Here is a 50654-nt window from a genome sequence, read left to right on the forward strand (position 1 = left end):
TCAGAACCGAGTACCCACACCTATCGGTTGTTCATCTTTTTAAAGAACTGCTGCATCAGCAGCGAAGAGGTGCGCATTATACAGAGCTTTTTGTCTCCGTCAAGAACTTTGTTTGCCGAAGCAGTTCGTCGAGTTTCGCCGAACAACAAAGCCTTGATTCGCAGGACCCGGAAACTTCTTCCAGACCCCCTCTCCACCACTCCAGCGCTACGTTTCCGTTTGCGCTGCAGCGAAGAGGTGCGCATTCTACAGAGCTTTAAAACCCTGTCAAGCATTTGTTTCCAGCAGAAAACCGCTCAGAAACAAAACCGCTCAACGCAGATTCCAGATCACATCCGGAACCCCTTCACCGCCTCAGCACTACGTTGCCGTTTGTGCTGCAGCGAAGAGGCTGAATTATATACAGCCATCAAATGGCGTCAATACCTTAATGAAAAATAATCTTCACGACACCTTAATAGACAGTCAATAACTCGGCGCACCCACGTAGTTTTCAAAGCGGGTGAATTCACCGAGGAAAGTCATCCGGACAGTGCCCGTTGAGCCGTTACGGTGCTTGGAGATGATCAACTCCGCCATCCCCTTGTCCGGGGAGTCCGGGTTATAGATCTCGTCGCGGTAGATGAACATGATGATGTCCGCATCCTGTTCAATAGCACCCGACTCCCGCAAGTCAGATGCAACAGGGCGTTTATTGGGGCGCTGCTCCAGACTTCGATTGAGCTGCGACAGGGCAATGATCGGAACGTGCAACTCTTTGGCCAAGGACTTCACCGAGCGAGAGATCTCCGACAGCTCCGCCGAACGGTTGTCACTTTCCTTCATTGACGTCATCAGCTGCAGGTAGTCGATGACAATCAGACCCAGTCGACCGCACTGGCGATGCAGGCGACGGCACCGGGCGCGCAGATCAGTCGGATTCAGGCCGGGCGTCTCATCGATGAAGATGGGTGCCTCATGGAGCTTGCCCAGCGCATAGGTCAGGCGCTGCCACTCTTCATCCGTCAACTTTCCGGTACGGATCTTGTGCTGATCGATACGCCCCACAGAGGAGAGGAAACGGGTGGCCAACTGCGTGCCCGGCATTTCCATTGAGAACACTGCCACCGGCAAGCCCGCCTCAACCGCCACCGACTCGGCAATATTGAGCGCCAGCGAAGTCTTGCCCATACCAGGACGCGCCGCCAGCACGATCATGTCCGAAGGCTGCAGACCCGAAGTCTTTTCGTCCAGATCTGCAATTCCAGTCGGCACACCCGTAATACCCGCCGGGGAGTCCCGGTCATACAGCTCCTGGATACGATCAACAACCTGACCAAGAATGGGCTGAATAGGCACGAACCCACTCACTGTCCGGGCACCCGCCTCCGCAATCTCGAAAACCTTGGCCTCCGCCTCGTCGAGAAGGGTCTTGGCATCCTTGCCAGATGGCGTGAGCGCGCTTGCCGCAATCTGGTCACCCACCGACACGAGCTTGCGCAGGATGGCCCGCTCCCGAATGATCTCGCCATAGCGCCGCACGTTGGCCGCAGATGGCGTGCTGTTGGCGATCTCCCCGAGATAGGACAGCCCCCCCACATGCTCCGCCTCACCATTCTTCTCGAGCGCCTCGTAAACGGTGACCACGTCAGCCGGCTTGCCCATCTCGATCAGACGGGCAATCTGCCTGAAGATCCGGCGGTGATCGTCACGATAGAAATCAGCCTCATTGACGACGTCACCGACGCGCTCCCACACCGTGTTGTCGATGAGCAGACCGCCGAGCAAGGACTGCTCCGCCTCGATGGAATGAGGAGGCAGCCGCAGGGCTGACATCACGGGATCATCGGAATGGCTTTGAGATTTGCGCATGGGACACCACTGAGGCAATTAAGCAGAAACAAGGAAGCCGGAAAACAAAAAAGGCTGCACGAGGCAGCCTTTCTTGAAAGCACGCCAAGCGCGCCTGATCAGTGCTCGCCGGCCACAACAACGTTGATGTTAGCAGTCACATCGGTGTGCAGGGAGACGACCAGCTGGCTCTCACCAACGGTCTTGAGCGGACCTTCCGGCATGCGCACGGCAGCCTTCTCGACGGCAAAGCCAAGTGCCTTGAGGGCTTCGGCGATGTCGGCATTGGTCACGGAGCCAAACAGGCGGCCATCCACGCCCGACTTGCGGGTGATGGTGACGGTGGTGCCTTCCAGCTTTTCACCTTGAGCCTGGGCAGCAGCCAGTTGCTCGGCGGCGATACGCTCGAGTTCGGCGCGACGCGCTTCGAACTCAGCCAGGTTGGCGGTGTTGGCGCGCTTCGCCTTGCCTTGCGGGATCAGGTAGTTCCGGGCGTAGCCGTCCTTGACCTTGACCACATCACCCAGACCACCCAGGTTGACAACCTTGTCCAAAAGAATGATTTGCATGCTGTCTCTCCGGGATTACTGGTGCAGGTCGGTGTAGGGCAGCAGGGCGAGGAAGCGCGCACGCTTGATCGCGGTGGACAGCTGACGCTGATAGCCCGACTTGGTGCCGGTGATGCGAGCCGGCATGATCTTGGCGTTTTCGGTGACGAAATCCTTCAGGATGTCCACATCCTTGTAGTCGATTTCTTCGATCTTCTCTGCGCTGAAGCGGCAGAACTTGCGACGCTTGAAGAGGCTGCGACCGCCACGGTCGTCCTTACGCTTCACTGCTGGCTTGAATGCCATGATTCGTTCCTTCCAAAAATTCGATCGTATCGATGTGCAACACAGGCGCCCTGCTTTTGAGGCTTCTCGCCGCAAGGAAGCCTGCGAGTCGAACACTGGAACCGAGGCGGACAGCGGCGAGCAATTTCGCCTTGTCACCCACGGCCACCACCGACAACTCCAGCCCCACTTCTCGCGGGACTCCTGCTTCCACCTGCCGCGAACGGTGCTCGATACGCCCTGACATCACCGGCACGCCGCCGGGAGAGTAGCGCAGAGCCCCGAGCTCGCTCAGGACACCTTCAATCTGAAAACTGTTGCGACCCTGCTCCTGCAACTCAGGCGGCGGGCTGCTCGGCGGCCGGCTTGGCCTCTTCACCGGAGGCGGAAGTCAGGGAGCGAGCCTTTTCTTCCTTCATCATCGGCGACGGGGTGGTGACAGCGGCCTTCATGCGGATGGACAGATGACGCAGCACGGCATCGTTGAACTTGAAACCATGTTCCAGCTCGACGATGGTGGGCTGATCACATTCGATGTTCATCAGCACGTAGTGGGCCTTGTGGATCTTCTGGATCGGGTAGGCCAGCTGACGACGGCCCCAGTCTTCCAGGCGATGCACCTGACCGCCCTGGGAGGTCACGAGGGAACGGTAACGCTCGATCATGGCGGGCACTTGCTCGCTTTGATCGGGGTGAACGATGAATACGACTTCGTAATGCCGCATGAGATCTCCTTCTGGATCAAAACCCCCCGTCATGCGAACGGTAGGGCAAGGTAAAAAACGGACCGCCCGACTGGACTCAGACGGGCGAGCCGGTGATATTGGCACAAACCTTCTGGGAAAACAAGGCCATGCCGTTCAGCGGGCGCATGCTCCCTTGGCCAGACTGACCCGGGAGCCGCAGGCACGGCCAATCTGCGCGCAGATCCAGCCGGAGGTTTCGACCAGCGCATCCAGATTGATACCCGTTTCGATGCCCAGTCCGTCGAGCATGTACACAACGTCCTCGGTCGCCACATTGCCCGAGGCTCCTGCCGCATAGGGGCAACCTCCAAGACCGGCAATGGAGGCGTCGAAGGTGGCGACGCCCGCCTCCAGCGAGGCATAGATGTTCACCAGGGCCTGGCCGTAGGTGTCGTGATAGTGGCCGGCGAGCTTGTCGATCGGCACGCGACGGGCCACCGCGTCGAGCATGCGGCGGGTCTTGCCCGGAGTGCCGACACCAATGGTGTCGCCCAGGCTGACCTCGTAGCAGCCCATGCCAAACAGGGTCGCCGCCACATCGGCCACAGCGTCCGGCGCGATGTCTCCCTCGTAGGGGCAACCCAGCACGCAGGACACATAGCCGCGCACCCGGATACCTGCCGTCTTTGCCGCATCCATGACCGGCTCGAAGCGGGCCAGGGATTCAGCGATGGTGCAGTTGATGTTCTTGCGGCTGAAAGACTCGGAGGCGGCAGCAAAGACCGCCACCTCCTGCGCCCCGGCCACCAGGGCGGACTGGAAGCCCTGCAGGTTGGGCGTGAGGACCGGGTAGTCCACGCCGGGCAGGCGCTGTATCCGGGCCATCACGTCTGCGTTGTCGCCCATCTGGGGCACCCACCTGGACGACACGAAGGAGGTGGCCTCGATGGCCGGCAGGCCAGCGGCACCAAGGCGGGCGATCAGCTCGACCTTGACGTCGGTGCTGACAAGTTGCTTTTCGTTCTGCAGCCCATCGCGGGGGCCGACTTCGACGATGCGGACGCGTCGCGGCAGATCCATGGCGTAGTGTTTCCTTCCTTTAGGCGGTGGCCGAATCCTGGAGGCCGAGAGTCTGCTTCATTTTCTCGCGGATCTGGAACTTCTGGATCTTGCCGGTCACGGTCATCGGGAAGCTGTCCACAAAACTGATGTAGCGCGGGATCTTGTAGTGGGCGATCTGCCCCTGACAGAAGGCGCGGACCTCGTCCTCGGAGAGCTTCTCGCCCTCGCGCACGATGATCCAGGCGCACAGTTCTTCCCCGTATTTCTTGTCCGGCACGCCCACCACCTGCACATCGAGAATCTTCGGATGACGGTACAGGAACTCCTCGATCTCCCGCGGATAGATGTTCTCACCGCCACGGATGACCATGTCCTTGATGCGGCCGACGATGTTGCAGAAGCCTTCATCGTCGATCACGGCGATGTCGCCGGTATGCATCCAGCCCGCCCGGTCGATGGCTTCGGCGGTCTTGGCCTCGTCGCCCCAGTAGCCGAGCATCACTGAATAGCCGCGGGTACACAGCTCGCCCGGCGTGCCCCGCGGGACGATGCGCCCATCGTTGTCGATGATCTTCACCTCGCAATGGGGCTGGACCCGACCCACGGTGGACACCCGCCGTTCGATCGCATCATCGGTGCCGCTCTGGAAGCTCACCGGCGAGGTCTCGGTCATGCCGTAGGCGATGGTCACCTCGCCCATGTTCATCTTGTCGATGACCCGCTTCATCACCTCGATCGGGCACGGGCTGCCGGCCATGATGCCGGTACGCAGGCTGGACAGGTCAAAGCGGCCGAACTCCGGATGGTCCAGCTGGGCGATGAACATGGTGGGCACGCCATAGCTGGCGGTGCACTTTTCCTCGGCCACCGTCTGCAGCACCGCCAGCGGCTCGAAGGCCTCGGCCGGATAGACCATGGTGGCGCCGTGGGTCAGGCAACCCAGGTTGCCCATCACCATGCCGAAACAGTGATACAGCGGCACCGGGATGCACACCCGGTCACCCGGCACCAGGCGGATCGCCTCGCCGACGAAGAAGCCGTTGTTGAGGATGTTGTGGTGGGATAGCGTGGCCCCCTTGGGGTTGCCGGTGGTGCCGGAGGTGAACTGGATGTTGATGGGGTCATCGAACTGCAGCTTCTCGCCCAGCAACTCCAGCTCTCCCAGCTCATCCCGGGACGGGGACGCAAGCAGATCGTCGAAATTGAGCATGCCCGGCGTGCGCTCGCCCCCCATGCGGATCACGATCTCCAGGCTGGGCAGCGCATGGGCCCGCAGCAGGCCCGGCTCGCAGTGGCCCAGCTCGGGCGCCAGATCACCCAGCATGGCCAGGTAGTCGCTGCTCTTGAAAGCCGGCGACAGGATCAGGGCACGGCAGCCGACCTTGTTCAGGGCGTACTCCAGCTCGCTGCGCCGGTAGGCCGGATTGATGTTCACCAGCACCAGCCCCGCCTTGGCCGCGGCAAACTGGGTCAGCGTCCACTCCAGGTTGTTCTGGGACCAGATGCCGATGCGCTCGCCTGGAGCAAGCCCGAGTCGAATCAGGCTGCAGGCCAGTGCATCCACCTTCAGGCGCAGTTCGGCGTAGCTCAGGCGGACCTTCTGGTGGCGCACCACCAGGGCTTCCCGCGTGCCATGACGGGCGCAGGCCTCGTCGAAATAACGGCCGATGGTCTGGCCGATCAGGCGCTTGTCGGATGCGCCGTGGACATAACTCAGTTCGCTCATGCTGTCTCCTCTCACTCGCTCTCGAGATGAAAAGTGGCCGGCGCCCGTCTGCGCGGGCTGCCTGACCGTGTTTCCGTATGGATGCAGTCTTTCCCTGTGTCCGCCGTGCCCTGCCTTCAGGCCGGGGTCGGCTCGAAGTCCACCAGCTCGGCGCCGTCGCCCACCTGGTCGCCGATGCCAAAGCGGAAGCCCTTCACCACGCCAACAGCCGGCGCGGTGATGGTGTGCTCCATCTTCATGGCCTCCAGGATCAGCAGCGGGGCGCCTTTTTCCACCACCGCGCCCTCGGCGGCGATCAGCGCGATCACCTTGCCCGGCATGGGCGCCAGCAGGCCGCCCTCGGCGCCGCCGCCCTCGCCGCTGTGGTGCAGCGGATCGACGGCGGCAAACTGCCAGGCCCGGCCATGGCCGAATACATGACGGCGCTCACCGGCCACCACCACGGTGGCGGTGGTGCGCAGGCCGTCGAACTCGGCGCGCAGCAGACCGCGCGGGTTGAGCTGGCCGCTGGCGACGCTGGTCACCCCATCGAGGGTGATCGCAAAGCTGCCGCCGCGGTTGTCGATGACCAGGGATTTCTGCTCTTCGCCGAGGCGGAAGATCAGGGTCCGCCGGGCCGCCGCATTCAGCCGCCAGCCATCCCGCTGGTGCCAGGGCGAGGCCGGCTCCGGATGACGCTCGGCCACCTGGCCGGCCCGCGCCTTCTCGCGCAGCAGCTCGGCAAGGGCCACGCCCAGCCAGGCTTCGCGGCTGGCGCCGGCATCCTCGGGGAAGAGGTAGTCCTTCTCGCGCTCGATCAGGCCGGTGTCCAGGTCGGCATTGGCAAAAGCCGGGCAGGCGGTGAGGCGGGACAGGAACTCGATGTTGTTGGCCACGCCGACCACCCGGTACTCGGCCAGGGCCTGCAGCATGCGCGCCAGGGCCCGGTCGCGATTCACGTCCCAGACGATCAGCTTGGCGATCATCGGATCGTAGAAAGGCGAGATCTCGTCGCCCTCCTCCACGCCGGTGTCGACCCGCACATGTACGCCTTCTTCCGGCGGCGCCAGGTGCACCAGGCGGCCGGTGGAGGGCAGGAAGCCCTTGGACGGATCCTCGGCGTAGATGCGCGCCTCCAGGGCATGGCCGTTGATCGCCAACTGCTCCTGGGCCAGCGGCAGGGGTTCACCGGAGGCCACGCGAAGCTGCCACTCCACGAGGTCGAGGCCGGTGATCATCTCGGTCACCGGGTGCTCCACCTGCAGGCGGGTGTTCATCTCCATGAAGTAGAAGCTGCCGTCCTGGTTGGCGATGAACTCCACCGTCCCGGCGCCCACATAACCCACCGCGCGGGCCGCATCGACGGCGGCCTTGCCCATCGCGGCGCGGCGCTCAAGGGGCATGCCCGGCGCCGGCGCCTCTTCCAGCACCTTCTGGTGGCGGCGCTGCACGGAACAGTCGCGCTCGAAGAGGTAGACGTAGTTGCCGTGGGTGTCGCCAAAGACCTGGATCTCGATGTGGCGCGGGCGGGTCAGGTATTTCTCGACCAGCACGTGATCGCTGCCAAAGCTCGAGGCGGCCTCGCGCTTGCAGGAGGCCAGAGCCTCGAGGAAGTCGGCGCTCTTCTCCACCAGGCGCATGCCCTTGCCGCCACCGCCCGCCGCCGCCTTGATCAACACCGGGTAGCCGATGGCATCGGCCTGCACATTGAGGAAGCCGGGCTCCTGGTTGTCGCCGTGATAGCCAGGGGTGAGGGGCACCCGGGCCTTCTCCATCAGCTTCTTGGCCTCGGACTTGGAGCCCATGGCGTGGATCGCGGACACCGGCGGGCCGATGAAGACGATGCCGGCCTTGTCACAGGCCTCGCAGAAGTCCTCGTTCTCGGACAGGAAGCCATAGCCCGGGTGGATGGCCTGGGCGCCGGTCTGCTGCGCCGCGGCAATGATCTTGTCGATGACGAGATAGCTCTCGCGCGCGGCAGCCGGGCCGATGAACACCGCCTCGTCGGCCAGGCGCACATGGCGGGCCCCTGCGTCGGCCTCGGAATACACGGCCACGGTCTTGATGCCCAGGCGGCGGGCAGTCTTGATCACCCGGCAGGCGATTTCACCGCGGTTGGCGATCAGTATCTTGTTGAACATGCTGTCTCCCCTTGCTTATTGTTTGGCCGGCACCCAGGCAGCCGGACGCTTGTCGAGGAAGGCGGCGAGGCCCTCCTTCGCTTCGGGCGTGGCGCGCAGGGTGGCGATGCGGCGGGCAGTATCTTCGACGACCTCGTCGCTCACCGGACGATCGGCCACCGCACGGATCAGATCCTTGGCCGCCGCCTGGGACCTGGGGCCGCCCTGCAACAGGGCCGTCACCACCCCCTGCACCGTGGCGTCCAGCTGGTCGGCTGGCACGGCCTCGTGGGCCAGGCCCAGGTCGGCGGCCCGCGCAGCGGAAATCCGCTCGGCAGTCTGGAAGTAGCGATGGGCCTGGCGCGAACCGATGGCGCGGATCACGTAAGGGCTGATGGCCGAGGGGATGATCCCGAACTTGACCTCGGAGGTGGCGAACACGGCACCTTCGCTGGCAATGCAGATGTCGCAGGCCGAAGCCAGCCCCATGCCGCCGCCCAGGGCCGCGCCATGGACGCGGGCGATGGTCGGCTTCTGCATCTCGGCCAGGGTGCGCAGCATGCCGGCGAGCTTGCGGGCATCGTGGAGGTTCTCCTCCACCGAGGCATCGGCGGCGCGGCGCATCCAGTTGAGGTCGGCGCCGGCGGAGAAGCTCTTGCCGCGCCCCGCCAGCACTACCACGCGAACGCTGTCGTCGGCATCCAGCGCCCGGCAGGCCACGGTCAGTTCCGCAATGAGCTGCTCGTTGAAGGCGTTATGCACGTCCGGGCGGTTCATCCACAACGTGGCGACGCCGCCTTCGCGGGTGATTTCCAGGGTTTCGTACATGGCGCCCCCTTACATCCGGAACAGGCCGAAGCGGGTCGGCTGGATCGGCGCGTTGAGGCTGGCCGACAGGGACAGGCCAAGCACCCGACGGGTCTGCGCCGGATCCACCACACCGTCGTCCCACAGGCGGGCGGTGGCGTAATACGGGTGGCCCTGGTCTTCGTACTGCTGGCGGATCGGCGACTTGAAGGCCTCCTCGTCATCCTTGCTCCAGCTGCCGCCCTTGGCCTCGATGCCGTCCCGACGCACGGTGGCGAGCACGCTGGCCGCCTGTTCGCCGCCCATCACGGAGATGCGGCTGTTCGGCCACATCCACAGGAAGCGCGGGCTGTAGGCCCGGCCGCACATGCCGTAGTTGCCGGCGCCGAAGCTGCCGCCGATCAGCACGGTGAGCTTGGGCACCTGGGCGGTGGCCACCGCGGTGACCATCTTGGCGCCGTCCTTGGCAATGCCACCGTTCTCGTACTTGCGGCCGACCATGAAGCCGGTGATGTTCTGCAGGAAGACCAGCGGCACGCCGCGCTGGGCGCACAGCTCGATGAAGTGGGCGCCCTTCTGGGCCGATTCGCCGAACAGGATGCCGTTGTTGGCGACGATGCCGATGGGCATGCCGTACAGGTGAGCGAAGCCGGTGACCAAGGTGGTGCCGTAGCGCGCCTTGAACTCGTCGAAGCGCGAGCCGTCGACGATGCGGGCGATGACTTCGCGCACGTCGTAGGGCTTGCGGGTATCGGTGGGGATCACCCCGTAGATCTCGGACGGGTCGTAGATCGGCTCTTCCGCGTCGAGCAGCTTGAGGCCCACCGGCTTGTTGCGGTTGAGGGTGCCGACGATGCGCCGGGCAATGTGCAGTGCGTGGGTGTCGTTCTCGGCAAGGTGATCGGCCACTCCGGAGACGCGGGTATGCACGTCGCCGCCGCCCAGGTCCTCGGCGCTGACCTCCTCGCCGGTGGCCGCCTTCACCAGCGGGGGGCCGCCGAGGAAGATGGTGCCCTGGTTCTTGACGATGATGGTCTCGTCGCTCATCGCCGGCACATAGGCTCCACCCGCGGTGCACGAGCCCATCACCACGGCGATCTGGGGAATGCCCTCGGCCGACATGTTGGCCTGGTTGAAGAAGATCCGGCCAAAGTGGTCCCGATCGGGGAAGACCTCGTCCTGCTTGGGCAGGAAGGCGCCACCCGAATCCACCAGGTAGATGCAGGGCAGCTTGTTCTGCTGGGCGATCTCCTGGGCGCGGAGGTGTTTCTTGACCGTCATCGGGTAGTAGGTGCCGCCCTTCACGGTGGCATCGTTGGCGACGATCATGCACTCGACGCCGCTGACCCGCCCGATCCCGGTGATCACGCCGGCCGACGGGGCCTCGTTGTCGTACATCCCGAAGGCCGCCAGCTGGCCGACCTCGAGAAAGCCGGTACCCGGGTCGAGCAGGTGATCCACCCGGTCGCGGGGCAGCAGCTTGCCGCGCCCGGTGTGCTTGGCGCGGGCCGCCTCGCCGCCGCCAAGCGAAACCTGGGCGGCCTTTTCGCGCAGGTCGCCGACGATCCGCTTCATCGCCTCGGCATTGCTCTGGAATTCGGCAGAACGCGGATTGATGCTGGATTTGATGACAGTCATGGAGAGCTCCTCGGCGCGCCGGCTCAGCAGGTTTCGGCGAACAGTTCGCGGCCGATCAGCATGCGGCGGATCTCGCTGGTGCCGGCACCGATCTCGTAGAGCTTGGCATCGCGCCACAGGCGGCCGGTCGAGTATTCATTGGTATAGCCGACGCCGCCGAGGGTCTGAATCGCTTCACCGGCCATCCAGGTGGCCTTCTCGGCGGAGTACAGGATGGCGCCGGCCGCGTCCTTGCGCAGGGTACGGGCGTGGTCGGTCTTGTCACAGGCCTGGCCGAGGGCATACACGTAGGCGCGGGTGGCCATCCAGGTGGAGTACATGTCGGCCACCTTGCCCTGCATCAACTGGAACTCGCCGATGCTCTGACCGAACTGCTTGCGGTCGTGGAGGTAGGGCACGACCACGTCCATGCAGGCGGCCATGATGCCCAGGGGGCCGCCGCACAGCACGGCGCGCTCGTAGTCGAGGCCGGACATCAGCACCTTGGTGCCGTTGCCCACACCGCCCAGCACGTTCTCCTCGGGCACTTCCACGTCGTCGAAGAACAGCGGATAGGTGTTGGAGCCGCGCATGCCCAGCTTGTCCAGGTGGCTGCCGTGGGTGAAGCCCTTCATGCCCTTCTCGATGATGAAGGCGGTCATGCCGCGGGCGCCGGCCTCGATATCGGTCTTGGCATAGACCACCAGGGTGTCGGCGTCGCCGCCATTGGTGATCCACATCTTGGAGCCGTTGAGGACGTAGCGGTCGCCCTTCTTGTCGGCGCGCAGCTTCATGGAGACCACGTCGGAGCCGGCATTGGGCTCGGACATGGCGAGGGCGCCCACGTGGTCGCCGGAGATCAGCTTGGGCAGGTATTTCTGTTTCTGGGCCTCGTTGCCATTGCGGCGGATCTGGTTGACGCACAGATTGGAGTGGGCGCCGTAGGACAGGCCCACCGAGGCCGACGCACGGGAGACTTCCTCCAGGGCGATGATGTGGGCGAGGTAGCCCATGTTGGTGCCACCGTACTCCTCGGGCGCGGTCATGCCGTGGAGGCCCAGGTCGCCGAGCTTCTTCCAGAGGTCGGCCGGAAACAGGTTATCCCGGTCCACGTCCGCAGCCCGCGGGGTGATCTCCTTGGCCGCGAAGGCCTGCACCGTGTCACGCAGGGCCTCGATGGTTTCGCCGAGGTGGAAGTTGAGGCTGGGAATGTTCATTTTTCTGTCTCCTCCGGAAATTGAGTGGGGCGGAACCGGACCGGGCCGGCCGCAGAGCACGATGCAGAGTACTGGCACGACAGGCGCGACGGGCGCCATCGTGGTTGCAAATCGTGCCAGCAATCTCTAGATTCGGGAACCATGACAAACGCACTCCAGCCGTCCCGCCCGATAGGCCGGGCGGCCACGCCCATCGCCTTCATCCGGGCCATCGTGCTGGCCTACCGCCGCTACGCGGTCGATCCGTCGCGGGCGCTGGCCCAGGCCGGCATCGACCCGGCCTTGCTGGAGCAGGACAGCGCGCGGGTGACGGCCCTGCAGATGGAGGTCATGTCCGGCGCCGCCATGCAGGAACTGGATGACGAGGCCCTCGGCTGGTTCTCCCGGCGCCTGCCGTGGGGCAGCTACGGCATGCTGTGCCGGGCATCGATCACCTCGCCGGACCTGGGTGTGGCCCTCAAACGCTGGTGCCGCCATCATCGCCTGCTCACCGAGGACATCGGCATCACGGTCGAGCTCGACGGCAGTACGGCGCGACTCAGTATCGTGCCCCGCCAGGAGCTGGGTGATTTGCGCGAGTTCTGCCTGGTCACCCTGCTGCGCTATGTGCTGGGCTACGCCTGCTGGGCCATCGATTCACGCATCCCCCTGCTGGAAAGCCGCTTTCCCTTTCCCGCGCCGCCCCACGCGGATGCCTACCCGCTGCTCTTCCCCGGACCGCTGGTCTTCGACGCCGAGCGCGCTGAGGTGTGCTTTGACGCCCGTTACCTGGCTTTGCCGATCCGCCGCGACGAAGCTGCCCTGCGCAGCATGCTGCAGCGGGCCCTGCCTCTGACGGTGCTGCAGTACCGGCGTGACCGCCTGCTGGTCGAAGGGGTCCGCCAGTTCCTGCACAACCCGGCCAATCTCGGCGCAACGGCCGAGCGGGTCGCGGCCCACCTGCACGTTTCAGTGCGCACCCTGCACCGGCAGTTGAAGGAGGAAGACTCCTCCCTGCAGCAGATCAAGGACGCGACCCGCCGCGACCACGCCATGGAGCTCCTCGACCGCAGCCGCAAGTCGGTCAAGCAGATCTCGACCCTGGTCGGTTTCGGCAACGAGAAGAGCTTCACCCGCGCCTTCCGCACCTGGACCGGGCTGTCACCCCGGGCCTGGCGCGAACGCAATCTGGCGGCAGCGGAGTCCGCCACCTAGAGTGGTGGAGTGATGAGACTCGCCCCCCCTGCACGGAGACATGGCATGACCCGGGACGAATTCGAGCTTGAGATGCGCGCGGCCGGCTTCACCGCTTTTACCGAAGTGAGCAGGGAAGCAGACGGCCACCTGGACACCCACAGCCACCCCTTCGAGGCCCGGGCGCTGATCCTGGCCGGCGAGATCCGCATCGAAAGCGACGGCCTGAGCCGCCGCTACGGCCCGGGCGACATCTTCCACCTGGCGGCGGGGGCGCCCCACAGCGAGGACTACGGCCCGGCCGGCGTCCACTACCTGGCGGCCCGCCGATAACAGGCCTGGCACCCCGCCGTCATCGTGCTGCAATCGATGCGGCGCAAGCTCCTCTCCAGGGTAACGGGACGAGGGCTTCATGGAAGACCGCATCTATTGCTATCACTGCATGACCTATCACCCCGCCGGGCAGATGCGCCGGGTGGACACGCCGAGAGGCGAGCGCTGGCGGTGTATCCGCTCCATCGCGGGGGCCTCCAACAGCACCGCCGAACGGGACGCCTTTGGCGGACGGCAGACCGAGCTGAACCGCCTGCGGGCCCGCCAGCTCCAGGAAAGCGCCACCCCCCGCTCGCGCAGCTTCAGCTATTGAACGCCAGATCGTCGCGCATGGAGGCCTGCCACCAGGCGGTGAAGCCGTCCGCCAGCACCGGCCGCGAGAACAGGTAGCCCTGCCCCTGCTGGCAGTTGAGGCGCTGCAGCACGTCGGCCTCCGCTTCCCGCTCGATGCCTTCGGCCACGATCTCCAGCGACAAGCTATCCGCCAGGGCCATGATGGCCCGGGCGATCGACTCATTGACCGGCGTCGTGTCGATGTCCCGCACGAAGGACTGGTCGATCTTCAGGCGATCGATCGGAAAGCGCCGCAGGTAGCCGAGGCTTGAGAAGCCCGTCCCGAAGTCGTCGATGGCCAGGCGGACACCCAGCGCCTTGATGTCGGTCAGCGTCCGCAGCACCTCCTCAAGATTCTTCATCAGCACACTCTCGGTCAGCTCAAGCTCGATACACCCGGCCGGCAGGCGGTGCAGGGCAAGCTGCCCCTCCAGAAATGCGGCAAAGCCGGGCTGGCGGAACTGCAGGGCCGAGATGTTCACCGACATCCGCAGCGGCGGCAGGCCGGCATCCAGCCAGGCGCGCAGCTGGGCGAAGGCGCTCCGGACCACCCACTCGCCCAGGCCGATGATCAGCCCGCTCTCTTCCGCTGCGGGGATGAACTGCATCGGCGGCACCAGCCCCCGCTCCGGGTGGCGCCAGCGCAGCAGGGCCTCCACCCCCAGCACCCGGCGCCCCTTCAGGTCGACCTGGGGTTGGTAGTGCAGCTCCAGCTCGTCCCGCTCGATGGCCCCGCGGAGCGCGTTCTCGAGCGAGATGCAGCCGGTGCTGCAGGCCGGCATGTCCGGCGAGTAGCTGCGAAAGCCATTTCGCCCTGCAGCCTTGGCCTCGTACATGGCGGCATCGGCCTTGGCCAGCAGCCCGCCGACCCGCTGGTCGTCACGGGGATACACGACGCTGCCGATACTCACCGTCACCACCAGCGCCTGCCCCGGCATCGACACGGGCTCCTGCATCGAGTCGACAATGCGGCGGGCCACCGAGGCCACCTGCTCCGGGCTGCCCAGCCCCTCCATCAGGATCACGAACTCATCCCCGGCCAGCCGGGCCACCGTATCCACCTGCCGCGCGCAGGCCTTCAGGCGGGCCACCACCTGGCGCAGCACCTCGTCCCCGGCGCTGTGCCCCAGGGAGTCGTTGATCTGCTTGAAGCGGTCCACGTCGATGAACAGCAGCGCCACCAGGCGCCCGGAGCGGTCCGCCTCCAGGCAGGCACGCTCCAGCCTGTCGGCGAACAAGGAGCGGTTGGGGATGCCGGTCAGTGCATCGTAGTGCGCCATCTGGTACAACACGGCCTGTTTGCGGCGCGTGATGATGTCGAGCAGGTCCCGCCCGTTGGCCACCCCCCGATAGCGCCCACCGCCTGTCACAACGAAGCCGGTCACCATGTGCCGCATGCCGGCGCCGATGATGAGCTGGGCCGCATCCTCAACCGTGCAGCTCTCCTCGACCACCAGGGGGGTGCCATGACGATAGCGCGGATGGGCCAGGAGCTCGTCGATGCTGCGACGCCCGAAGACATCCCGGCTGAAGCGCCGGCTGAAGAACTCGATGAAGGTCGCCCGATCGATCAGCGCCACCGGCTGCCCTGCCGTGCCGATGACGGGCAGGGCATAGACCTCGTCATCCACCAGAAAGCGGTCGAGCACGGCCTGGCAGCGCACCTGGCCGTGCAGGGGCTCAACCTCCCGCGACAGATGACGGACGCTGGCAGCCTCCTGCCCGGGGCCAAGGCCGGGGTGGGATTGGCAGGATGACGGAAGGTGGTGGCGCATACGGGACATGGAAATGGTCAGCTCCCGGAGCCATCGAAGGCCCCGTGCAGGGAATCACATCAGAACAGGTCGATCTCGCCATCCGGCTGCGCCGCCAGGCGCCCCCGCGGCAACTTGAAGCGACCGATGGAGTCGCGCATGTTGTCCGCCAGCCCCTCCAGCAGGCGGGCCGACTGCACGGTCTCCTTGAGAGCCTGGGCATTGCGCAGGGACGAATCGGAGATCGAGGCGATCATTCCGGCGATCTGCCGCGACTCGTCGCGGTGCTGCTCCAGCGCATCGCTGATCGACCCGCTGGCCTGCTCGGCCGCCTGGGTGTTCTCGCGGATCGAGCGGATCGACGCCGACGCCTCCGACGCCTTCTCGACGCCCTGGGAGACCTGCTCGGCGCCCTGGCGCACGGCACGCACGGTCTGGGACGCGATGCCCTGGGTCCGGTCGATCATCGTGGAGATGCGCTGGGTGGAATCCTTGGTCCGTTCCGCCAGCTTGCGTACTTCGTCCGCCACCACGGCAAAGCCGCGCCCCGCCTCGCCGGCCCGCGCCGCCTCGATGGCCGCGTTGAGCGCCAGCAGGTTGGTCTGCTCGGCAATCTCGCGGATGACGTCGACGATCCCTGAAATCTGGCGCGACTCGGTCTCCAGCATGTCCAGGTGGCCGGTCGCCTCCGAGATGTGGGTCGCCATGCGCCGGATCTCGTCGGTGGAGTCCTGGATCACGCTGGCCCCGCGGTCGGATACCTGCCCCGCCATGCGGGCCAGGTCACGGGCCTCCTGAGCCGATACCGCGATGCGCTGCACTCCATCCACCAGATCGAGGATGGACGCAGATGCCTGGTCGGCCGAGGTGCGCTGCGCGTGGCTGCGCTCCGAGATCTCCACCGTGGAGCGGGCGAAGGCGATGGAGGCAGAGGTCAGCGCATGGGCGCTATCCACCAGGCGTTCGATCAACTGGCGGAACTCCCGGGCCACATGGTTGAGGGTCTCCGCGATATCGCGGAACTCGTCCCGCCCATCCACCTGGAAAACCACAGTCAGGTCACCGGTTGCCAGGCGCTCGGCCTGGCTGCGCAGCGCCCCGATCGAGTCCTTCAAGGCCCGATAGACAACACAGAAGCCATATACCGCGAGCAGGAGCGGCACGAGGGCGGCCACGCAGGTCAGCCACAGGGCACGGTAATTGGACTCCAGGCGCAGCTCCAGCACCCTGGCCAGGGAGGCGGCGACCCGGGACTCCAGGTCGAGCAGGACCTCCGCCGGCCGCCTGAAGGCCGACTGCGCCTCGTCCAGGCGGTAGCTAGCGTTCTGCAAGGTCAGCCCGAAGGCCACCACCTGGGCCAGCTCGAAGGCATCGGGCAACTGCTGGCTCAGCGCCTGCAGCGCCGCATCGGCCCCACCCGGGGGCAGGCGCGCCAGCTCCCTGGACATCAGGCGCGACCACTCTCCGGCAATCGAGATGCTGCCCACCACCGCGCTGCGGTCGCGCTCGCTGAGAAAGGCGTCCCTCACCCCCCGTTCCACGAGGATCCCGGCGCGGGACAATTGCTCGCCGAGGGACGGGCCGACCACCACCAGCATGTGGGCCAGGTAGTGGGTATCGATATCCCGGTCCGGCACCAACCCGTAGCGGTCCGAGATGGCCGCCAGATAGGCCAGCACCCTCTCTCCATGACTGCCCTGCGCCTGCAGGGCCTGCGCGCCGAGTCGGCCCTCGAACTGCGCCGGCCCGGCGGCGGCGATGTCGCGGGCCTCCTCTTCCATCCCCTGCCAGGCCGCCTCCAGCTCGCCGTCCGGCCCGGCCCCGACATGCCAGGACAGCAAGGCCCGGAACGCACCGTCCATACGCTCCCGTGCAGCGGCCAGCCCGGCACCGGCGGCCTCGTCGCCCCCCGCAGCCGATACCAGCAGTTGCCTGCGCACCTGCACGGCCTGAAGGTAGCTGCGGGCCAGATCAACCCCCGTCAGAGCGCTCACCTGAGCCCGGGTCGCCTGGATCACGGCGACACGCTGCGCCACCAGCTGGCTGATGGAGATCCCCACCGCCAACGCTGCCAGCGCGGCGATCAGGAAGAATTTCGCCCGGAAACCGAGCGCATGGACGAGAGAGAGAAAGGGCATTACCGGATACGGGCAGTGAATGAAGCTTGCGCGCATCTAGCCACAACACTATTTCACAATTTCGAGTGCGGGCGCGCTCTGCACCAAGAGCTTCCACCGGAACAACAATGCAACAGGCACGGCAAAAAGCAGAAACGCCCCTTGCGGGGCGTTTCTGCTTTGAATTTGGCGGAGAGGGCGGGATTCGAACCCGCGTCAGGGTATTACCCTGAACACGCTTTCCAGGCGTGCGACTTAAACCGCTCATCCACCTCTCCAAGTGGAGGCAGCACTATATACCAAGGCTGAAAAAAGTCAAAGTCTTTTTTCAAATACCGGCAATGTCCCGACCCGGTCCGGCAGTCGCACGAAGTCCACCAATGCCTGCACCTCGGGCGGTGGCGGCGGGGTCAGGAGGCTGACGACGGCAATGACAAGAAAGCCGACCGGCACCCCGAACACCCCGCAGGAGATCGGATGGATGTCCATCCAGGCATCGGCCATGGTACCGCCAAAGAAGGGGTGGGTCCTGACGATGTAGTAGAGGGTGATCCCCAGGCCGGCAAGCATCCCGGCAACCGCGCCCCACTTGTTGGCCCGCTTCCAGAAGATACCCAGCACCAGTGCCGGGAAGAAGGCCGAGGCGGCGATGGAGAAAGCCAGCCCGACCATGAACAGGATGCTGTCCGGCCGCAAGGACGCCACCCACGCAGCAACCACCGCCACCACGAGGAGCTGCGACTTGGTGATCACCAACCTGCGCTGGGTCGAGGCCTGGGGATTGACCATCTTGTAGTACAGGTCATGGGACAGGGCATGCGAGATGGTCAGCAGCAGGCCGTCAGCCGTGGACAAGGCTGCCGCCAGGCCGCCGGCGGCGACCAGGCCGGAGACCACATAGGGCAGGCCGGCAATCTCCGGGATGATGAGCAGGATCACGTCGCTGTTGATGGTCAGCTCGGCGAGCTGGAGGATGCCGTCGCCGTTGATGTCCTCCACCTTGACCAGGCCCACCTTGCCCCAGGAGGCAACCCAGGGGGGCAAGCTCCCGATATTGCTGCCGATCAGGTTGCTGTAGACCTCCCACTTGGCAAACACGGCGTAGGCCGGTGCCGTGACGTAGAGCAGGAAGATGAAGAACAGGGACCAGAACACCGAACGACGCGCGGAACGCACGCAGGGTGTCGTGTAGTAGCGCATCAGGATGTGGGGCAGCGCCGCGGTGCCGAGCATCAGGACGAAGCTGAGGGCCAGGAAGTTGTTGCGTGCGCTGTCCCGCGCCGCCGGATCTGCACCGGAGAACGCCTCAGCATGAGGTGGTGGATTGACGGATCGGGCAAGGCTGTCCTGCCTCGCCTTCTCCCATTTCAGGCGCGCCTCGTCCGGGGTGCGGGGAAGATCACGCAGGGTTCGCTCCGCAGCGGCGATTTCCCTGGCGGGCGCGCCAATCGTGCGCAGTTCGGTGACCCGCTGGACCTGCCCGGCACGCTCTGTGGTCAGCGACTCGGGGAGATCGGTGATCTTGCGGGCATACTCCTCGGCCCGGCTGCGGTACATGCTGCGGACTTCGTTCTCGCGCGGTTCGGAGAAGAGCTCCAGCTCCTTGATGCCCAGTTCGTTGAGCACCTGCCCATACACAGCCTGCGGTACCGGCACGCCGGTGACCTTGTAGGAAAGGATCGTCACCGGAACCAGGTAGGCGATGATCAGGATCAGGTACTGCGCCACCTGGGTCCAGGTCACCGCGCGCATCCCTCCCAGGAAGGAGCACACCAGGATGCCGGCCAACCCCACGAACACGCCGATCTCGAACTCGATGCCGATGAAACGGCTGGTGATCAGGCCCACGCCATAGATCTGCGCCACGACATAGACAAAGCTGGCCAGGACCGCCGCGAACACCCCTACAACCCGCGCAAAGTGGCCCTCATAGCGGGCCCCCAGGAAGTCGGGGATGGTGAACTGGCCGAACTTCCGCAGGAAGGGCGCCAGCAGCAAGGCCACCAGCACATAGCCACCGGTCCAGCCGGTGACGAAGGCCAGCCCGGCAAAGCCCGAGTAATAGAGCGTCCCAGCCAACCCGATGAAGGACGCGGCGCTCATCCAGTCCGCCGCCGTCGCCATGCCATTGAACAGCGCTGGCACCCGCCGGCCGGCAACGTAGTACTCCGACACATCGGAGGTACGGCTCATGACGCCGATCAGGGCGTAGATGGCGATGGTCGCGAACAGGAAGATCTGGCCGATCCAGCGGGGCGTCATGCCGAGCTGCTCGGCAATGGCCAGCGATACGATCAGGCCGACAAAGCCGACTCCATAGACGGCGTAGTAACGCCAGAGTCGTCTCACCAGCGGGGAACGGACACTCATCGGCCGGCTGCCTCAGTCCTTTTCATGGAACCCATGGCGACGCTCAATCCGGACCATCCAGCGGTCGTAGATCCAGACAATCAGCAGAAAGATGATCAGGCAGCCCTGCGCCTCCATGTAAAAGCCCAGAGGCCACCCCTGGAACCTGATGGCATTGAGCTCCACCGCGTACCAGCCGGGCAGGAAGCTGGCCGCAGCCCACACCAGCAACAGGATCACGGTCAGCCGGAGGCTCTCGCGCCAGTAGGTCCCTTGCCTTGCGTAGGTGTCCCTCAATGTATGCCCCTCCGTCTCCGTCGGCCCGAGTATAGCCGGGCCCGCAACGGCGCTCACAATTGATAACGCAGCTGGAGCCTTTGCTGGAGCTTGCGCGCCTGCCGGAATGACTCCTTGAGAAAGGCGCGCTCGAGCTCATTGAGGGAATCGGGCGAAATACTGTTCGCAGCCCCCTGACCGCCTGCCTGCTGGTGCCGAAGACGCAATTGCTGGATGAAGTCAAAGGCCTCCGTACACGCCTCCACCTCCCCAGCAGGCCAGCCAAGCTCCTCGCCGGCCTCCCTGAGGCGACCAGCGGTGGAGGTCTCAGTGATCCCCAGGGCCAGCGCATGGATACGTGCCACATCAACGAACAGGCGGCTGCCATCGCGCTTCAGATCGAGCAGGCCACTCTCCCTGTCCACCACGAAGTCCCGGATCCGCCCCAAAGGGGGCCCCGCCTGCAGGGAGTTTGCTGCCATGAAGCGCAGGAACAGCGGGTTGTCTCCGGCCGCCCCAAGCAACCAGTCCTGCAGGTCCGCAGCCAGACCGGTGTCTCCAGACAAGGCCCGAAGATCGAAAAAGATCGTCGCATTGAGAAGATCGGCCGGACTGGCCGAGCTCATCCAGGAGGCGAACTGACCCCGCCACTCGGCCAGAGAAAGACACCAGCGGGGATTGCCGGCCATCACCCCTCCTTTGCACAGGGGAAAGCCGCAATGGTCGAGCAGCGCATTGACGCGCTGGGCAAACGGCAGGAAGCGGGACCTCAGGTTTTCCGTATCCACCTTCGATTCCGGCAGGAAGAGCAGCCCGTTGTCCTGATCCGTGTCCAGCGTCTGCTCCAGGCGCCCTTCCGATCCAAAACCGAGCCAGCACCAGCGCACCAGGGGAAGATCAAACTCGCGTTCTGCAAGATCAATGGCCGCCTGGACGATCAGGTCGTTCAGGATCGCGATCCACTCGCACACCCGCTCCGCCTCACCGCCCCCGGCCACCATGTCGCCGGCCGCCTCGCGAACCCTCCCGGCCGCCGCGGCAAGCGCATCGAGGCTGCCCGCCCCTTGTATAGCCTCGACCAGATCGTCCGTATCGAAGCTCCGCGCAGCATACAGATCGTTGCGCGACACGACGCCGGCGAGCCCCCCGGCCGCATCCAGCAAGACCAGGTGACGCAGGTCATGCCGGGCCAGGGCCAGACGCGCCTGGTGGGCCGAGGCCGACACCGGCAGCGCCACGACCCCGCCGGTCATGACGCCCGCGACGGGCTCGTCGAGCCCGCCACCGGCCAGCACCACCCGCTCGATGACATCCTGCTGGGTCAGGATTCCCAGAGGCAGGCCGTACGCGGGATCCGTGACGACCACCGCCCCCACCCGCTTCTCCCGCATGAGGCCCAGCGCCACCCGCACCGATGCCTCCGGCTGGACCTGCACGGGGGCGCGCCTCAACAGCCCCGCGAGGCCACCCTGCCGGAGGTTCCGGCCATGATCGGAGAACAGGTCTGCGGGCGCCCCCATGGCCGGCAACTCAGTACTTGACCCGGGCGTAGTAAGTCTTCTCGGATGCCTGACGCGCCTCGCCGAGGGTCCGGATTCCCATCTCCGCCAGCAGGGGGATCATGCGCAGGAAAACCTCGCCGGTCACGATCGCATCTCCCATCGCGGTGTGACGCCCCATCACATGCACCCCCATGCGCTCACAGATGGCCTCCAGGCGGTGGGATTCCTGGCTGGGATGGATGACCGCCGACAACAGCAGGGTGTCGAGCACCGGCTGGGTGAACCGGACCCCCGTACTGGCCTCTTTGAGTTGCAGGAAACGCATGTCGAAAGCCGCGTTGTGGGCCACCAGCACGGTGTCCTCGGCAAACGCATGGAAGGACGGCAGCACCTTGGCCAGGGGCGGCTGCCCGAACAGCATGTCGGGGGTGATGCCGTGGATCCTGGTCGACGCCTCGGGCAGCTCTCGCAGCGGGTCCACCAGTTGCTCGAAGGACTCCGACTTGAGCAGCTTGCCATTGACGATGCGGGTCGCACCGATCTGGATGATCTCGTCCCCTTCCGAGGGATTGAGGCCGGTGGTCTCGGTATCAAAGACGGTGAAGGTCAGCTCGCTCAGCAGGCGATCGTCGAGGGCATGGCTGGCCTCGGTTTGCTTGAACAGGTCGAAATCGTAATACTCGGGCCGGCTGTCGCCCTTGAGGAAGGCCGCCGCCTCCACCTGCTCCTGGGGCAGTGCGGACGGCAGCAACAGCCGGAAAAAGGCACGGTGCTGGGTTTTCTCGCGCTGCAGCCAGATCTCCCCGTCATGGCGCTCGATCACGTCACGCACGGTGAGCGGCGAGCTCTCGCCGGCAAAGGTCATGGGTTCGAGTTCCCAGGCCATCACGGTCTCGGTGCTCATGGCCTGCCCGGACCAGATCAGGTCCAGGTGCGCCAGACGTCCGGCGGAACTCAGGCGGAAGCGCACTTCACGCACCTCGAACTCCTCCGACAGCCGGCTGGCCAGGTAGCCGATGGCCTGCAGCAGGGAGAAGCTGTCCACCTTGACCCACACCTCGGGATCCACCTCCTCGAGCTTGGTGGGCAGGTTCAGTTTTTTCTCGACACGCCGCTGGGCCGCGGCCACCAGATCGGCCCCTAGCATTTCATCAAGGGGCCAGCGGGTCTTGAGGGAATCGGCGAAGGCATTGGCGGTATCGTCGAGACGCCTGCTCATGCCCTGCACCTCGTCACGGATGACCTTGAGAAAACGCTCCCTGAGCTCCGCATCGAGATCCGGGTACTCCAGCATCTCCGCCGCGGCGCGCAGGTTGGCCAGGGACGAGCGGCTGCCCTCAGTGAGGGAGTGGAGCATCTGGTCGCGCCGGGTTTCCGCCTCGAAATTGCGGGTGATGTTGTCGAGCATCAGCACAAAGCCCGACACCACCGCGTCGCCGCCGCCTTCCGCAGAGGACAGCACCGGCGCCATCTGCACCCGCAGCAACTGCCCGGCCCGGGTCGTGGTGACAAAATTGGCCACCGGCTGGGCACTCTGGCGGCGGATGCGCTCCTGGATGCTCTCCAGTGCATGGACGATCAGGCTGCGCTCGAACACCGCGTAGATCGAACGCCCCAAGCCGATCATCTCACCGCCCCCCGCCGCAGCAGGCGCATCGGACATCGCCTTGAACTGCAGCCTGGCCCGGTTGTTGTAGAGCAGGATGCGGCCGTCCAGATTGCACACCACCACGCTCTGGCTGAGCTCCGACATCAGCGCCGCGAGGCGGTTGCGCTCCTCCTCGACCGACAGGCGGGCCTCGCGGATGCGGGCTTCCACGTCCTCCTGCAGGCTGCGCCGCTGATCGGCCAGCGCATTGACGGCCTCAGCGATGCGCCGCAACTCGGGCGAGCCATCGGGCACCAGACGGCGGACTGGATCAGTCCCGACGATCAAACCCAGCTCGTCGGCCATCTTCGCCGGCACCGCCAGCGCCCCTTGGGCAAAAGACTTCATCAGCACCGCGGCGGCCCCGGCCCCCACCAGCCCCACCATGATGAGCAGCCCCATCCGGGGATTCAGGATGGGCTCCAGGACATCTCTTTCGTCTACGCCCAGATCGCGCCACACCGCCACACCAGCCGCAGCCAGCACGGCCACCACCAAACCACTGCCCGCAAGTACGGCCAGCGCCTGCCTGGACTGGACGCTCACGCTGCAGCGTCCAGCAGGGCCTTCACCTTTGCAACCAGCTCCTTGGTGGAAAAGGGCTTGGTCATGTAGGCATCGGCCCCCATCGCAATACCCTTGGTCACTTCCGTCTCGCGCCCCTTGGCGGTCAGCATGAGGATACGCATGCCCTGCAGCGCCGCATCGGCCCGGATTTCCTGGCACACCTCGTAGCCGTTCTTGCGCGGCATCATCACGTCGAGCAACACCAAGTCGGGCTGCTCGCTGCGGGCCTTGTCGAGTGCCTCCTGGCCATCGTTGGCGACACACACGCTGAAGCCTTCACGCTTCATCAGGAATTCAAGAGAAATGACGATGTTTTGTTCGTCGTCGGCGATCAGTATTTTTTTGGTCATTCAGTCCCCTCCCCCGTCACCACTCCGGGACAGTCCGCCACATGCAGGCCTCATCCCCGGGGGTGCAGTTCATTTGTATTAGTTTATCCTGCCTCTTCGCTGCCTTCTGTTGATTTGCCGCAAGGCAACAGGAAGGAGAAGCAGGCCCCCGCCCCGGCAACACTTTCCACCCACAGCCGCCCCCCATAGTGCTCCACGATCTGGCGGCTGATCGGCAATCCAAGGCCAGTCCCCTGCGGCTTGTCCGTCATGGTGTTGCCACCCTGCCGAAACTTCTCAAAAACAACAATCTGCTCCTGCTCGGTAAGGCCTGGGCCATTGTCGGCGACATCCACGCGCAGGCCCTCTCCCGTGTCGCACAGGTGGATCGCCACGCGCCCCTCCCCCCGCGCCACGAACTTGACAGCATTGGAGAGCAGGTTGAGCACCACCTGGACCAGGCGATCCCGGTCAGCCAGCAGGATCGGCACGGACTCCGGCAGATCCATCGTCAATGCAACTTCCTTGTCCTTGAAGAGCTGGCTGGTGGAAGCCACCGCCTGCTCGACCACCTCGATCAGACTCACCTCGCCGTTGTGCCAGTCGGCGTGTCCGGACTCGATCTTGGCCATGTCGAGCACCTGGTTCACCAGGCGGGTCAGCCGCTCCGTCTCGCTGACGATGATTCCCAGAAAGCGTTTTCTCTCGGTCAGATCGATCCGAGGATCATCGAGCAACATCTCGGAGAAGGCTCGGATCGAGGTCAGCGGGGTACGTAATTCGTGTGTCACCGAGGACATGAAGTCATCCTTGAGGCGATCCAGCTCCTTGAGGCGCTCGTTGGCCGAACGCAACTCGCTGGTAGCCGTCTCCAGTTCCCGGGACTTGAGCTCCAGACGCTTGGAGTAGGCCCGCACCTGGGAAGCCTCGTCGAGGATGTTCATCACCTCGTCCAGCCCCAGGGGCTCTTCCTGCACCACCGAAGCCACCATGACCCGGGCCGAGGCGCTGCCAATGGCCCCCGCCAGGGTGGTCTCGGCAAAATGCACCAGCCCGGCGTCGGCCGGCAAGGCATCGACCCCCGCCACCCCGCGGCTGCGCGCGTAGTCGGCAAACGCCCCCCTGGCCCGCTCGGGTCCGATGAAACGGCCGATCAGCGGGAGCAGATCGCCAATCCGCGCACTACCCCGCCAGAAGGCGTCGCCAGCCGGCCGGCTCTGCTTGAAGACATCCACGAACAGCGTGGCCTGCCCCGCCTCGCGGGCATTTGGTCGCCGTATCAGGGAGACGCAGATATAGGCGCCGATGTTCACCAGCAGACTCCAGAACAGGCTGTGGGCTATCGGATCGAGGCCCTTCAGGCCGAACAGCTCCTGGGGGCGCAGCCACTCCGTCCCCGGGATCCCGACCTGCAGAAACTCGATGGGCAACCACCCCGACTTGGCGAAGGAGGGCAGCAGGAGGGTGTACAACCACACCGCAAAACCACCGGAGAGCCCCGCCAGGGCCCCGGGGCGGGTGGCACCGCGCCAGTACATGCCGCCGATCATCGCCGGCGCAAACTGGGCCACCGCCGCAAAGCTGATCAGCCCGATGCTGACCAGCGCATGCGCCTCCCCCGCCAGACGGAAATACAGGTAGCCGAGCAGCAGGATCAGCACGATGGCAAACCGGCGGATGCCCAGCAGCAGGCCGGACAGATCCTCGCGCCCCTGCAGGGCCAGCCAGCGATAGCGGAGCAGGAGCGGCATCACCAGGTCATTGCAGACCATGGTGGACAGGGCGATGGTCTCGACGATGATCATCCCGGTGGCGGCCGACAGCCCACCGATGAACACCAGCAAGGCCAGCCAGCCATGGCCGGAGGCCATCGGCAAGGTCAGCACAAAGGTATCGGCATCCACTCCCTGCCCGGCAAAATGGATCAGGCCGCCGAGGGCGATGGGCAGCACGAAGATGTTGATCAGCAGCAGGTACAGCGGGAACAGCCAGATGGCCCGGCGTAGGTGGTTCTCGTTGACGTTCTCCACCACGGCGACCTGGAACTGCCGCGGCAGGAACATCACGGCCAGCATCGACAGCAAGGTCAGGGCAAACCAGTTGCCGAAACTGTTGCCGCCCGCCTCCATGCCGGTGAGATGCCGCAGCGCCGGGTCTTCCGCGACTCTGGAGAAGATGTCTTCAGGGCCATCGAACAGGCTGAAGGTGACGAAGAGCCCAACCACCAGGAAGATCACCAGCTTGACCAGCGACTCGAAGGCCACCGCCGCCACCATGCCCTCGTGCCTCTCGGTTGCGTCCAGGTGGCGGGTGCCGAAGAGGATGGTGAAGGCCGCCATCATCAGGGCGATGTAGAGCGTCGTATCGGCCAGCCAGGGCACCGTCTCCGACTTGGCTGGCATCACGATGGCCGGGTAGTGGGTCAGGATGCTGAAGCTGGTGGACACCGCCTTGAGCTGCAGGGCGATGTAGGGAATCACCCCCAGCACGGCGATCACCGTGACCAGCCCGCCGAGCAACTGGCTCTTGCCGTAGCGCGAGGCGATGAAGTCGGCGATCGAGGTAATGCGATGGGTCTTGCCGATGCGCACCATCTTCAGCATCACGAACCACCACAGAGCCACCACCAGGGTCGGCCCCAGGAAGATCGGAACGAAGCCCAATCCGGACGAGGCAGCCCGGCCGACGCTGCCGTAGTAGGTCCAGGTGGTGCAATACACCGCCAGGGACAGGGCGTAGATGGTTGGATTGGCGATCAGGGAGCGGCCCGCATCGGCACGCTTGTCGCCAACGTAAGCCACCGCGAAGAGGAAGGCCAGGTACAGGAAGGAGGCAACGACGATGATCGAGCCGGTCATGGCCTCACCCCGCCCGCACGATGAGAACGTGGATCATCGCGCTAGCACTCGATGATCCAGGCCATCAGGGCGATGACCGCCGCCCACACTCCGAAAACATAGAGATACAGGACCGGAATGCCTCCCCATGTGCCAGCCGGATCGAACACCGACAGCACCGGGTAGTTCACGAGCACACAGCCCAGCAGGAACACCGCCACCAGGCGCTGCCCGGTCAAGGTCGCCTTGATCATCTCTCCCCTCCCGCACACTGCTTATTTTGGTTTATGGCAGAGTTATAAACCGAAACGCGCGGCTTGGCGAGGGTCCCAACCAAGCACAAAAAAAGAAAAACCCCGCACAAGGCGGGGTTTTTCAGAGGACTGAGCGTCCGGGGGAAGCAATTACATGCCCATGCCCATGCCGCCCATACCGCCCATGCCACCCATGTCGGGCATGCCGCCGGCCGGCTTGTCTTCAGCCAGTTCGGCCACCATGCAGTCGGTGGTGAGCATCAGGCCGGCCACGGACGCGGCGTTCTGCAGCGCGGTGCGGGTCACCTTGGTGGGGTCCAGCACGCCCATTTCAACCATATCGCCGTACACATCGGTAGCAGCGTTGTAGCCGAAATTGCCGGTGCCTTCGGTCACCTTGTTAACCACCACGGAAGCTTCGGCGCCAGCGTTGGCAACGATTTCACGCAGGGGCTGTTCCATGGCACGCAGCACGATCTTGATGCCGGCGTCCTGGTCGTGGTTGTCACCCTTCAGGCCGGACAGGTTGGCACGGGCACGCAGCAGGGCCACGCCGCCGCCGGGGACGATGCCTTCTTCAACGGCAGCGCGGGTGGCGTGCAGGGCGTCTTCCACGCGGGCCTTCTTTTCCTTCATTTCGACTTCGGTGGCGGCGCCAACCTTGATCACGGCAACACCGCCGGCCAGCTTGGCCACGCGTTCCTGCAGCTTTTCGCGGTCGTAGTCGGAAGTGGCTTCCTCGATCTGCACGCGGATCTGCTTGACGCGGGCTTCGATACGCTCGGCAACACCGGCGCCGTCGATGAGGGTGGTGTTTTCCTTGCCCACTTCGATGCGCTTGGCCTGGCCCAGATCTTCCAGGGTGGCCTTCTCGAGGGTCAGGCCGACTTCTTCGGCGATCACCTGGCCGCCGGTCAGCACGGCGATATCTTCCAGCATGGCCTTGCGACGGTCGCCAAAGCCCGGGGCCTTGACGGCACAGGTCTTCAGAATGCCACGGATGTTGTTCACCACCAGGGTGGCCAGCGCTTCGCCGTCCACGTCTTCAGCGATGATCAGCAGCGGGCGGCCAGCCTTGGCCACTTGCTCGAGCACCGGCAGCAGGTCGCGGATGTTGGAGATCTTCTTGTCGAACAGCAGGACGAAGGGGTTGTCCAGGATGGCAACCTGCTTGTCCGGGTTGTTGATGAAGTAGGGGGACAGGTAGCCACGGTCGAACTGCATGCCCTCGACCACGTCGAGTTCGTTCTGCAGGGACTTGCCGTCTTCAACGGTGATGACGCCTTCCTTGCCAACCTTTTCCATGGCGTTGGCGATGATGTCGCCAATGGAGGAATCGCTGTTGGCAGAGATGGAGCCGACCTGGGCGATTTCCTTGTTGGTCGAACAGGGCTTGGACAGCTTCTTCAGCTCTTCCAGGGTGGCGGTCACAGCCTTGTCGATGCCGCGCTTCAGGTCCATCGGGTTCATGCCGGCGGCCACGAACTTCATGCCTTCGCGAACGATGGACTGGGCCAGCACGGTGGCGGTGGTGGTGCCGTCACCAGCGATGTCGGAGGTCTTGGAAGCGACTTCCTTGACCATCTGGGCGCCCATGTTGGCGAACTTGTCCTTGAGCTCGATTTCCTTGGCCACGGACACACCGTCCTTGGTCACGGTCGGGGCGCCGAAGGAGCGCTCGAGCACCACGTTGCGGCCCTTCGGGCCCAGGGTCACCTTGACCGCATCGGCCAGGACGTTGATGCCTTCAACCATGCGGGAACGGGCGGAATCGCCGAACTTGACTTCTTTAGCTGCCATTTAGTGTTTCTCCGGAATTCTTTATATGACGCGGTGAGCGAGGACAGAGGGACCATCATCGCCCGTCGGGCTATGGTGCGGGCGCCATCAGGCGTCCGCGCGGCACTCAGGCCTCGAGCACGCCCATGATGTCTTCTTCACGCATGACCAGGACTTCCTGGCCGTCGACCTTGACGGTCTGGCCGGCGTACTTGCCGAACAGCACACGGTCGCCCACCTTGACATCCATCTTGCGCACTTCGCCGTTCTCAAGGATCTTGCCGTTGCCGACGGCCAGCACTTCGCCCTGATCGGGCTTTTCACCGGCGGAGTCGGGGATGACGATGCCGCTGGAAGTGGTGCGCTCAGCTTCAACGCGCTTGACGATCACGCGATCATGCAAGGGACGGATTTTCATGTAGTGATCTCCTACTCGTTTACATCGGGCAAGGTGCCCAACCAAAAAAATCAAGGCCAGCGAACTGGCGAGGTACGGGGCGGCGCCCTGTTAGCACTCAACCCCTGCGAGTGCTAATAATAGGGTCGGGTCGTGACCTTTTCAAGAGCACTGGCAGGGATTCTTTTCGGCGAAGCGGTGGAACCCGCTGCCAGCCCGGATCAAGCCGCCAGGAATCAGCGGATCGCCGCCGCCCGGATCCCGGTCAGCGTGGCCCTGTAGACGTCCTGACGGGGCCCGCCGGTCGCCACGGCCTGCTCGGCTGCCTGCAGGGCCTCCCGGTGCCTTCCGGTGTCGTGGAGGACCTGTGCCAGGTTGTTCCAGGCATCGGCGGCTTCGGGATGCGCCCTCACCGCCTGGCGGTAGTGTTCGAGGGCAAGGTCCGGCTCATGTCGGCGATAGGCGGCATTACCCAGGGCCATGCGCGCAAGCAGGTTGGCCGGCCAGGCCCGGAGGGCAGTGCCATAGGCGCGGGCCGCCGCCTCAGGCGACACCCGCTCCAGGTCGGCGACCGCAGCCACGTAGCCGGCCTCGTCAGCGGATGCCGGCAGATCCTCGGGCGACCGGGCAACAAAAGCCCAGCGCCCGCCCTTGGCCCAGCTGCGGTCAAAGACGGCAATGGGCATGGTCAGACGCCTTTCGCCGCCCGAACGGAGAATGATCTCGCCCGCCACCAGGTCGTAGCCGACCACCACCGCGTAATGCCACTGGGGGAAGGCATCGAACCTCAGGTTCTGGAGCACCAGCACCGGGTGGCCGGCCGCCACCTCCTGCAGCAAGGCCTCGGCACGAGGCGCCAGTCGATAGGGGACGAGCCCAGCGCGACGTGTGGCCGCCAGCAGTTCGACCTGGAGGCTGCCGTGCCGCAGGGGCAGATACACTTGCTGGACGAGCTGCCCGGGCGTGCGCTCGACGCCGGCGCTGCCGAACACCATGGCCAGCGCGGCGGGCCCGCATTGGTAGGCATCCTGGGCATGGAAGGGGACATCGCTCAGCTCGACCCTGGACGGCAGCCCTCCGGGAGCCCCCGCCCCCTGGTCAGGGAGTGGGCCGGGAAGGCTGGCGCAGCCGCTTGCCGCCACGAAGGCCAGCACCACCATCCGCCTGCGCCATACCCGCACGGCACGGCCTGCCGCCATCTCAGATCGCGATCGCAATGAGAATGGCGATGAGCATGATGATGATGATGTCGGTGCTGCTCAGATTACCGCCGGCAGGCATCCCGTCGATCTTCCGGGCCAGCGCATGGACCTCCTCCTCACTCAGGGAGGCGACGCGATCGGCGGACACCATGCTATCCACGCCCAGCGCCTGCAGGCGCTCCTTGACGTTGGCGCGATCGAGGAAATCACGCACCCTGGCCCGCTCCTGCTCGACCTGGCTGGTCTTCGCTGCCATCGCATCGGTATCGACAATCTCCGCCCGCGCCAGGGGAAGCTGGGCAGACATGGCAAGGACAAGCATGGCGATCAGGCCGCGGGAAAGACTGGCAGTTGCTCTCATGATCTTCTCCTGACTGAATCAGCAAAAACTCGATTTTCGCAACGGGGGAGCAATTCCTCATGGCGTGAATCGCGCTGTTCGCCCGGGCTTTCCGCGGGCGGACAACAGGCGTCCCCCTTTTATCAGTAGCAAAGAAGAGATGGGCATGCCTCGAGCCCTAACATCCTGATAACAAAAACCCGCATGGCCGGCCCCGGTTCGCCGCCCCCCCAGGCCTGGCGGGGAACATCTCCGCGTCCCCGAGCGGGATCCTGCCTCGAACCGGCAAAACAGAAATTCATACGGCAAAAATCACAAAAATAACAAATAAACCCTATTTGCATGAGCGCACTCGACTTTGACGACCTAGAATCGGGGCTCATCCCCGATCAAGCATCGGGACGCATCCGAAGCCCGGCGAGAGTTTCCGGGCCAGTCCGCCGCCCCCCCGGGAGAATCCTCGATGACCGACACCACGCTTCGACTCTGCCACACCGGCATGGACGAACAAGCCCTGAAGGGCTTCCAGGCCTGCCTGAGCGGGCTGGGCACGGAAACCTGGGGGCTGGCCGAGGAAGCCGGCGCGGATGCAGCCTTCATCGACATGGACAGTGACCTGGGGCCCTACCTGCTGGCCGCCCACCGCCTGCTCTATCCCCTGCGCCCTTTGATCGTGACCCGCCGCCCTGCGGGCTACCGGCCGGACCCGCTGACCATCGAGCTACCCAAGCCCCTGCGTCCGGGCGCGCTTTTCGCCGCGCTAGGCCAGGCCCGGGATCTGCTGCCGCGGCAGGCGGCAGGCGGCCTGGCCGATGCAGCCGAAGGTGCCGCCGACGCCCTCGACAACATCCCCGACGAGATGCCCTTCGACGCCCTGCGCAGCCACCCCACCTTCGTGCCCGCGGCCGAACCGGCCGGCCTGCTGCGCCGCTTCGAGGAACGCCTGGCCACCTTGTACGTCGGCTCGATGCCCGACGTCGACCTGAACGACCTGGACGCGCGCGAGCAGATCCAGTACCAGCCCGAACTCTTTCTGCAGGGGCTGGTGGCCCGGGCCGTCAGCCATGCCCGAGAGATCGCCCTGCCGGTGCGCATCGACGACACCGAAGGCCCCGCCCTCTATCTTGACCCACGCAACGGCCGGGTCTATTCGGCCCGCAGCGCCAATGCCTTGCGCGCCCTCGCCCAGCTGCCCACCCGTGGAACCGTCCGCCTGGCCGCCCTCGACCCCCGTACGCCCTCGGTTCCGGCGGGGCTGTCGGCAAGGCCACTGGAAGACTTCGAATGGGAGCTGGCCCTGTGGGCGTCCCGTGGCCGGCTCCCCGCCGGAACCGACGTGGACACCCCGGTCCGCCTGGGCAGCTGGCCCAATCTGAATCGCCTGCCTCTGCCTCCAGAGGCCGTGCGCATCGCCGGACTCTGGTCGCGCGGACCGCTCAGCCTGCGTGACACGGTACGTCAGCTCGGCATCCCGCAACGCTATGTTTTCGCCTTCTACAGCGCCTGCTTCGCCCTCGGTCACGTGGACGCGCCCGCAAGGCGGGCACCGCGGAGTGAGGCCAGCGGCCCTTCCACGCAGGCGGGTCAGGTGGTATCGGGCGGCATGATCCGGCGTATCGTCGGCCGCCTGCTGGGCCCTCGCTCCGACGGCCTGCCTCCTGCAGCCCAGGCCTGACTCACCTACCACGCCGTCCAACCGCGCTTGGACGCCGAGACCGCAAGCTTCACGCAAGGCTCAGTACAGCCGTCCGTCAGGGAGCATACGTAGACTGACCGCCTGACTCCTCCGGCAGACAGGCATGCGTATCCCTTTACTGCTCATCAGCACCCTGTGGCTGGGCTGCGCCCACGCCGCCCCCCTGACATTCGCCGAAGCGGACGCCCGCCTGCTCGAGGCGAACCCGTCCATCATGATGGCGCGCAGCGCAGTCGCCGCTGCGCGTGCCGGGATCCAGATCGCCGGCGCCCGCCCCAACCCGACCCTCGCCATCTCGGCCAGCGGCTCCAGCCCTCACCGCCCGGGCGGTTCGAATCACTGGGACCGGGCGACCGACAACACCATCCGGATCGACCAGCAGATCGAACGCGGCAACAAGCGCGAACTCCGCCTGCGCGCCGCCGATGACAACCTTGCAGCAAGCGGCTCCGATCTGGACAACACCATCCGGCTCGCCCGCAGCGACCTCGCCAACGCCTGGGTCGATCTGCGCGCGGCGCAGGCCACCGCACGCATCTCGGCCGACAACGCCAGGCTGGCCGCCCGCGCCGCCACGGCCGCCGAACTGCGCGGCAAAGCCGGCGACCTAGCTGGTGTCGACGTGGCGCGCGTCGCCGCCGACGCGGCCCGCGTGGCCAACGACGCCGCACAGGCCGAAGCCCAGCTGGCCCAGGCCCGCGTGGCCCTGTCCGCCGTGCTGGGCGGGCGCCCCACCGCAGAAGGCCTTGAAGTGCTAGACGACTGGCCCGCCGACGAAGCCGCCGTGCTCCCCTTGCCTGCCGACCGCCCCGACATCCTGGCGGCCCGCCAGCGCATTTCCCAGGCCGACGCATTGCGGGAGCTGGCCCGCGCCCAGCACACCCGCGACGTATCCGTGGGGCTGCAGTACGAACACGCCCCCGCCAACATCAACAACAGCTACTCCGAATCGTCGATCGGCCTCAGCCTGTCGATCCCCCTCTTCCTCGGCTACGACTACGGCGGCGACATCGCCCGCAGCGAGGCCGACTACACCGCGGCCGAAGCCCAGCTGGGCGCCACCCTCACCGCCGCCGACAGCGAACGGGCGCGCCTGCGCAGCGCCTACGCGGCCAGCCGGGCCCGCCTGGAGCGTACCGTCGAAGTCATCCTGCCAGCCGCCGAGCGCGCCGGGAAAGGCGCCGACGTCGCCCTCCAGAGGGGCGGCATGAGCCTCACCGACTATCTCGACACCCAGCGCAGCCTGCGCGCCGCCCGCCTCGAAGCCGCGCAGGCACGGGCCGACCTTGCCCGCGCCGCCTTCATGCTGCGTCTGGCTGGAGAACCAAACCCATGAAACCCCGCGTCCTCGCCCTTTCGATCGCCATCCTTGCCGCCCTGGGCGGAGCTGCCTACTACCACTTCCACGAGGACCAGCCCGCCCCGGAGGCCGAGCCGGTCGTCCAGAAGCCCTCGGCCGAGCCCGGCGTGCTGCGCTTCCCCACCGCCGCTCCGCAGCTGTCCCAGATCCAGGCAGAGGTGGCCAGCCTGGCCCCTGTGCCCATGGACGACCCCCTCGCCGCGCGGGTGGCCTACGACGAGAATGCCACGGCCCGCCTGTTCTCCCCGATCGCCGGCCGGGTCGTGGAGATCCGGGCCAATGTCGGCGACAGCGTCAAGGCGGGAGATGTCCTGGCCATCCTCGACGCCCCCGAGCTGGGCACCGCGGCAGCCGATCTGACCAAGGCCCGGGCCGACGCGGAACAGAAGAAATCCAGCCTCGAGCGGGTCCGCAGCCTGGTCGAAGCCGAAGTGCTGCCGCGCCGCGAACTCGAGGCCGCCCAGGCCGACTGGCAGCAGGCCCGCGCCGAGGCCGAACGGGCACGCCTGCGCCTGGGCAACCTGGCCCCCGGCGGCAAGCTCGCCGCGGGCAGCCAGCGCTTTGAGCTGCGCGCCCCGATCTCCGGCATCGTGGCCACCCGCCAGATCAATCCATCCATGGAAGTCCGCCCCGACCTGCCCGAGCCGCTCTTCGTCGTCACCGACATGAACAAGCTGTCGGTGCTGGTGGATGTGCCCGAACGCGACCTGCCCATCGTCACCGTCGGCAAGGCCGCCCAGGTCGAGGTGTCGGCCTACCCGCACCGTAGCTTCGAAGGCAAGGTGGTGCGCGTCGCGCCCACCCTCGATCCACAGACCCGGCGGGTCCAGGCGCGGGTTGCGGTGGACAACCGGGAAGGCCTGCTCAAGCCAGAGATGTACGCCAAGGTGGCCCTACTCGCCGACACCCGTGAAGAGCTGCCGCGGGTGCCCATCGGCGCCCTGCTGGTGGAGGGCGTCAAGAACTACCTGTTCGTCGAACGCGAGCCTGGCGTTTTTGAAAAGCGTGATGTCAGCCTCGCCGTGCAGACCCGCACCCACGCCTATGTGTGGAGCGGCGTGAAGGCCGGCGAAAAGGTCGTCGGGGTCGGCGCCCTGCTGCTCAACGCCGAACTGGCCAGCAGCTCACGCTGAGGGACGCACCACCATGTTCGACACCCTCATCACCCTGGCCCTGCGCCAGCGCGCCTTCATCCTGCTGGCGGCCCTCACCCTGCTCGGCTACGGGCTGTACGCGGTCAACCAGATCTCCATCGAGGCCTTTCCCGATGTCCAGGATGTGCAGGTCCAAGTCGTCACCCAGGCCATCGGACAGGCCCCGGAAGAGGTCGAACGTACCGTCACCCTGCCGATCGAGCGGGAGATGAGCGGCGTCCCCGGGCTCACCCAGCTGCGCTCGGTCTCCATCACCGGCCTGTCGGTGGTCACCCTCACCTTCAACGACAAGACCGCCGACTACTTCGCCCGCCAACAGGTCCTGGAGCGCCTTCAGCAGGTCAGCCTGCCACCGGGGCTGCAGCCCGTGCTAGCACCGCTCACCACAGCGGTCGGCGAGGTCTATCGCTACATCCTGGAGAGCCCGCCCTCGGCGCCCAAGGAAGAAGTCCGCGCCGTGCAGGACTGGACAGTCCGCCCGGCCCTGCGCATGGTGCCCGGCATTGCCGACGTGGTGAGCTTCGGCGGGGCCATCCGCGAGATGCAGGTTCAGCTGCAGCCCGACCTGCTGCGCAAGTACTCGATCAGCCTGTCCGAGGTGAGCGACGCCCTGTCCGCCTCCAGCGGCAACGGCAGCGGCGGCCTGATGCGGCGTGGCGACGAGGCCCTGGTGATCCGCAGTCTGGGCCTGTTCCGCAGCGCCGACGACATCCGCGACGTGGTCATCGTCTCCCGCGACGGCAAGCCGGTACGCATCAGCGATGTGGCGGAGGTGGTCAGCGGCGCCCGCCCCCGCAACGGCATCGTGGCCTTCAACGACCGGGACGACGTGATCGAGGGCATCGTGCAGATGACCAAGGGCGGCAACGCCGCCAAGATCGTCGAGAACCTCAAGCTCAAGGTGGACGAGGTCAATGCCCGCCTGCCCGAGGGCTACCGGATCCGCCCGATCTACCAGCGCACCGAGCTGATCGGTCACACCGTCGCCACCGTTGCCGAGAACCTGCTGGTCGGCGCCGTGCTGGTCACCGCCATCCTGCTCGGCTTTCTGCGCAACCTGCGCGCCGCCATCATCGTCGCCGCAGTGATCCCCCTGTCCCTGCTGTTCGCCTTCATCCTGATGCACGCGATGGGTGTGTCGGCCAACCTGATCTCCCTCGGCGCAGTGGACTTCGGGGTCATCATCGACAGCGCGGTGGTGATGGTCGAAGCCCTCATGGTGCGCCTCGCCGTGGATGCCCACGCCGAACACCACGGCATCATCTCGCCGGTCGGCCGGCGCCTGCACGCCCTCAAGCAGACCTGCATCGAGCTGGGCTCGCCGATCATGTTCTCGAAGGCCATCATCATCGTCGCCTTCCTGCCCATCTTCACCTTCCAGCGGGTCGAGGGCCGGATCTTCACCCCGGTGGCACTGACCCTCTCCTTCGCCCTGCTGGGCGGCCTGATCCTGACCCTGACGCTGGTTCCGACACTGCTCTCCTATGCCCTCAACAAGCAGGACATGGCCGAGAAGGAAAGCCCCTGGCTGCATCGCCTGCAGATCCGTTACCGGGACCTCCTGATCCGCCTGCAGGGCCGCCGCCGCCTCACCATCCTCGCGTCGACCGCCTGCCTCGTCGGCGCCCTCGCCCTGGCCCCGCTGCTGGGTTCCGAGTTCCTACCCAAGCTGGACGAAGGCAACATCTGGCTGACCATCAGCCTGCCGCAATCCTCCGCCCTGTCCAACACCAAGGAGGTGGAACGCAAGGTCCGGGCGGTGCTCAACAGCTACCCGGAAGTGAAGGCGGTGATCACCCACGTCGGCCGCCCGGACGACGGCACCGACCCGAAGGGCCCCAACAACCTGGAAATCCTGGCCGACCTCAAACCCCGCAACGAGTGGCGCTTTGCCAGCAAGGAAGCCCTGGTGGAGAGCATGTCCACCAAGCTGTCGGCGATCCCCGGCCTGCCCACCAACTTCTCCCAGGTAATCCAGGACAACGTCGAAGAGTCCCTCTCCGGCGCCAAGGGTGAGATCGCGGTCAAGATCTTCGGCCCCAACCTCGATGTGCTCGAGACCAAGGCCCGCCAGGTGGCCAGCGTACTCGGCCGCATCCAGGGCTCCGCCGACGTGGCGGCGCTGCCGGTGGGCGGCCAGAGCGAAGTGGACATCCGCCTGCGCCGCGACGCCCTGGCCCGCTACGACATCAACGTCACCGACATCAACACCATGATCCAGACCGCCCTCGGCGGCAGCGCGGTCAATGTGTTCTATGACGGCGAGCGGCGCTACGACGTCACCCTGCGCTTCGGCCCCCGGTTCCGCGACCAGATCGACGACATCGCCCACCTGCCGGTAGCCCTCGGCGACGGCAAGACCAGCATCCCGCTGGGCGACGTGGCCGACGTGGAACTGCGCCAGGGCGCCTCCCGCATCCAGCGCGAGGCGGGTGGCCGCAACGTCATCGTCAAGGCCAACCTGCGCGGCCGCGACCAGGGCAGCTTTGTCGCGGAAGCCCAACGGAAGGTCGCCGCCGAAGTCATCCTGCCCCCCGGCTACAGCATGACCTGGGGTGGCCAGTTCGAGAACCAGCAGCGCGCCATGGGCCGCCTCAAGCTCATCGTGCCGATCACCCTGGGCCTGATCTTCTCGCTGCTGTTCTGGGCCTTCAAGGACATCCGCCCGGCCCTGCTGGTCCTGTCCATGGTGCCCTTCACCCTGATCGGCGGCTTCGCCGGGCTCGCCATTGCCGGCCTGCACCTGTCCGTCTCCGCAGCGGTCGGCTTCATCGCGGTGGCCGGCATCTCGGTGCAGAACGGGGTGATCATGGTCGAACAGGTCATCGAGATCGCCCGGCGCGGCGCCCCCCGGGCCGAGGCCATTCTCGACGGTGCCATGCTGCGCCTGCGCCCCATCGTCATGACCGCCCTGATGGCCGGCCTCGGCCTGCTGCCGGCAGCGCTGTCCCACGGCATCGGCTCGGAAACCCAGCGCCCCTTCGCCGTCGTCATCGTCGGAGGCATCGTCAGTGCGACAATCTTCACCCTGCTCCTGCTGCCGGTCCTCCTCAGCTTCGGCGGCAGCAAGGACGGGCCCGGCCGCGGCGAAAGCTCCGCTCCCTGAAACCTACGCTCCTCTCCGACAGGACACTGCAATGCGCACCCTCATCGTCGAAGACGACCCCCTCCTGGCCGACGGCCTGGCCCAGCTCCTGCGGGGTGCCGGCTTCAATGCCGACTTCGTCGGCAGCGCCGAACTCGCCGAGGCCGCCATCGCCGCCGAGCCCTTCGACCTGATGGTGCTCGACATCGGTCTACCAGGCATGGACGGGCTGGAGCTGCTGACCCGCCTGCGGGCCCGCCACAACCCCATCCACGTGCTCATGCTGACGGCCCGCGACGCCCTCAACGAACGGGTGCGGGGCCTCAACCTGGGGGCCGACGACTACCTGACCAAACCCTTCGCCGCCGTCGAGCTGCTGGCGCGGGTCAATGCCCTTGTCCGGCGCAGCCGCGGCCAGGCCGGCCAGCGCCGCGAGTTCGGCACCCTGACCCTCGACGAGGAAGCCCGCCGGGCCTGGCTGGCCGGCCAGCCCGTCGAACTGCCCCAGCGGGAGTGGGCCATCCTGCAGTTCCTGCTCGACAACCCAGAGCGGGTCCTGAGCAAGGAGCGTATCGTGGCGGCGATCTGCACCTGGGACCAGGACATGAGCGTAAACGCCGTGGAGGTGTACATTTCGCGCCTGCGCACCAAGCTCGAGCCGGGCGGCATCCGCATCCGCACCGTGCGCGGCCTGGGCTACATGCTCGAAAATCCCGTCCATGACCCGAAGCCTGCGTAAAGCCCTGCTGCTATGGCTGCTGCTGCCGGCAGCCCTGGCCGTCCTGACCTTCCTGCCCCTGGCCTTCCACCTGGTCCACCAGCCGGCCATCGAGGCGCTTGACCGGGCCCTGGCCGACGCCAGCCTGGCCCTGGTGCCCCACCTCGAGATGGTGGGCGGAGAACCCCGCTTCGTCTTCCCCACTGCCGCCGAGCAGGTGCTGCGGGCCGACCGGGTGGATGACATCTACTACCTCGTGCTCGGCCCCAACAACCGCTTTGTCGCCGGCGATGCAGGCCTGCCCCACGAAGCCCCCGAAGGCGCCGAGACAGAAGGCGACCGGGTCAGCTTCTACTCCCACTTCCGCGGTCACCCGATCCGGGTCATCGCCATCCACCGACAGGTGGCCGGCGAACCCTTTGTCTTCGTCACGGCCGAGACCACCCGAAAGCGCGACCAGTTGCGAGTGGACCTGGCCTTCGCCCTGATCCTCCCCCTGATCTTCTTCGCCGCCGCCACCGGCTTCACCATCTGGTTCGGCATCCGCCACGCCCTGCTCCCGGTCGAGGACATCCGGCGGGCCCTGCATGGCATGGAACACCGGGCCCTGCGCCCCCTCGACGCTGCCTCGGCCCCCGGCGAGATCCGCCCCCTGGTGGACGAATTCAACCAGCTGCTGCTGCGCCTCGAGCAGGCCGCCGAAGCCCAGCAGCGCTTCGTCGCCAACGCGGCCCACCAGCTGCGCACCCCCTTGGCCGGTATCCGGGCCCAGCTCGAGGTCCTCCCGCGGGAAGCCGACGCCACCAGCCGCGACACACGCATCAGCCAGTGTATCGGCGCCATCGAACGCCTCGGCCATCTCATCAACCAGATGCTGGTGCTGCTCTCGGCAGAGCCCGGCGGGCGCCAGGCCGACCTGGCCGAGAGCGTCGACCTGCCCGACCTGATCCGCGAACGCAGCCCGGAATGGATCCGCCTGGCCGAATCCCGCGGCCTCGACCTCGGCTTCGAACTCGAGGCCGCCCAACTGCGGGGCGACCCGCTGCTGCTCGGCGAGATGATCGCCAACCTGGTCTTCAATGCCCTCGCCTACACCCCCGCCCCCGGCGAAGTCACGGTGCGCTGCCACAGCCACGACAGGCATTGCGTGATCGAGGTGGAAGACAACGGCCCGGGCATTCCGCCCGAATTCCACGAACGGGTCTTTGAACGCTTCTTCCGCCTGCCCTCCGCCAGCCGCCCTGGCAGCGGGCTGGGCCTGCCCATCGTGCGCGAGATTGCCCGCGGCTGTGGCGGCACGGTCACCCTCGAAGCGCCCCCCGGCGGGCAGGGCACCCTGGTCCGGGTGGAGCTGGCCACCCCGGGCTGAGCCGGGACGCCCCTGCTTTTCCCTGCAGCGCCCTCCGCTCTGGCATACCATGCCGGCTTTGCAGCCGGCGCTCGTCACAAGCCTGCAGCGCGGCTGCTGAACAATCCGGATCCACTTCAACCCGTTTCGCAAAGGGAGAAACCAAACATGGCAATGGACGTCGTCGACTACGAAATCTTCGGTCACGAAATGCAGTACGTGGAGGTCGAGCTCGACCCGGGCGAGGCCGCCATCGGCGAAGCCGGGGTGATGATGTACATGCAGGACGGCATCCAGATGGACACCATCTTCGGTGACGGCTCGGCCCAGCAGGGCGGCTTCTTCGGCAAGCTGATGGGCGCCGGCAAGCGCCTGCTCACCGGCGAGAGCCTGTTCACCACCGTCTATCACAACGAGGGCAATGGCAAGCGCCGGGTGGCCTTCGCCGCACCCTACCCGGGCAAGATCGTGCCGGTGGACCTGACCACCGTCGGTGGCACCCTGATCTGCCAGAAGGACTCCTTCCTCGCCGCCGCCAAGGGCGTCTCCCTCGGCATCGCCTTCCAGAAAAAGCTCGGCGTCGGCCTGTTCGGCGGCGAAGGCTTCATCATGCAGAAGCTCGAAGGCGACGGCATGGCCTTCATCCACGCCGGCGGCACCCTGATGGAGAAGACCCTCGCCCCCGGTGAGACCCTGCGCGTGGATACCGGCTGCGTGGTGGCCTTCCAGCCCAGCGTGGATTTCGACATCCAGTACGCCGGCAAGATCAAGACCGCCCTGTTCGGTGGTGAAGGCCTGTTCTTCGCCACCCTCACCGGCCCCGGCAAGATCTGGCTGCAGTCCCTGCCCCTGTCCCGCCTGGCCGACCGCATCGTGATGGCCTCCCGCGCCGCGGGCGGTGGCGGCAAGGAGGGCGGCTCGCTGCTGTCCGGCTTCGGCCTTGGCGCGGTGCTGGGCGACGACGAGTGAGCGACGCGCCGCTCCCGGCCCGCTACTACCCGCCGGGCGGGGATGCCCACGGCCACCCGGTGCGCCTCGCCTGGGACGACGGCAGCCTGCTGATCCTGCGCGACGACGGGCCCGGCCTGCGGGTCCCGCAGCACGCCCTGACGGTCGAAGCGCGCGGCTTCAATCATGAGCAGTGGGCCCTGTCCTGGCCCCAGGACGACAGCGCCCACCTGCTGATGGTGGCCGACCGGGATATCGCCCCGCTCAAACGGGTCGCCCCCGGGCTGTTTCAAGTCGGCGAGCAGCACCGGCGGGCGGGCCGGCGCCGCCTGGGAGCCGGCCTGGCCCTGCTGGTCCTGCTGCCCCTGGTGCTGGCCGGCCTGCTGCTGCTCTTCCTTGACCCGGTGGTGGATCGGGTTGTGGACCACATTCCGCCCGAAGTCGAACAGCAGATCGGCGCGGTCGTGCTGGCCCGCACCCGGGCAGAGGGTCCGCTGATCGAGGACGGCCCGGCCCATGCAGCCCTGCAAGCCATCGCCACGCGGCTGGCACGGCCTGGCGAGAAGCTCGACTTCTACCTGGCCCAGCGCCCCACTATCAACGCCTTTGCCGCCCCCGGCGGCGTAGTGGTGGTCCATTCCGCGCTGCTCAAGGAAGCCCGCAGCGCCGAGGAAGTGGCCGGTGTGCTGGCCCACGAGATCGCCCACGTGGAACTCCGCCACAGCATGCACCAGCTCGCCCGGGCAGCGGGCCTGCGGCTCATCGTGGCCGCCCTGTTCGGCGACTACGGCACCCTCGGCGGCTGGGCCGCACAGCTGGGAGAGCTCAAGTTCTCCCGCGATGCCGAACGCGAAGCCGACCTGCGCGCCCTCGACCGGCTTGCGGAAACCGGCATCGACCCGCAAGGCCTGCTCGCCTTCTTCGAGACCCTGTCCCGGCAGGAGGGGGCCGACGGCCTGCGCCCGCCCGCCCTGTTCTCGACCCATCCCGCCACCGCAGAGCGGATCGAAGCGCTGCGGGCAGTGCTCGCCAGACGCCCGCAATCGGCAGCGCAGGCCATTGGCATCGACTGGCAAAACGTCCGCACCGCCCTCGCCGCGCCCTGAGGCGCCAGTCACACGCCAGTGGCATGCGGGGGTGCCGCGGGGCGCCGCGCTCCCCCTCTGACGAAGCGAGCATTCGTGCCATAAAGGCAGTATCTTTCGCCCAGAAAGCGGCCCCAGGGCCACCCGAAGCCCCCTGCCTGCCCCCTGGTAACAGCATGAATCCAGCCTCCGAACTGCGGCTCCGCGACATTGCCACCTCCGCCGTCCTCACCGTCGTGCCGGATCTGCCCTTGCGCAACGCCATCCAGTTGTTCGTCGACGCCCAGGTCTCCTGCCTGGTGGTCACCGAAGGCGGCGACCGGCCGGTCGGCATCATCACCGAACGCGATCTGCTGCGCCTGATCTGCGCCGGCTACGCGGAAGACAAGCCGGTCCGCAGCGTCATGAGCGCCCCCCTGCTCACCGTGCGGGAGGACATGGACTTCTCGTCGGCCCAGGCCCTGCTGGCCAACCGGGCGGTGCGCCACCTCGTGCTGGTGGATGAGGTGGGCAGGCTGCGCGGCGTGGCCAGCGAGACGGACTTCCGGCGCCACCTCGGCCACGACCTGTTCAAGGCCATCCACTGCCTGGGCGCGGTGATGGACCCCTCGCCCGACATGCTGGTGCCCGAGCACCCGCTGGCGCGGGCCCTCGAGATCATGGCCTCCACCCGCCGCGACCACCTGGTGATCGGGCGTGAGGGCCGGGCCCTGGGCATCATCACCGAAAGGGACGTGCCCCGCCTGATGGCCAGCCAGGTCATCCCCGAGCGGCTCACCGTCGGCGATGTCATGTCGCACCCGCTCTACACCGTCGGCCCCGACATCACCGTCGCCGACGCCGCCCGCCGCATGGGCGAGGCCGGGCTGCGCCACCTGGTGGTGCTGGACGAGGCCGGGCGCATGCTGGCGGTGATCAGCCAGCACCGCATGCTCGAACGGCTGGGCGTGGTGATGATGGAAGAGAGCCGCACCCGGCTCGAGCACACCCTCGACGTGGTGCTCGAAGCCACTGGCGTGGGCACCTGGGAATACGACCACCGCGACGGCATCCTCAGCCGCAGCCAGGGGCTGGCCCAGGTGCTGGGGCTCACCGGCAGCGACATCCACGAGCCCCTGGACAAAGCCTTGCTGCGTCTCGACCCCGACGTGCGCGAGAAGGTCGGGCACGCCTTTCGCGGCACCCTGGCCGGCTCCGAGGCCCGCTTCTCCGTGGACTACCAGGCCAGGGGTGGAGACGGTCGGCAGCGCTGGCTGAGCGTGCGCGGACAGGTGGTGGAGCGGGACGCCGCGGGGCAGCCACTGCGCTCGGTGGGCGTCGCCGTGGATATCGACGCCCAGAAGGCCTCCGAGGCCGCCCTGCGCGAGAGCGAGGCGCGCTTCCGCCAGCTCACCGAGAGCCTGCCCCTGCCGGTCAGCCTGCTCGACGCCCGGGGCCGCTCGATCTTCATGAACCGGCACTTCACCACGACCTTCGGCTACACCATGGCCGAAGCCCCCGACCTGGACAGCTGGTGGAACCTCGCCTACCCCGACCCGGCCTACCGGGCCGAGGTGTGGCGGGCCTGGGACGACGCCGTGCGCCAGGCCATCGCCACCGACCACGTGATACGCCCGAGCGAATACCGGGTGCGCTGCAAGGACGGCAGCTACCGGATCATCGAGATCGCCGGCGTGGCCCTGGGCGAGCACCTGCTGGCCACCTTCTTCGACGTCACCGAACACCGGGAGCAGCAGCTGCTGCTCGAGTTCAGCAACTCGGTACTGCGGCGGATCTCGCTGGGTGCCCCGCTCCCCGAGATCCTAGAGGACTGCTGCACGCAGATCGAAGCCCGCGACAGCGCCATCCACTGCGCGGCCCTGGTGCTGGACAAGAACGAACACACCCTGCGCCATCGCGCCGGGCACGTCATGGCTCCGGCCTTGTGGTCGGCCCTCGAGGCCAGCCTGGCTGCGGCCCGGCCCCCGGAGCCCGAGCCCACCCAAGCACGCCGGCTCACCCTCCCGGCCGGCCCCGAGAACGCTCCGGTGGCCTGCTGGACCTTCCCGGTAGTCTCCCGCGAGGGGCCGCTGCTCGGCCTGTTCGCCCTGTGCCGGCATGCGCCCGCGGCGGCGGCCCTCACCCCCACCCTGCACCGCTATGCCGAAGCCGCCGTCGCCCTGGCCGCCGTGGCGATGGAGCGGGCCGGGCGCGAGAGCGAGCTGCGCCAGACCCACCACGGGCTGGAACGCGCCGAAGAGCGCCTCCACGCCCAGCTCGACGAGCTGCGCCGCTGGCAGCAGGTGATGCTCGGCCGCGAAGGCCGCGTGCTCGAACTCAAGCGCGAGATCAATGCCCTGCACGCGCGCCTCGGCGAGCCGCCGCGCTACCTCAGCGTCAGCACGGAGGAAGACGCGCCATGAGCTTGCACCCCCTCCTGCGCGGGCTGATCAGCGGGCTGCTCGGCCTGGGGCTGGGGCTGCCGGCCATGCCGGCCGGGGCCGCCGACGACGCCCCGCAGCGCATCGTGGTGGCGATGGACGACAACTACCCGCCGTATGTCTTCCGCGACACCGACGGCCAGCTCAAGGGCTACCTGATCGACCTGTGGGCCCTGTGGTCCGCCCGCAGCGGCATCGAGGCAGAGCTGCGGCCGTCCGACTGGTCGCTGGCCCTGCAGCGCTTCGGCAACCGCGAAGCCGACGTGATCGACACCATCTTCCGCACGCCGATGCGTGAGGCGCTGATGGACTTCACCCCGCCCTACGCCGACCTCAACGTGCCCATCCTGGTGCACAAGAGCATCCAGGGCATCGACAGCGTGGCCACCCTCAAGGCCTTTGCGGTGGGCGTCAAGCAGGGCGACGCCTGCGCCGACCACCTGCTCGAGGCCGGCGTCCGGCGCGCCGACAACTACCCCAGCTACGAGGCCCTGATCGACGCCGCGGTGGCCGGCGACGTGCGGGTCTTCTGTCTCGACGCACCCCCGGCCCACTTCCTGATGGCGCGCAGCGGCGTCGACCGGGATTTCCGCGAAGCCTTCACGCTCTACCAGGGCCAGTTCCACCGCGCTGTCCATAAGGGCGACAGCGCACTGCTCGCCCGCATCGACAGCGGCTTCCGGGACATCCCGGCGAAGGACTACGCGGCCCTCAAGGAAAAGTGGATGGGGCGGCAGCTGGCCATCCCGGCCTGGGGCGGCTATGTGGCGGGGGGCACCCTGGCCCTGGTCATCGCGGGCCTGCTGCTGCTCCTGTGGAACCTGCAACTGCGGCGCCGGGTGCGGCTGCACACCCTCGAACTCGAGGCCACCCTGCACGCCATCCCGGACCTGCTCTTCGAGGTGGATGAGACAGGCCTCATCCTCAAGCAGTGGGCCAGCGTGGCCGACCCGCTGCTCCCGCCGCGCAAGCGCCTCATCGGGCGCAGCTTCACCGACCTGCTGCCGACCGATGCCGCCGCCACGGCCCTGGCCAGCCTGCAGGCCGCCGCCGAGCACGGCAGCACCCGCGGCCAGCTGATCCAGGTCCTGGTCGACGGCCGGCCCGAATGGTACGAACTGTCCGCCACCCTCAAGCCCGGCACGGCCCAGCCACGCCACTTCATGATGCTGGCGCGCAAGGTCAGCGACCGGATCGCCGCCCAGCAGGCCATGCAGAGCTCCCGCGCCGAAGCCGAACAGCTTCTGGCCCAGGCCGACACCATGCGCCTGACCCTGCTCAGCATGCTGGAAGACCAGCAACTGGCCGAGACCCAGCTGCGCAAGCTGTCCCAGGCCGTCGAGCAGAGCCCCGAGGCGGTGGTCATCACCGACCTGCGCGGCAACATCGAGTATGTGAACGAGGCCTTCATCTCCATCAGCGGCTACCTGCGCGACGAGCTCATCGGCTGCAACTCCCGCCTGCTCCAGTCCGGCCAGACGACCCCCGGCACCTACACCGCGCTGTGGCAGGCCCTGGTGGCCGGCCGCACCTGGTCGGGGCAGTTCATCAACCGGCGCAAGAACGGCGAGATCTATTACGAGCACGTCCAGATCTCGCCCATCCGCCAGCCGGACGGCCGCATCACCCACTACCTCGGGGTCAAGCAGGACATCACCGAGAGGCGCCGCCTGAGTGAAGAGCTTGACCGCCACCGCCACCACCTCGAAGAGCTGGTGGCCACCCGCACCGCCGAGCTGGCCGCCGCCAAGCAGGCCGCCGAAGTGGCCAGCCAGTCGAAGAGCGCCTTCCTGGCCAACATGAGCCACGAGATCCGCACCCCGATGAACGCCATCGTCGGGCTCACCCACATGCTCCAGCGCGCCACCCGTGACGCCGCGCAGCTGGACAAGCTGGCCCGCATCCGCGAATCCGCCGACCACCTGCTGGCCGTCATCAACGACGTGCTCGACATCTCCAAGATCGAAGCCGGCAAGATCGAGCTGGAACACATCGCCTTCGACCCCGTGCGCCTGATGGAGCGCGCCGCCGCCCTGATCCACGACCGCGCCGAGGCCAAGGGCCTGGCCCTGATCGTCGAGCGGCCCGACACGCCGCTGGGCGGCCTGCTGGGCGATCCGACCCGCCTCAACCAGGCCTTGATCAACTACCTGGGCAACGCCGTCAAATTCACCAGCGCCGGCTCGGTGACCCTGCGCTGCCGGCCGTTGGCGCAGACGGATACCCACCTGAGCCTGCGCTTCGAAGTCGCCGACACCGGGATCGGCATCGACAGCGCCATCACCGAGCGCCTCTTCATGGCCTTCGAGCAGGCCGACAACTCCACCACCCGCCACTACGGCGGCACCGGCCTCGGCCTGGCCATCACCCGCCGCCTGGCCGAGATGATGGGTGGCGAGGCCGGCGTCAGCAGCCGCCCCGGCGAAGGCAGCGTGTTCTGGCTCAGCGTGACGCTGGAGCGTCACGGCCGGCTGGAGGACCACCCCGCCAGCCTGCCGTTGGAAGAAGGCGATCCCGAAACCGTGCTGCGCCGGGAGCACGCCGGCCGCCGCCTGCTGCTGTGCGAAGACAACCCGGTCAACCAGGAAGTGGCCCTGGCCCTGCTGGAAGACGTCGGCCTCCATGTGGCGGTCGCCGAGAACGGCGCGGAAGCCCTCCGCAAGCTCGAGCACGAGCACTTCGACCTGATCCTGATGGACATGCAGATGCCGGTGATGGACGGCCTCGAAGCCACCCGCCGGATCCGCAGCCTGCCCGGCCTGGCCCACATCCCCATCCTCGCCATGACCGCCAACGCCTTCGCCGAAGACCGGGAGCACTGCATGGCGGCCGGCATGAACGACTTCGTCGCCAAGCCAGTGGACCCGGACCTGCTGTTTGCCGCGCTGCTGCGCTGGCTCCCGCCGGCCGGCAGCGCCCCCCCGAAGCAGAGCTGAGCCACCCGGACGCAGAGCTGAGCCACCGGGACGCCGGGCTCGGCCAGCCCGCCGTGGCGGGCCTCTCGAGCAGCAGCTATAAACAGATGGCAGTTGCATGCCTGCTGTATACCGCTCGAGGAGACACGCCATGACAACCAGACCCAAAGTTTGCATCGACCGGGTGCTGCCCGCCGACACCATGCGCCACCAGGAAACCATGGCCGGCCCCGCCGGGCGGGTACGTGCCATATCCCCGCGGGGCAAGACCTGGAACAACGGCTCCACCCTGAGGGTGCGCTTCATCGGCGGCACCCAGGCCCAGCGCAACACCGCCATCACCCAGGCCGGCTGGTGGTCGGCGGTGGCCAACCTCAAGTTCGACTTCAACGACGCCCAGGACGCCGAGATCCGCATCGCCTTCGACCCCTCTGACGGCGCCTGGTCCTACATCGGCACCGACTGCCGCAGCATCCCCCTCAACCAGCCCACCATGAACCTGGGCTTTCTCGACGGCGGCACCGCAGCCCACGAGTTCGGACACGCCATCGGCCTGGCCCACGAACACCAGAGCCCCTTCGGCGGCATCAACTGGAACGAGAAAGTCGTGCTCAAGGAGCTCGCCGGCAGCCCCAACTTCTGGGATGAAGCCACCATCCGCCACAACGTCCTCGCCAAGTACAGCGTGGACCAGGTCAATGGCACCGACTTCGACCCTGAGTCCATCATGCTCTACTTCTTCCCGGCCACCTGGACCACCAACGGCATCGCCACCCAGGCCAATGACGTGCTGTCCTCCCTCGACAAGCTCTTCATCTCCGGCGCCAAGATGTATCCCCGCAACGGCCCCAGCCTGGAGACCGCCACCGTCCTCAAGGTCGGCACCGCCCGCCGCACACCCGCCAGCATCGGCAAGGCGGGCGAACAGGACATCTACCAGTTCGTCGTCACCACCCCGGGCAAGCACATCATCGACACCCAGGGCTCCACCGACGTGGTGATGAAGCTGTTCGGCCCCGACAGCACGACAAACCTCATCGCCACCGACGACGACAGCGGCCTCGGCACCAACGCCCGCATCGCCGCCAGCCTGAGCGCCGGCACCTACTACGCCCAGGTCCGCCACTTCGACGCCGCCGGCACCGGCGCATACACCATCCGGGTCCGGCGAGGCTGAAAACCGCAGGCCGACATCGACGCCGGCAGCGCTTTACTCAATTCCGCGGGCCAGGATTCGAGATCCGGCCCCGCGGAATTGAGATCCGGCCCTCCGGATTTGAGATCCGGCAGCTCGGAATTGAGATCCGCGGTGCCGGATTTGAATAAATCGGCGCGAGAACTCAAATCCGGTGGGTCGGATGTCAGTTAACGGCCGCGTGATTTGAGTTAACGACTCCGAGAATTGAGATCCGGCGTGGCAGATTTGAAATCCGGAGCACCGGATGTCAAATCCGGAGGGCTGGATCTCAATTCCGGGGAGCGAGATCTCAAATCTGCGGTGCGAGATCTCAAATCTGCGGTGCGAGATCTCAAGTCCGGCACCCCGGCATCGAGATCTGGGTGAAGCTGAGAGCCGGCGGCTTTCCTTTTTTCAGCGTTGGATTGGCCGGGATTTCGCCCCGGCGGGCGACTCACTTCTTTGCTTCGCCAAAGAAGTAAGCAAGAAAGGCGACCCGCCTCCCCGGTCATTCGCTGCGCGAATGACTCCCCTGCGCTGCTCACGCCAGGCGGCCGGCGCGGAACTCGCCCTGCGGGCTCAGACAGCCGCGCCGGACTACCCCGCCTGCCGTTCCGCTGCTCGGCGGGTCGGAACGGGCTTTTGCCAAGCACCGAGCCTTTGCTGAAGTAGCTGTTGATGATCAACACAAAGCAAAACCCCAGCGTCTCGCACCCACCGAGCTTTCCGTAGAGGCTCGGTGCTTGCTGAAAGCCCGTTCTGACCCGCCGAGCAGCGCAGCAGCGGGCGGGGCCTTCCGGCGCGGCTGTCTGAGGAGGCGTAGCCGACGAGTTCCGCGCCGGCCGCCCGATGCGAGCAGCGCAGGGGAGTCGTCCGCTACGCGGACGACCGGGGAAGCCGGGTCGCCTTTCTTTCCCCCTTTCTTTGGCGATGCAAAGAAAGGGGTCGCCCGCCGGGGCGAATTCCCGGCCAATTCAACTCAAAACAGCGGAAAGCCGCCCAGCAAAGGCTCCGCGGGCGAATGAAGCCTCCCACACAACAAAGCCTCTCTTGCCTTGCGGCAGAGAGGCTTTGTTGTGATACAGGGTGCAGGGGCCCGTCACCCCCGCACCCTGGCGGCTTACGCCCGCTTCATCATCACCACCTGCGTGGGATTCCTGAAGGCAGCCAGCCGCTCCGCCTGCAGCACCCGCGCCTTGGCCAGGTTCTTCTCCTTCACGTGCCCATAGCCCCGCACCTCATCCGGCCAGGCCGCCAGTGCAGCGGCAGCCGAGTGGTTGGCGTGGGTCAGCTGGCCCACGATCTCGTCGAGCTGGCGGATGTACTCCTCGATCAGGGCCCGCTCCATGCGCCGCTCTTCGGTCTTGCTGAAGAGATCCAGTGCGCCGCCGCGCAGGTGCTTGAGGCCGGCCATGCGCTGGAAGGCCTTGAACATCCACGGGCCGTACTGCTTCTTCTGCAGGTGGCCGGTCTTCGGGTCCTTGTCGGCCAGCAGCGGCGGGGCCAGGTTGTACTTGACGCTGTAGCCGTGGGGGAACTGGGCATCGAGTTCGGCCAGGAAGGCCGGGTCGGTGTGCAGGCGCGCCACTTCGAACTCGTCCTTGTAGGCCATCAGCTTGTACAGGTTGCGCGCGGCGGCCTCCGACAGGGCGGTGGCGCCGGGCAGGGCCTTGTGCTCGGC

At 66.5% G+C, this 50654-nt stretch carries 40 protein-coding genes and 1 tRNA gene; 15 read left to right on the forward strand and 26 right to left on the reverse strand.

What is annotated here, in order from left to right:
• Positions 1 to 441 (forward strand): hypothetical protein (locus tag HHL15_RS26260; protein ID WP_206198930.1); only part of this gene is annotated, 441 nt, incomplete at its 5' end.
• A gap of 24 nt (positions 442 to 465) precedes the next feature.
• Here the strand turns inward: HHL15_RS26260 and dnaB are convergent.
• From dnaB to HHL15_RS22735, 11 genes are all read right to left on the reverse strand, one after another.
• Positions 466 to 1851: a replicative DNA helicase gene (gene dnaB / locus HHL15_RS22685; RefSeq protein ID WP_169148100.1), complete on the reverse strand. Its 1386-nt coding sequence runs from the start codon at positions 1849 to 1851 to the stop codon at positions 466 to 468.
• A gap of 98 nt (positions 1852 to 1949) precedes the next feature.
• The gene (gene rplI / locus HHL15_RS22690; protein WP_169148101.1) at positions 1950 to 2399 is read right to left on the reverse strand and encodes a 50S ribosomal protein L9; all 450 of its coding nucleotides are present in this window, start codon (positions 2397 to 2399) and stop codon (positions 1950 to 1952) included.
• Positions 2400 to 2414: 15 nt separating this feature from the next.
• Positions 2415 to 2684, reverse strand: a complete 270-nt coding sequence (gene rpsR, locus HHL15_RS22695; RefSeq protein ID WP_169148102.1) for a 30S ribosomal protein S18 — start codon at positions 2682 to 2684, stop codon at positions 2415 to 2417.
• Positions 2656 to 3000: a primosomal replication protein N gene (gene priB, locus HHL15_RS22700; RefSeq protein WP_169148103.1), complete on the reverse strand. Its 345-nt coding sequence runs from the start codon at positions 2998 to 3000 to the stop codon at positions 2656 to 2658. The genes rpsR and priB overlap by 29 nt, the downstream gene beginning before the upstream one ends.
• Before the next feature lies 1 nt (position 3001).
• Positions 3002 to 3388, reverse strand: a complete 387-nt coding sequence (gene rpsF, locus HHL15_RS22705) for a 30S ribosomal protein S6 (RefSeq protein WP_169148104.1) — start codon at positions 3386 to 3388, stop codon at positions 3002 to 3004.
• A 135-nt stretch (positions 3389 to 3523) separates the two neighbouring features.
• A complete protein-coding gene (locus HHL15_RS22710; RefSeq protein ID WP_169148105.1) occupies positions 3524 to 4429 on the reverse strand; it encodes a hydroxymethylglutaryl-CoA lyase in 906 nt (301 codons plus the stop codon).
• 19 nt (positions 4430 to 4448) lie between these two features.
• Positions 4449 to 6137, reverse strand: a complete 1689-nt coding sequence (locus tag HHL15_RS22715) for an AMP-binding protein (RefSeq protein ID WP_169148106.1) — start codon at positions 6135 to 6137, stop codon at positions 4449 to 4451.
• 116 nt (positions 6138 to 6253) lie between these two features.
• Positions 6254 to 8257, reverse strand: a complete 2004-nt coding sequence (locus tag HHL15_RS22720; RefSeq protein ID WP_169148107.1) for an acetyl/propionyl/methylcrotonyl-CoA carboxylase subunit alpha — start codon at positions 8255 to 8257, stop codon at positions 6254 to 6256.
• A gap of 15 nt (positions 8258 to 8272) precedes the next feature.
• Positions 8273 to 9064, reverse strand: a complete 792-nt coding sequence (locus tag HHL15_RS22725) for an enoyl-CoA hydratase/isomerase family protein (protein ID WP_169148108.1) — start codon at positions 9062 to 9064, stop codon at positions 8273 to 8275.
• Positions 9065 to 9073: 9 nt separating this feature from the next.
• A complete protein-coding gene (locus tag HHL15_RS22730) occupies positions 9074 to 10681 on the reverse strand; it encodes a carboxyl transferase domain-containing protein (protein ID WP_169148109.1) in 1608 nt (535 codons plus the stop codon).
• Between the two features lie 23 nt (positions 10682 to 10704).
• Positions 10705 to 11877 (reverse strand): isovaleryl-CoA dehydrogenase, encoded by a 1173-nt coding sequence (locus HHL15_RS22735; protein WP_169148110.1) that lies wholly within the window; start codon positions 11875 to 11877, stop codon positions 10705 to 10707.
• Between the two features lie 141 nt (positions 11878 to 12018).
• On the opposite strand from HHL15_RS22735, the gene HHL15_RS22740 reads away from it, so the two are divergent.
• The 3 genes from HHL15_RS22740 (at position 12019) to HHL15_RS22750 (ending at position 13696) form a co-directional block, all read left to right on the forward strand.
• Positions 12019 to 13071 carry an AraC family transcriptional regulator gene (locus HHL15_RS22740; protein WP_169148111.1) on the forward strand — a complete coding sequence of 351 codons (1053 nt, stop codon included), beginning with the start codon at positions 12019 to 12021 and terminating at the stop codon, positions 13069 to 13071.
• A gap of 45 nt (positions 13072 to 13116) precedes the next feature.
• Positions 13117 to 13383, forward strand: coding sequence for a cupin domain-containing protein (locus HHL15_RS22745; protein ID WP_169148112.1), 267 nt, complete (start codon positions 13117 to 13119; stop codon positions 13381 to 13383).
• 79 nt (positions 13384 to 13462) lie between these two features.
• Positions 13463 to 13696 (forward strand): hypothetical protein, encoded by a 234-nt coding sequence (locus HHL15_RS22750; RefSeq protein ID WP_169148113.1) that lies wholly within the window; start codon positions 13463 to 13465, stop codon positions 13694 to 13696.
• Here the strand turns inward: HHL15_RS22750 and HHL15_RS22755 are convergent.
• The 14 genes from HHL15_RS22755 to HHL15_RS22820 all read right to left on the reverse strand — a co-directional run bounded on the left by HHL15_RS22755 (position 13686) and on the right by HHL15_RS22820 (position 31088).
• A complete protein-coding gene (locus tag HHL15_RS22755; protein WP_169148114.1) occupies positions 13686 to 15500 on the reverse strand; it encodes a putative bifunctional diguanylate cyclase/phosphodiesterase in 1815 nt (604 codons plus the stop codon). The genes HHL15_RS22750 and HHL15_RS22755 overlap by 11 nt on opposite strands.
• A gap of 50 nt (positions 15501 to 15550) precedes the next feature.
• Positions 15551 to 17608: a methyl-accepting chemotaxis protein gene (locus HHL15_RS22760; protein WP_169148115.1), complete on the reverse strand. Its 2058-nt coding sequence runs from the start codon at positions 17606 to 17608 to the stop codon at positions 15551 to 15553.
• A 166-nt stretch (positions 17609 to 17774) separates the two neighbouring features.
• Positions 17775 to 17865 (reverse strand) — tRNA-Ser (locus HHL15_RS22765).
• A 37-nt stretch (positions 17866 to 17902) separates the two neighbouring features.
• A complete protein-coding gene (locus HHL15_RS22770; RefSeq protein ID WP_169148116.1) occupies positions 17903 to 19957 on the reverse strand; it encodes a sodium:solute symporter family protein in 2055 nt (684 codons plus the stop codon).
• Between the two features lie 12 nt (positions 19958 to 19969).
• Positions 19970 to 20233: a DUF4212 domain-containing protein gene (locus tag HHL15_RS22775; RefSeq protein ID WP_169148117.1), complete on the reverse strand. Its 264-nt coding sequence runs from the start codon at positions 20231 to 20233 to the stop codon at positions 19970 to 19972.
• Between the two features lie 53 nt (positions 20234 to 20286).
• Positions 20287 to 21732, reverse strand: a complete 1446-nt coding sequence (locus HHL15_RS22780; RefSeq protein WP_169148118.1) for a DUF294 nucleotidyltransferase-like domain-containing protein — start codon at positions 21730 to 21732, stop codon at positions 20287 to 20289.
• 10 nt (positions 21733 to 21742) lie between these two features.
• Positions 21743 to 23908 carry a 3'-5' exonuclease gene (locus tag HHL15_RS22785; protein WP_408065736.1) on the reverse strand — a complete coding sequence of 722 codons (2166 nt, stop codon included), beginning with the start codon at positions 23906 to 23908 and terminating at the stop codon, positions 21743 to 21745.
• Positions 23905 to 24279 (reverse strand): response regulator transcription factor, encoded by a 375-nt coding sequence (locus HHL15_RS22790; protein ID WP_169148119.1) that lies wholly within the window; start codon positions 24277 to 24279, stop codon positions 23905 to 23907. Before HHL15_RS22790 ends, HHL15_RS22785 begins: the two co-directional genes overlap by 4 nt.
• A gap of 83 nt (positions 24280 to 24362) precedes the next feature.
• Positions 24363 to 27116, reverse strand: a complete 2754-nt coding sequence (locus tag HHL15_RS22795; RefSeq protein ID WP_169148120.1) for an ATP-binding protein — start codon at positions 27114 to 27116, stop codon at positions 24363 to 24365.
• Between the two features lie 41 nt (positions 27117 to 27157).
• On the reverse strand, positions 27158 to 27349 hold the full coding sequence (locus HHL15_RS22800; protein ID WP_169148121.1) for a hypothetical protein: 192 nt from the start codon (positions 27347 to 27349) through the stop codon (positions 27158 to 27160).
• 150 nt (positions 27350 to 27499) lie between these two features.
• Positions 27500 to 29149, reverse strand: coding sequence for a chaperonin GroEL (groL, locus tag HHL15_RS22805; RefSeq protein ID WP_169148122.1), 1650 nt, complete (start codon positions 29147 to 29149; stop codon positions 27500 to 27502).
• 106 nt (positions 29150 to 29255) lie between these two features.
• Positions 29256 to 29546 (reverse strand): co-chaperone GroES, encoded by a 291-nt coding sequence (gene groES, locus HHL15_RS22810; protein ID WP_169148123.1) that lies wholly within the window; start codon positions 29544 to 29546, stop codon positions 29256 to 29258.
• A 215-nt stretch (positions 29547 to 29761) separates the two neighbouring features.
• The gene (locus tag HHL15_RS22815) at positions 29762 to 30724 is read right to left on the reverse strand and encodes a PA2778 family cysteine peptidase (protein WP_235943619.1); all 963 of its coding nucleotides are present in this window, start codon (positions 30722 to 30724) and stop codon (positions 29762 to 29764) included.
• A gap of 1 nt (position 30725) precedes the next feature.
• The gene (locus HHL15_RS22820) at positions 30726 to 31088 is read right to left on the reverse strand and encodes a PA2779 family protein (RefSeq protein WP_169148124.1); all 363 of its coding nucleotides are present in this window, start codon (positions 31086 to 31088) and stop codon (positions 30726 to 30728) included.
• 442 nt (positions 31089 to 31530) lie between these two features.
• Between HHL15_RS22820 and HHL15_RS22825 the strand changes: the two genes are divergently transcribed.
• The 11 genes from HHL15_RS22825 to HHL15_RS22875 all read left to right on the forward strand — a co-directional run bounded on the left by HHL15_RS22825 (position 31531) and on the right by HHL15_RS22875 (position 48973).
• On the forward strand, positions 31531 to 32742 hold the full coding sequence (locus HHL15_RS22825; RefSeq protein ID WP_169148125.1) for a hypothetical protein: 1212 nt from the start codon (positions 31531 to 31533) through the stop codon (positions 32740 to 32742).
• Positions 32743 to 32866: 124 nt separating this feature from the next.
• The gene (locus HHL15_RS22830) at positions 32867 to 34099 is read left to right on the forward strand and encodes a TolC family protein (RefSeq protein WP_169148126.1); all 1233 of its coding nucleotides are present in this window, start codon (positions 32867 to 32869) and stop codon (positions 34097 to 34099) included.
• Positions 34096 to 35256 carry an efflux RND transporter periplasmic adaptor subunit gene (locus HHL15_RS22835; RefSeq protein WP_169148127.1) on the forward strand — a complete coding sequence of 387 codons (1161 nt, stop codon included), beginning with the start codon at positions 34096 to 34098 and terminating at the stop codon, positions 35254 to 35256. Before HHL15_RS22830 ends, HHL15_RS22835 begins: the two co-directional genes overlap by 4 nt.
• Before the next feature lie 13 nt (positions 35257 to 35269).
• Positions 35270 to 38383, forward strand: a complete 3114-nt coding sequence (locus HHL15_RS22840) for an efflux RND transporter permease subunit (protein WP_169148128.1) — start codon at positions 35270 to 35272, stop codon at positions 38381 to 38383.
• A gap of 31 nt (positions 38384 to 38414) precedes the next feature.
• Entirely contained in the window at positions 38415 to 39101 is a 687-nt protein-coding gene (locus HHL15_RS22845; protein WP_169148129.1) for a response regulator, read from the forward strand.
• On the forward strand, positions 39082 to 40449 hold the full coding sequence (locus tag HHL15_RS22850; protein ID WP_169148130.1) for a sensor histidine kinase: 1368 nt from the start codon (positions 39082 to 39084) through the stop codon (positions 40447 to 40449). Before HHL15_RS22845 ends, HHL15_RS22850 begins: the two co-directional genes overlap by 20 nt.
• Before the next feature lie 147 nt (positions 40450 to 40596).
• On the forward strand, positions 40597 to 41397 hold the full coding sequence (locus HHL15_RS22855; protein ID WP_169148131.1) for a TIGR00266 family protein: 801 nt from the start codon (positions 40597 to 40599) through the stop codon (positions 41395 to 41397).
• Positions 41394 to 42482, forward strand: coding sequence for a M48 family metallopeptidase (locus HHL15_RS22860; RefSeq protein ID WP_169148132.1), 1089 nt, complete (start codon positions 41394 to 41396; stop codon positions 42480 to 42482). Before HHL15_RS22855 ends, HHL15_RS22860 begins: the two co-directional genes overlap by 4 nt.
• A 155-nt stretch (positions 42483 to 42637) precedes the next feature.
• Positions 42638 to 44863 (forward strand): CBS domain-containing protein, encoded by a 2226-nt coding sequence (locus HHL15_RS22865; RefSeq protein ID WP_169148133.1) that lies wholly within the window; start codon positions 42638 to 42640, stop codon positions 44861 to 44863.
• Positions 44860 to 47817 carry a response regulator gene (locus HHL15_RS22870; protein WP_169148134.1) on the forward strand — a complete coding sequence of 986 codons (2958 nt, stop codon included), beginning with the start codon at positions 44860 to 44862 and terminating at the stop codon, positions 47815 to 47817. Before HHL15_RS22865 ends, HHL15_RS22870 begins: the two co-directional genes overlap by 4 nt.
• Positions 47818 to 47947: 130 nt before the next feature.
• A complete protein-coding gene (locus HHL15_RS22875; RefSeq protein WP_169148135.1) occupies positions 47948 to 48973 on the forward strand; it encodes a M12 family metallopeptidase in 1026 nt (341 codons plus the stop codon).
• A 1120-nt stretch (positions 48974 to 50093) separates the two neighbouring features.
• Here HHL15_RS22875 and HHL15_RS22880 read toward each other — a convergent pair.
• Positions 50094 to 50654: DUF6537 domain-containing protein (locus HHL15_RS22880; protein WP_328825077.1), on the reverse strand; the 561-nt coding region annotated here is incomplete at its 5' end.

This window comes from Zoogloea dura, from assembly GCF_012927165.1.
Lineage (GTDB): Bacteria > Pseudomonadota > Gammaproteobacteria > Burkholderiales > Rhodocyclaceae > Zoogloea > Zoogloea dura.

Coding starts and splice junctions, on each gene's coding strand:
- dnaB (WP_169148100.1), bottom strand. CDS start 1,851: ATGCGCAAATCTCAAAGCCATTCCGATGATCCCGTGATGTCAGCCCTG.
- rplI (WP_169148101.1), bottom strand. CDS start 2,399: ATGCAAATCATTCTTTTGGACAAGGTTGTCAACCTGGGTGGTCTGGGT.
- rpsR (WP_169148102.1), bottom strand. CDS start 2,684: ATGGCATTCAAGCCAGCAGTGAAGCGTAAGGACGACCGTGGCGGTCGC.
- rpsF (WP_169148104.1), bottom strand. CDS start 3,388: ATGCGGCATTACGAAGTCGTATTCATCGTTCACCCCGATCAAAGCGAG.
- HHL15_RS22710 (WP_169148105.1), bottom strand. CDS start 4,429: ATGGATCTGCCGCGACGCGTCCGCATCGTCGAAGTCGGCCCCCGCGAT.
- HHL15_RS22715 (WP_169148106.1), bottom strand. CDS start 6,137: ATGAGCGAACTGAGTTATGTCCACGGCGCATCCGACAAGCGCCTGATC.
- HHL15_RS22720 (WP_169148107.1), bottom strand. CDS start 8,257: ATGTTCAACAAGATACTGATCGCCAACCGCGGTGAAATCGCCTGCCGG.
- HHL15_RS22725 (WP_169148108.1), bottom strand. CDS start 9,064: ATGTACGAAACCCTGGAAATCACCCGCGAAGGCGGCGTCGCCACGTTG.
- HHL15_RS22730 (WP_169148109.1), bottom strand. CDS start 10,681: ATGACTGTCATCAAATCCAGCATCAATCCGCGTTCTGCCGAATTCCAG.
- HHL15_RS22735 (WP_169148110.1), bottom strand. CDS start 11,877: ATGAACATTCCCAGCCTCAACTTCCACCTCGGCGAAACCATCGAGGCC.
- HHL15_RS22740 (WP_169148111.1), top strand. CDS start 12,019: ATGACAAACGCACTCCAGCCGTCCCGCCCGATAGGCCGGGCGGCCACG.
- HHL15_RS22745 (WP_169148112.1), top strand. CDS start 13,117: ATGACCCGGGACGAATTCGAGCTTGAGATGCGCGCGGCCGGCTTCACC.
- HHL15_RS22750 (WP_169148113.1), top strand. CDS start 13,463: ATGGAAGACCGCATCTATTGCTATCACTGCATGACCTATCACCCCGCC.
- HHL15_RS22755 (WP_169148114.1), bottom strand. CDS start 15,500: ATGTCCCGTATGCGCCACCACCTTCCGTCATCCTGCCAATCCCACCCC.
- HHL15_RS22760 (WP_169148115.1), bottom strand. CDS start 17,608: ATGCCCTTTCTCTCTCTCGTCCATGCGCTCGGTTTCCGGGCGAAATTC.
- HHL15_RS22770 (WP_169148116.1), bottom strand. CDS start 19,957: ATGAGTGTCCGTTCCCCGCTGGTGAGACGACTCTGGCGTTACTACGCC.
- HHL15_RS22780 (WP_169148118.1), bottom strand. CDS start 21,732: ATGGGGGCGCCCGCAGACCTGTTCTCCGATCATGGCCGGAACCTCCGG.
- HHL15_RS22790 (WP_169148119.1), bottom strand. CDS start 24,279: ATGACCAAAAAAATACTGATCGCCGACGACGAACAAAACATCGTCATT.
- HHL15_RS22795 (WP_169148120.1), bottom strand. CDS start 27,116: ATGACCGGCTCGATCATCGTCGTTGCCTCCTTCCTGTACCTGGCCTTC.
- HHL15_RS22800 (WP_169148121.1), bottom strand. CDS start 27,349: ATGATCAAGGCGACCTTGACCGGGCAGCGCCTGGTGGCGGTGTTCCTG.
- groL (WP_169148122.1), bottom strand. CDS start 29,149: ATGGCAGCTAAAGAAGTCAAGTTCGGCGATTCCGCCCGTTCCCGCATG.
- groES (WP_169148123.1), bottom strand. CDS start 29,546: ATGAAAATCCGTCCCTTGCATGATCGCGTGATCGTCAAGCGCGTTGAA.
- HHL15_RS22815 (WP_235943619.1), bottom strand. CDS start 30,724: ATGGCGGCAGGCCGTGCCGTGCGGGTATGGCGCAGGCGGATGGTGGTG.
- HHL15_RS22820 (WP_169148124.1), bottom strand. CDS start 31,088: ATGAGAGCAACTGCCAGTCTTTCCCGCGGCCTGATCGCCATGCTTGTC.
- HHL15_RS22825 (WP_169148125.1), top strand. CDS start 31,531: ATGACCGACACCACGCTTCGACTCTGCCACACCGGCATGGACGAACAA.
- HHL15_RS22830 (WP_169148126.1), top strand. CDS start 32,867: ATGCGTATCCCTTTACTGCTCATCAGCACCCTGTGGCTGGGCTGCGCC.
- HHL15_RS22835 (WP_169148127.1), top strand. CDS start 34,096: ATGAAACCCCGCGTCCTCGCCCTTTCGATCGCCATCCTTGCCGCCCTG.
- HHL15_RS22840 (WP_169148128.1), top strand. CDS start 35,270: ATGTTCGACACCCTCATCACCCTGGCCCTGCGCCAGCGCGCCTTCATC.
- HHL15_RS22845 (WP_169148129.1), top strand. CDS start 38,415: ATGCGCACCCTCATCGTCGAAGACGACCCCCTCCTGGCCGACGGCCTG.
- HHL15_RS22850 (WP_169148130.1), top strand. CDS start 39,082: ATGACCCGAAGCCTGCGTAAAGCCCTGCTGCTATGGCTGCTGCTGCCG.
- HHL15_RS22855 (WP_169148131.1), top strand. CDS start 40,597: ATGGCAATGGACGTCGTCGACTACGAAATCTTCGGTCACGAAATGCAG.
- HHL15_RS22865 (WP_169148133.1), top strand. CDS start 42,638: ATGAATCCAGCCTCCGAACTGCGGCTCCGCGACATTGCCACCTCCGCC.
- HHL15_RS22870 (WP_169148134.1), top strand. CDS start 44,860: ATGAGCTTGCACCCCCTCCTGCGCGGGCTGATCAGCGGGCTGCTCGGC.
- HHL15_RS22875 (WP_169148135.1), top strand. CDS start 47,948: ATGACAACCAGACCCAAAGTTTGCATCGACCGGGTGCTGCCCGCCGAC.